The organism is Chroococcus sp. FPU101 (assembly GCF_017312365.1).
GTDB lineage: Bacteria > Cyanobacteriota > Cyanobacteriia > Cyanobacteriales > Microcystaceae > Chroococcus.
This window is the reverse complement of sequence record NZ_BLJI01000026.1, coordinates 1-57,671: the sequence shown is the minus strand read 5'-3', so window position 1 is coordinate 57,671 and position 57,671 is coordinate 1. Positions and strand designations below refer to the sequence as shown.

40 protein-coding genes and 2 pseudogenes (1 of these 42 running past the window's edge) are annotated in these 57,671 nt (G+C 38.8%); 13 read left to right on the top strand and 29 right to left on the bottom strand.

All coding sequences use genetic code 11. From position 1 onward, the window contains the following. Nucleotides 1-2,671, bottom strand: partial view of an ATP-dependent chaperone ClpB gene (clpB, locus tag CFPU101_RS18485; protein WP_206816807.1) — the 5' portion only. It extends 68 nt beyond the left edge of the window; only the first 2,671 of its 2,739 coding nucleotides appear in the window; its start codon is at nt 2,669-2,671; its stop codon lies beyond the left edge, outside the window. A gap of 337 nt (nt 2,672-3,008) precedes the next feature. On the opposite strand from clpB (CFPU101_RS18485), the gene ftsH reads away from it, so the two are divergent. The 5 genes from ftsH to CFPU101_RS18460 all read left to right on the top strand — a co-directional run bounded on the left by ftsH (nt 3,009) and on the right by CFPU101_RS18460 (nt 10,517). Further along, nucleotides 3,009-4,784, top strand: a complete 1,776-nt coding sequence (gene ftsH, locus CFPU101_RS18480; protein WP_206816806.1) for an ATP-dependent zinc metalloprotease FtsH — start codon at nt 3,009-3,011, stop codon at nt 4,782-4,784. Between the two features lie 152 nt (nt 4,785-4,936). After that, entirely contained in the window at nt 4,937-5,365 is a 429-nt protein-coding gene (locus tag CFPU101_RS18475) for a beta-lactamase hydrolase domain-containing protein (protein WP_206816805.1), read from the top strand. 291 nt (nt 5,366-5,656) lie between these two features. Next, nucleotides 5,657-7,324 carry a ShlB/FhaC/HecB family hemolysin secretion/activation protein gene (locus CFPU101_RS18470; protein WP_206816804.1) on the top strand — a complete coding sequence of 556 codons (1,668 nt, stop codon included), beginning with the start codon at nt 5,657-5,659 and terminating at the stop codon, nt 7,322-7,324. 9 nt (nt 7,325-7,333) lie between these two features. Further along, entirely contained in the window at nt 7,334-9,829 is a 2,496-nt protein-coding gene (locus CFPU101_RS18465) for a CHAT domain-containing protein (RefSeq protein ID WP_206816803.1), read from the top strand. Nucleotides 9,830-9,953: 124 nt separating this feature from the next. After that, a complete protein-coding gene (locus CFPU101_RS18460; protein ID WP_206816802.1) occupies nt 9,954-10,517 on the top strand; it encodes a class I SAM-dependent methyltransferase in 564 nt (187 codons plus the stop codon). A gap of 154 nt (nt 10,518-10,671) precedes the next feature. Here CFPU101_RS18460 and CFPU101_RS18455 read toward each other — a convergent pair whose 3' ends face one another. The 6 genes from CFPU101_RS18455 to CFPU101_RS18430 all read right to left on the bottom strand — a co-directional run bounded on the left by CFPU101_RS18455 (nt 10,672) and on the right by CFPU101_RS18430 (nt 19,574). Then, nucleotides 10,672-11,559, bottom strand: coding sequence for a hypothetical protein (locus tag CFPU101_RS18455; RefSeq protein ID WP_206816801.1), 888 nt, complete (start codon nt 11,557-11,559; stop codon nt 10,672-10,674). Between the two features lie 333 nt (nt 11,560-11,892). Next, on the bottom strand, nt 11,893-13,824 hold the full coding sequence (ptsG, locus tag CFPU101_RS18450; RefSeq protein ID WP_206816800.1) for a glucose-specific PTS transporter subunit IIBC: 1,932 nt from the start codon (nt 13,822-13,824) through the stop codon (nt 11,893-11,895). Between the two features lie 42 nt (nt 13,825-13,866). Continuing rightward, nucleotides 13,867-16,428 carry a phosphoenolpyruvate--protein phosphotransferase gene (gene ptsP / locus CFPU101_RS18445; RefSeq protein ID WP_206816799.1) on the bottom strand — a complete coding sequence of 854 codons (2,562 nt, stop codon included), beginning with the start codon at nt 16,426-16,428 and terminating at the stop codon, nt 13,867-13,869. Nucleotides 16,429-16,509: 81 nt separating this feature from the next. Continuing rightward, nucleotides 16,510-18,201, bottom strand: a complete 1,692-nt coding sequence (locus CFPU101_RS18440; protein WP_206816798.1) for an iron uptake porin — start codon at nt 18,199-18,201, stop codon at nt 16,510-16,512. 402 nt (nt 18,202-18,603) lie between these two features. Further along, nucleotides 18,604-18,891 (bottom strand): RNA-binding protein, encoded by a 288-nt coding sequence (locus tag CFPU101_RS18435; RefSeq protein ID WP_206816797.1) that lies wholly within the window; start codon nt 18,889-18,891, stop codon nt 18,604-18,606. 338 nt (nt 18,892-19,229) lie between these two features. After that, complete coding sequence (locus CFPU101_RS18430; protein WP_206816796.1) at nt 19,230-19,574, bottom strand: hypothetical protein; 345 nt, start codon at nt 19,572-19,574, stop codon at nt 19,230-19,232. 225 nt (nt 19,575-19,799) lie between these two features. On the opposite strand from CFPU101_RS18430, the gene CFPU101_RS18425 reads away from it, so the two are divergent. After that, complete coding sequence (locus tag CFPU101_RS18425; protein WP_206816795.1) at nt 19,800-20,075, top strand: hypothetical protein; 276 nt, start codon at nt 19,800-19,802, stop codon at nt 20,073-20,075. Nucleotides 20,076-20,202: 127 nt separating this feature from the next. Here the strand turns inward: CFPU101_RS18425 and CFPU101_RS18420 are convergent, their stop codons facing one another. Together CFPU101_RS18420 and CFPU101_RS18415 are read right to left on the bottom strand one after the other, a co-directional pair. Beyond that, nucleotides 20,203-20,700 (bottom strand): DUF427 domain-containing protein, encoded by a 498-nt coding sequence (locus CFPU101_RS18420; RefSeq protein ID WP_206816794.1) that lies wholly within the window; start codon nt 20,698-20,700, stop codon nt 20,203-20,205. A 25-nt stretch (nt 20,701-20,725) separates the two neighbouring features. Continuing rightward, on the bottom strand, nt 20,726-21,535 hold the full coding sequence (locus CFPU101_RS18415; RefSeq protein WP_374191974.1) for a hypothetical protein: 810 nt from the start codon (nt 21,533-21,535) through the stop codon (nt 20,726-20,728). Nucleotides 21,536-22,173: 638 nt separating this feature from the next. On the opposite strand from CFPU101_RS18415, the gene CFPU101_RS18410 reads away from it, so the two are divergent. Beyond that, complete coding sequence (locus tag CFPU101_RS18410; RefSeq protein ID WP_206816793.1) at nt 22,174-22,962, top strand: lipopolysaccharide assembly protein LapB; 789 nt, start codon at nt 22,174-22,176, stop codon at nt 22,960-22,962. Here the strand turns inward: CFPU101_RS18410 and sipA are convergent. From sipA to CFPU101_RS18395, 3 genes and pseudogenes are all read right to left on the bottom strand, one after another. Next, nucleotides 22,947-23,186 (bottom strand): regulatory protein SipA, encoded by a 240-nt coding sequence (gene sipA / locus CFPU101_RS18405; protein ID WP_206816792.1) that lies wholly within the window; start codon nt 23,184-23,186, stop codon nt 22,947-22,949. The genes CFPU101_RS18410 and sipA overlap by 16 nt on opposite strands. Further along, on the bottom strand, nt 23,183-24,169 hold the full coding sequence (locus CFPU101_RS18400) for a sirohydrochlorin chelatase (protein WP_206816791.1): 987 nt from the start codon (nt 24,167-24,169) through the stop codon (nt 23,183-23,185). Before CFPU101_RS18400 ends, sipA begins: the two co-directional genes overlap by 4 nt. A gap of 96 nt (nt 24,170-24,265) precedes the next feature. Beyond that, nucleotides 24,266-25,851: pseudogene (locus CFPU101_RS18395) on the bottom strand (S8 family serine peptidase). Between the two features lie 119 nt (nt 25,852-25,970). On the opposite strand from CFPU101_RS18395, the gene CFPU101_RS18390 reads away from it, so the two are divergent. After that, nucleotides 25,971-26,459, top strand: a complete 489-nt coding sequence (locus CFPU101_RS18390; protein ID WP_206816790.1) for a hypothetical protein — start codon at nt 25,971-25,973, stop codon at nt 26,457-26,459. Here CFPU101_RS18390 and CFPU101_RS18385 read toward each other — a convergent pair. After that, on the bottom strand, nt 26,456-27,583 hold the full coding sequence (locus CFPU101_RS18385; protein WP_206816789.1) for a beta-ketoacyl-ACP synthase: 1,128 nt from the start codon (nt 27,581-27,583) through the stop codon (nt 26,456-26,458). The two genes, CFPU101_RS18390 and CFPU101_RS18385, sit on opposite strands and share 4 nt — an antisense overlap. Nucleotides 27,584-27,593: 10 nt before the next feature. Further along, nucleotides 27,594-28,625: a diguanylate cyclase domain-containing protein gene (locus CFPU101_RS18380; RefSeq protein ID WP_206816788.1), complete on the bottom strand. Its 1,032-nt coding sequence runs from the start codon at nt 28,623-28,625 to the stop codon at nt 27,594-27,596. Nucleotides 28,626-28,806: 181 nt separating this feature from the next. Here CFPU101_RS18380 and CFPU101_RS18375 point away from each other — a divergent pair, with 181 nt between their 5' ends. Beyond that, nucleotides 28,807-29,676, top strand: a complete 870-nt coding sequence (locus CFPU101_RS18375; RefSeq protein ID WP_206816787.1) for a tetratricopeptide repeat protein — start codon at nt 28,807-28,809, stop codon at nt 29,674-29,676. Between the two features lie 5 nt (nt 29,677-29,681). On the opposite strand, the pseudogene CFPU101_RS18370 reads toward CFPU101_RS18375, so the two are convergent. From CFPU101_RS18370 to CFPU101_RS18360, 3 genes and pseudogenes are all read right to left on the bottom strand, one after another. Next, nucleotides 29,682-30,573 (bottom strand): annotated as a pseudogene (locus tag CFPU101_RS18370) (Rpn family recombination-promoting nuclease/putative transposase). Further along, the gene (gene bioF / locus CFPU101_RS18365) at nt 30,566-31,714 is read right to left on the bottom strand and encodes an 8-amino-7-oxononanoate synthase (protein WP_206816786.1); all 1,149 of its coding nucleotides are present in this window, start codon (nt 31,712-31,714) and stop codon (nt 30,566-30,568) included. The pseudogene CFPU101_RS18370 and the gene bioF overlap by 8 nt, the downstream one beginning before the upstream one ends. A 75-nt stretch (nt 31,715-31,789) precedes the next feature. Further along, entirely contained in the window at nt 31,790-32,542 is a 753-nt protein-coding gene (locus CFPU101_RS18360; RefSeq protein ID WP_242578076.1) for a helix-turn-helix domain-containing protein, read from the bottom strand. 244 nt (nt 32,543-32,786) lie between these two features. On the opposite strand from CFPU101_RS18360, the gene CFPU101_RS18355 reads away from it, so the two are divergent. Beyond that, nucleotides 32,787-34,367: an NAD(P)H-quinone oxidoreductase subunit 4 gene (locus CFPU101_RS18355; protein ID WP_206816785.1), complete on the top strand. Its 1,581-nt coding sequence runs from the start codon at nt 32,787-32,789 to the stop codon at nt 34,365-34,367. Nucleotides 34,368-34,502: 135 nt separating this feature from the next. On the opposite strand, the gene CFPU101_RS18350 is transcribed toward CFPU101_RS18355, so the two are convergent. Further along, entirely contained in the window at nt 34,503-36,497 is a 1,995-nt protein-coding gene (locus tag CFPU101_RS18350) for a hypothetical protein (RefSeq protein ID WP_206816784.1), read from the bottom strand. 154 nt (nt 36,498-36,651) lie between these two features. On the opposite strand from CFPU101_RS18350, the gene CFPU101_RS18345 reads away from it, so the two are divergent. Both CFPU101_RS18345 and dusB read left to right on the top strand, forming a co-directional pair. Next, a complete protein-coding gene (locus CFPU101_RS18345; protein WP_206816783.1) occupies nt 36,652-37,029 on the top strand; it encodes a tetratricopeptide repeat protein in 378 nt (125 codons plus the stop codon). A gap of 78 nt (nt 37,030-37,107) precedes the next feature. Then, on the top strand, nt 37,108-38,115 hold the full coding sequence (gene dusB, locus CFPU101_RS18340; RefSeq protein WP_206816816.1) for a tRNA dihydrouridine synthase DusB: 1,008 nt from the start codon (nt 37,108-37,110) through the stop codon (nt 38,113-38,115). 33 nt (nt 38,116-38,148) lie between these two features. Here the strand turns inward: dusB and CFPU101_RS18335 are convergent, their stop codons facing one another. The 4 genes from CFPU101_RS18335 to CFPU101_RS18320 all read right to left on the bottom strand — a co-directional run bounded on the left by CFPU101_RS18335 (nt 38,149) and on the right by CFPU101_RS18320 (nt 43,940). Further along, a complete protein-coding gene (locus CFPU101_RS18335; protein WP_206816782.1) occupies nt 38,149-38,619 on the bottom strand; it encodes a DUF4079 domain-containing protein in 471 nt (156 codons plus the stop codon). A gap of 166 nt (nt 38,620-38,785) precedes the next feature. Next, nucleotides 38,786-40,420, bottom strand: coding sequence for an alpha-D-glucose phosphate-specific phosphoglucomutase (locus CFPU101_RS18330; protein WP_206816781.1), 1,635 nt, complete (start codon nt 40,418-40,420; stop codon nt 38,786-38,788). A 156-nt stretch (nt 40,421-40,576) separates the two neighbouring features. Next, nucleotides 40,577-42,610 carry a response regulator gene (locus CFPU101_RS18325; RefSeq protein ID WP_206816780.1) on the bottom strand — a complete coding sequence of 678 codons (2,034 nt, stop codon included), beginning with the start codon at nt 42,608-42,610 and terminating at the stop codon, nt 40,577-40,579. 160 nt (nt 42,611-42,770) lie between these two features. Then, nucleotides 42,771-43,940, bottom strand: a complete 1,170-nt coding sequence (locus CFPU101_RS18320; protein WP_206816779.1) for a glycosyltransferase family 87 protein — start codon at nt 43,938-43,940, stop codon at nt 42,771-42,773. A 620-nt stretch (nt 43,941-44,560) separates the two neighbouring features. Here CFPU101_RS18320 and CFPU101_RS18315 point away from each other — a divergent pair. Further along, entirely contained in the window at nt 44,561-46,438 is a 1,878-nt protein-coding gene (locus CFPU101_RS18315; RefSeq protein WP_206816778.1) for a right-handed parallel beta-helix repeat-containing protein, read from the top strand. Between the two features lie 65 nt (nt 46,439-46,503). On the opposite strand, the gene CFPU101_RS18310 is transcribed toward CFPU101_RS18315, so the two are convergent. The 7 genes from CFPU101_RS18310 to clpB (CFPU101_RS18280) all read right to left on the bottom strand — a co-directional run bounded on the left by CFPU101_RS18310 (nt 46,504) and on the right by clpB (CFPU101_RS18280) (nt 57,542). Beyond that, nucleotides 46,504-47,157, bottom strand: a complete 654-nt coding sequence (locus CFPU101_RS18310) for a class I SAM-dependent methyltransferase (protein ID WP_206816777.1) — start codon at nt 47,155-47,157, stop codon at nt 46,504-46,506. A 105-nt stretch (nt 47,158-47,262) separates the two neighbouring features. Next, nucleotides 47,263-48,510: an ABC transporter ATP-binding protein gene (locus tag CFPU101_RS18305; RefSeq protein WP_206816776.1), complete on the bottom strand. Its 1,248-nt coding sequence runs from the start codon at nt 48,508-48,510 to the stop codon at nt 47,263-47,265. 100 nt (nt 48,511-48,610) lie between these two features. After that, on the bottom strand, nt 48,611-49,420 hold the full coding sequence (locus CFPU101_RS18300; protein WP_206816775.1) for an ABC transporter permease: 810 nt from the start codon (nt 49,418-49,420) through the stop codon (nt 48,611-48,613). A gap of 31 nt (nt 49,421-49,451) precedes the next feature. Beyond that, nucleotides 49,452-52,145, bottom strand: a complete 2,694-nt coding sequence (locus CFPU101_RS18295) for a glycosyltransferase (RefSeq protein WP_206816774.1) — start codon at nt 52,143-52,145, stop codon at nt 49,452-49,454. Nucleotides 52,146-52,221: 76 nt separating this feature from the next. Further along, complete coding sequence (locus tag CFPU101_RS18290; protein ID WP_242578074.1) at nt 52,222-53,421, bottom strand: glycosyltransferase; 1,200 nt, start codon at nt 53,419-53,421, stop codon at nt 52,222-52,224. Further along, a complete protein-coding gene (gene galE / locus CFPU101_RS18285) occupies nt 53,418-54,422 on the bottom strand; it encodes a UDP-glucose 4-epimerase GalE (protein WP_206816772.1) in 1,005 nt (334 codons plus the stop codon). Before galE ends, CFPU101_RS18290 begins: the two co-directional genes overlap by 4 nt. A 510-nt stretch (nt 54,423-54,932) precedes the next feature. After that, entirely contained in the window at nt 54,933-57,542 is a 2,610-nt protein-coding gene (gene clpB, locus CFPU101_RS18280) for an ATP-dependent chaperone ClpB (RefSeq protein ID WP_206816771.1), read from the bottom strand. Nucleotides 57,543-57,671: the final 129 nt, after the last annotated feature.

Here is a 57,671-nt window from a genome sequence, read left to right as displayed (position 1 = left end):
CATCAACTTCTGGGGAAACTACTTCATTTTGTACTATCATTTCAGCATCTTTTTTACGGAAATTGAGTACATCATTCACGCAGTCAATGACTACGGTATCCCCTTCGACAAAGGTTTGTTCTAGAATTTTGGTAGCGAGAGGATTTTCTAATTCTCGTTGAATGGCTCGTTTTAGAGGACGTGCGCCATAAGTCGGATCATAACCCGCATTGACGATGTAATTTTGTGCGGCATTGGTTAACTCTAAACTGATTTTTTGCTCAGATAATAACTTTTGGATGCGCTGTAACTGTAGATGAACAATAAATCGTAATTCTTCCCGTTTCAAGGTGTGGAAAATAATTAAATCATCGATACGGTTGACAAACTCAGGACGAAAATGATTCCGTAAAGCTTGCAAGACTCGTTTCTGCATTTCCTCATAGTCTTTATCATCTCCCGACACATTCAGAATATGCTCACTACCGATATTACTCGTCATGACAATAATCGTATTGCGAAAATCGATCGTTCTTCCCTGAGAATCAGTAATACGACCATCGTCAAGTACTTGTAATAAAATGTTAAAAACATCTCGATGGGCTTTTTCCACTTCATCTAATAACACCACTGAATAGGGACGACGACGTACTGCTTCTGAAAGTTGTCCCCCCTCTTCGTATCCGACATAGCCGGGAGGCGCACCAATGAGACGGGAAACCGCGTGTTTCTCCATGTATTCGGACATATCAATGCGTACCATTGCGTCCTCGCTATCGAAGAGAAACGCAGCTAATGCGCGGGCTAATTCGGTTTTACCTACGCCAGTCGGCCCCATAAATAAGAATGAACCAATAGGACGCGAAGGATCTTTCATGCCTGCCCTTGCCCGTCGAATGGCAGCCGATACAGCCGATACAGCCTCTTGTTGTCCAACAACACGCTCACTTAAATGTGACTCTAATTGTAGGAGTTTTTGCCGTTCGGTTTCTAAGAGTCGGTTGAGGGGTACACCCGTCCAACGGGCCACAATTTCAGCGATATCAGTTTCGGTGACTTGTTCCCGTAACAGGGTTGTCCCTTGCGATTGTATTTCAATTAGTTTCGTTTCTTTAGCTTCGATTTCCCGTTGTAGGGCTTCGAGTTTGCCATACTTTAATTGTGCCGCTTTGTTGAGATCATAAGCACGTTCGGCTTGTTCAACTTGTAAGCGTAGTTGTTCTTCTTCTTCTTTAAAAGCATTTATTTCCTCTAGCATTTGCTTTTCCGCTTGCCATTGTGAGGAAAATTCTTTCTGTTTAACTTCTAAATCACTAATTTCCTGTTGAATGCGATCAAGACGTTCTTTAGATGCACGATCAATAATCAGTGATCCGGGTCGTTTTTCCTCGCCTTCAAGGGAGAATTTCTCCATCTGTAATTGCATCAGACGACGATCGATGGATTCGAGTTCAGCAGGTTTTGAAGTGATCTCCATCTTCAGTTTAGCCGCAGCTTCATCGACGAGATCGATCGCCTTATCGGGTAAAAAGCGATCGCTAATATAACGATAGGACAAATTCGCGGCAGCTACTAAGGCAGAATCAGTAATTTTTACGCCGTGATGGACTTCGTAGCGTTCTTTAAGTCCCCGCAAAATAGAAATCGTATCCTCAACACTCGGTTCTTTAACATAGACTTGCTGAAAACGTCGCTCTAAGGCGGGATCTTTTTCGATGTGCTTACGATATTCATCCAAAGTAGTCGCCCCAATACAGCGTAATTCCCCTCGTGCTAACATCGGTTTCAGGAGATTTCCAGCATCCATCGATCCCCCTTCACGAGAACCTGCACCGACTACGGTATGAATTTCATCGATAAATAAAATAATCTGTCCGTCTGAATTGATGACTTCCTTCATCACCGATCTTAATCTTTCTTCAAACTCACCCCGATATTTAGCCCCCGCGATGAGACTTCCCATATCTAAAGAAATTAACTGACGTTTTTTGAGAGATTCTGGAACATCACCATTGAGGATACGTTGGGCGAGTCCTTCTGCGATCGCTGTTTTTCCTACCCCCGGTTCTCCAATTAAGACGGGATTATTCTTAGACCGTCTCGATAATACCTGAACAACGCGACGAATCTCCTCATCTCTCCCTGTCACGGGATCTAACTTCCCTTCAAGGGCAAGTTCAGTTAAATCTCGTCCATATTTGGCCAAAGCTTCGTATTTCTCTTCTTGGTTGGGTTCTGTAACTTTTTGTGTGCCGCGAATAGATTTAATTTGAACTTCTAAGTCTTGTGGATCGAGATTAAAAGAACGTAAACAACGTCTGCCAATGCGTTCATCTTCCGCAAAACCGACTAAAAGATGTTCAACAGAAATAAATTTATCTTGCCAACTGTTGCGAGAGGCTTCGGCACGATCTAACATTACATCCAGTCCACGACCTAAATAAAGTTGATCGACATTCAGGACTTTCGGCTGTCGTTGGGCAAAAGTTTCTAATTGTTGGATCAAGCGAGGTGCATCAATATTAGCGCGATTGAGGATTCGCAATGCTAACCCGTTTTCTTGTTCGAGTAGGGCAATAACGACGTGTTCAACTTCTAAGGTCTGATTTTTAAAACGACGGGCGACTTCTTGAGATTTTACAACAGCATCCCAAGCTTGTTCGGTAAATTTACTAGAATCGGTTGGCTGCATTAAAAGTTTTAAAAAATAGTAGATCAGTCTCGATCTCTATTGTAGTCTGGGGATGAAGGCTCTCTCAAAAAATCATCCCTATTGTTGAGCGATATTAGAAAAGACTTAAGACATTCTGATTTAATTTGAGCCAATCATATTTAAGTACGGTTAACTAGAATCAACTGACGTAACAACCGTAAACATTAACTAAAAGTTTACGGAAGACCCTAAAAACAGTGTGGCAATCTCATCTATCGCCTGAAAAACGGTTACTTCTAAAATCAACATAGTAAGAAGTCTAAAAGTGATTTTAACTTTTTAATATTCTCCTTGTCCCCAGCAGGAAAAGTCTAAAATGCAAACAGAAAACCGTTCACAGTCGGCATATAGCCAATTTATTGATCAGGTTAGAGCTTCACAGGTACAACAAGTTACGATTAAACCCGATCGCATAGAATATACTTTAAAACCAGAATTTGGCAGCCATCAATACTACACTAAATCTTCTGGACAAACTGATACTCTATTAGGCTTATTAAAAAGTAATGGTGTAGAGTATACAAATCTTTCTAACAATTCTGCAACGGCTGAAAATATTTTAGGCTTGCTGATTTCTGCTGGGGCAATTCTTGGAACATTCGCTTGCTTACTCAAATTTAGTAAAGCGAATGGCGACATCGGTGTCGGTATGGGAATGGGCAAAAGTAAAGCGCGGGTTTATAACCAAGGCAAAACGGGCATAACCTTTGCTGATGTTGCGGGTGTCGATGAAGCAAAACAGGAATTACAAGAGGTTGTAGATTTCTTATCGAATGGTGAAAAGTATCGCAAAATTGGGGCTAAGATCCCCAAAGGCATTCTTTTAGTTGGCCCTCCTGGAACGGGTAAAACCTTGCTCGCTAAAGCAGTTGCGGGTGAAGCTGGTGTCCCTTTCTTAAGTATGTCTGGCTCAGAATTTGTTGAACTCTATGTTGGTGTCGGTGCCTCACGGGTTCGTGATTTGTTTAACCAAGCAAAACGCCAAGCCCCTTGTATTATCTTTATCGATGAACTAGATGCCATTGGCAAAACTCGTAATGGCAGTGTTCCTGGTGGGGGCAATGATGAGAGAGAACAAACTTTAAATCAATTGCTGACGGAAATGGATGGTTTTAGCGGTAATGATGGTGTTATTGTCATTGCAGCAACGAATCGCCCTGAAATCCTCGATCCCGCCCTACGTCGTCCAGGACGTTTTGATCGTCATGTCTTAGTAGATCGCCCCGACAAAAGTGGTAGAGTCGAAATCTTACAGGTACACGCGCAGCCAGTTGTACTCGGTGAAGATGTCGATCTAGATGCGATCGCTCATCAAACGTTTGGTTTCACTGGCGCAGATTTAGCGAATCTTGTCAACGAAGCGGCTTTAATGGCAGCAAGAGCGAATCGTCAAGTCGTTTTGATGAAAGATTTCGCGGAAGCAATAGAAAGAGTTGTTGCAGGTTTAGAAAAACGATCGCGGGTTTTGACCCCCATTGAACGGCAAATCGTGGCTTATCATGAGGTAGGTCATGCTCTCGTTGGTGCGTTGATGCCTGGTGGTAGCAAGGTTTCAAAAATTTCCATTGTTCCTCGTGGAATTGGAGCATTAGGCTACACTCTGCAAATGCCAACCGAAGACCGTTTTTTAATGCTAGAAGATGAATTACGAGGTCAACTAACAACATTACTCGGTGGACGTGCGGCTGAAGAAATTATCTTTGGTAAAGTTTCTACAGGTGCCAGTGATGATATTCAAAAAGCGACTGATTTGGCGGCACGTGCGGTTACACAGTATGGCATGAGTGAAACCCTTGGCCCGATCGCTTTTGAAAAGAACTCCGCGCAATTTTTAGATGATAGCAGTTCTCGACGAGCCATTAGTGAAGAAGTGGCAGTAGAAATTGATCGTCAAGTCAAACAAAGTATCAACCAAGCCCATGATCTCGCATTAGCCATCTTAGAGCTTAATCGTGGCTTGTTGGAGTCCACCACTCAAATCTTATTGGAAAAAGAAGTCTTAGAAGGTGATGAGTTACAGACTATTTTGACACGTGTGCAAGCACCCGAAAGCCTACAGCATCGGTTAATGAAGGGTCAAACTCGTACCTAATTTCTTTTTTCAACAATTAGTCTTCACACCTTAATTTGGTAGAGATGCGATATCGTGTCTCTACTTTTCATCTAAAGCATTTGAAAACCTGACCGCCAGATTTTGCTACACTATCTATAAAGTACAGTAAATTGATAAACATACGGAATTATATGACTGAAAATTTTAAAAAGATTAGTGAAGAGTTTTCATCTGGCGGACAACCTACATCAGACAATTTACAAGAACTCGCAGCAGAAGGCTTTAAGTCAGTGGTTAGCCTTCGCTCATCAGATGAAAAAGGGGTTTTGAGTGACGAACAACAACAAGCAGAAGAGTTAGGATTGCGCTATCTTAATGTACCCCTCAATCCTAATGAGGCTGACGCATTATTAGTTGAGCAAGTTGTTTCAGAAATTGCCGAGCTTCCGACTCCGATCTTTTTTCATTGTGGTGTAGGAGGACGTGCAGGAGCATTAGCACTCATTTCTTTAGCCACACAAGAAAAACTTAGCCGTGACGAAGTATTGCAGAAAGCGCAAGAACTAGGAATTAATCTAGAACAGCCTCATCTAAAACAGTTTTTGACTAATCTTACTTAATTGTTGCTTGCTATATTTCTATTGGGTTGAGGGTTTTTACTTTAAATGTGGTTGAATCTCAACTAAATAATTTAATCTCAATTTTCAAAAATGTACTAGCCAAATCATAATGCAGATATTGTGTAGTTTTTTTCTTATGAAAAATCAGAAGTTTTAAATAGATTAGTTAATCAAATTATAAATAATGTCACAAAAAAGTTAATTGACTAAGATTCATTTGCTTTAATTGAGAAAGCCTAAAGTTATTCTCAAAAATCGGGATAACTGGCTGCCTTGATTTAATCAAAAAATATGAACTTTCAGAAATATTTTTATATATTTAAATTAATTTTTCTTGCTTTTTTTCCCTTTGTTCCCCTGCTAGCCCAAAATCCTTTACGCCCACCAACGGAACCGCCACCCGAACCCGAAGTTTTACCACCACTAGAACAAATCTTACCGCCTTTTTCTGAACCGCCGGCACTTCCCCAACCCCCACAAATTCTAGGTTCAATCGTTGTTCAGCAATTTGAAGTGATTGGCAGTACAATTTTTAGTCGTGAAGAATTGACTACACTTTTAGAACCCTATACTAAACGTCCCATTTCTTTTACTGAATTGCTACAAGCCCAAGAAGCCATTACAAAACTTTATGTAGATCAAGGATATATTACCTCTGGGGCATTCATTCCACCCCAAGCGATTAAAGATGGTGTGGTCAAAATTGAAGTCATTGAAGGCAAAATAGAAGCTCTTGAAATTACGGGTTTAAAACGACTCAGAGATAATTATGTGCGTAGTCGGATTTCTAGGGGAACTGGAACACCCTTAAATACAAGAGATTTACTCGAAGCGTTACAACTCCTCCAGCTTGATCCTTTGATTTCTAATCTACAGGCTGAACTTTCGGCAGGAACACGCCCAGGCTTAAGTGTACTAACTGTAAAAGTACAAGAAGACCAATCCTTATCGGCTTTGTTGCGTTTAGATAATGAGCGTAATTCGAGTGTGGGCAGTCAACGCCGTATTTTACAGATTAATCATGCTAATTTGTTGGGTTTTGGTGATCGCTTCAATGTCCAATACTACAATACAGATGGTAGCAATGCACTGGATGACCTCAGTTATAGCATTCCCGTTAATCCGACTAATGGCACCATTGGTTTACGATATCGCTTGATTGATAGCAAAATTATTGATGAACCGTTTAATGTACTTGATATTCAATCAAACTATCATCAATATGAAATTAGTTACCGTCAACCGATTATTTTAAAACCCACTGAAGAATTAGCATTAGGAATTAATGTAGATCATCAATTTGCAGATACATCGTTACGGGTTGATGTTAATGAACGTTTAGAAAGTGATACAGAAGTTACTGCCATCAGACTTTCACAGGAATATATTAAACGGGATAATCGACAAGTTTTTGCAGTGCGATCGCAATTTAATATCGGTTTACAAGGAGCAGCAACAGATCTTAATGGAAATCAAATAAGCGATCAGTTTTTTTCATGGGAATCTCAAGCACAATATTTAAGAGTGTTAGCCTCAGATACCCTATTTGTTTTTAGAACCAATTTACAATTAAGCCCGAATGAATTACTTTCTTTAGAACAGTTTGGTATTGGTGGTATTTATACGGTACGTGGCTATCCCCAAGATCTGTTATTAGCTGATAATGGCTTTTCTTTTTCGGCAGAAGTTCGCCAAAATATTCTTAAAATTCCTGCTTGGCAAACCACTTTACAACTCACCCCATTTTTTGATTTTGGTACTGTTTGGAATAATAGTGATGTTGAACTTAGCAAAAATACCTTGTATTCAGTTGGTTTAGGTTTGCGTCTGTTGATTGGTAACAATTTTACAGCCCAACTCGATTGGGGAATCCCTTTAGTCGATTTAGATTATCCCGTTAATAGTTTACAGGATAATGGGCTTCATTTTTCAATACAATATCGTCTATTTTTCTTTTAACAAAACATTATGAAAAAAATTATTTATCTCAGTTTATTTTTACTTGTCTTAACTTTCACCATTTTTAGTAATATCCTTTTAGCCTCCCCAGAACTGGAACAACAAGCTCAAAAACTGTATCAAAATGGACAATATAGCGAATCAATCTTGATCCTTCAAGAATTAATTCAAAAGTATCAAAACAATGATGATAAAATTGGTCAGATTTTGGCTTTAAGAAATATAGCTTTAGTTTATCAAAAACTTGGAAACTGGTCATTATCTGAGCAAGCTTTAACCGACAGTCGTAACATCCTCGATACTTTACCAAATAACTCCGAAAGACAACAATTAACTGCACAAATATTAGATGTACAAGGACAAAATCAACTTGCTTTAGGTCAAGCCGAATTAGCCTTAGACTCGTGGCAACAAGCAACGGAAATTTATCAAAATCTTGGTGATATTCCTAATACAACTCAAGGTCAAATCAATCAAGCTCAAGCCTTACAATCATTAGGTTTATATGCTCAAGCTACTCGCAAGTTAACTCAATTACAAATCGATTTAGAAAACGAACCTAATAGCTTAATCAAAAGTAGAGCATTACAAAGTTTAGGTGAAGTCTGGCGCAAAATTGGACAATTAGAATTGTCTAAAACAACTTTACAACAAAGTTTATCTGTTGCTGAAAAATTAAATGCTATTCAAGAAATAGGAAATAGTCTTTTAAGCTTAGGAAATACAGCTAGACAACAAGGAAATATTACTGAGGCTCTATCCTATTATCAACAGGCTATTAAAACTCCATCATCCGAAACACAAGTACAAGCTTTACTCAATCAATTTAATTTATATATTGAACAAAACAAGGGAACAGAAGCAAGTAACTTAATTTCTCAAATACAAGCAATATTAGCTCAATTACCCATTAGCCAAACGACAATTTTTCATCAAATCCAATTTAATTTAAGTTTAATTGAATTAAATAAAATTAAAAATAATATATCAACTACAAGTGTTGTAAAAAGTTTAGCAGATTCGATACAACAAGCTAGAGAAATTGGTGATAAACGGTCTGAATCATATGGATTGGGGTATTTAGGTCAGGTTTATGAATCACAACAAAAATATACAGAAGCCAGAACTTTAACGGAACAAGCCTTATTGATTTCACAAAGTATTAATGCAGGAAATTTAAGTTATTTATGGCAATGGCAACTCGGAAGAATCTTAAAACAACAGGGTAATATAGAAGATGCAATCGTTGCTTATACCCAGTCTGTCAATACTTTAAAATCCCTCAGAAGTGATTTAGTAGCCATTAGTTCCGAAGTTCAATATGACTTTAGGGATCAAGTAGAACCCGTTTATCGAGAATTAGTTGATTTACTGTTACAACCCGATGCAACACAATTAGATTTAAAACAAGCAAGAGAAACCATCGAAGCATTGCAACTTGCAGAATTAGACAATTTTTTTCAAGATGCTTGTTTAAATACGCAACCTGTTCAAATCGACAAACTCGATCAAAATGCAGCGATTATTTATCCTATTTTATTAAGTAATCGCCTTGAAGTCATTGTTGCATTACCCAATCAACCCTTATTACGTCATACCACTAATATTTCACAAACGGAAGTTGAAACCTTGTTAGAAAAGTTGCGTTTTTCTCTGACTAAACCCTATACCTTGCGAGAAGTACAAACCCTTTCGACTCAAGTTTATCAATGGCTACTCGAACCGTTTACAACAGAATTAGCCCAAAATCAAAGTCAAACATTAGTTTTTATTTTAGATGGTGTTCTTAGAAATATTCCGATGTCAGCTTTGTATGATGGTAAAAATTATCTGATTGAAAAATATGCGATCGCTCTAACTCCTGGTTTACAATTAATCGATCCTAAACCCTTAGAAAGAGGAGAATTAACCGCCCTAACAGCAGGTTTAAGTGAATCTCGTCATGGTTTTATTCCACTTAGTTTTGTCGAACAAGAAGTAAAACAAATTCAATCCGTGATTAAAAGTAGAGTCTTACTCAATCAAGATTTTACCGAACCTAATTTACAACAAGCAATCGAGCAAATTTCTTTTCCGATCGTTCATTTAGCCACACACGGTCAATTTAGTTCTAAAGCGGCTCAAACCTTTATCTTAGCTTATGATCGTCCGATTACAGTTAATGAATTAGATACACTTTTACGACAAGGAGAATTATTACAATCAAAAGCAATTGAACTATTAGTTTTAAGTGCTTGTGAAACCGCGACAGGAGATAAACGCGCTGCATTAGGATTAGCGGGAGTGGCAGTTAAAGCGGGTGCAAGAAGTACCTTAGCCTCTTTGTGGAACCTTGATGACGAAACAAGTACCTTAATGATGAGTCAATTTTATCAACAATTAATTAATCCAAAAATTACCAAAGCAGAAGCTCTTCGGACAGCACAATTAAACATTTTATCCAATTCTCACTATCAACATCCGCGTTATTGGGCTCCTTATGTTCTAGTCGGTAATTGGTTGTAAAGTTAAGTAAAGATCAATTGATTATAAAGTAAGCGAGTTAGAATAAAGTCAAATTTATATTGTTCATTGAAGTTAGATAAAACAGCTACTTAAAGAACTTCCAAGTTATCAAAAAATTCGTAACTTGTTTCAAGACAAAGAGCCAAGAAAGTATCTTTTAAAAAGAATGCAAAAAAAGGCTATATGTGCTGAAATTGGAGTATATAAAGGAGAATATTCTCAAAAAATTCTTCAAATTACTCAACCCTTAAAATTACATTTGATTGATCCTTGGCAATATCAGGAAGATAAAATGTATCAAAAAGCGTGTTACGGACAACTAAGTGGAGGACAATTACTGCTAGAGCAAAAATATGAGAATGTAGTCAACCAATTTGCTAAGGAGATTAATCTAGGTCAAGTGGTAATTCATCGAGAATATTCAAATGAAATCTACAGTCAATTTGAAGATAACTATTTTGACTGGATTTACATAGATGGTAATCACTTATACGAATTTGTCAAACAAGATTTAGAACTATACTACGATAAGGTCAAAAAAGGTGGTTTCATTACAGGTGATGATTATGGTAAAGGAGGATGGTGGCAAGGTGGTGTCACAAAAGCAGTAAATGAGTTTATTGCTCAAGGGGGAGTTAAGCTAGTAAAAATTAGCGGTGATCAATTTATCTTAAAAAAACAGGGGTAGATAGTCCACCCCGTATGCTTAAGTTAAGTCCTACCTAACTGCGTCTTCATTTCCTTCTCGTATTGTTCGGCATTCCTGACGGCTTTTACCATCAGTTTAAATTTAGTTACAAAAGGCTATAAAACTTTTCATTTGAATGATAAAAATTGTTGAGTTACTCAAGAATAAAAGGCAAAGAAGGAATAACAATACCTTTTTGAGTCGCTTTGTCAATATATTGCTTTATACGTTGTTGACAATAGTCAATACCAACCTGTTGAGTACCGTATTTAAGCTTTGCTGAAGAACGTTGATTTATTTTTACTTTGTACATATTTTCAGTTTTTTCAGTAGGAGTCACTTTTAATTGTTTGCATAATTCTTGAATATTTGAAAACTCAATTAAGCTTTCTAAGCGAACTTCATGAATTTTCAGCCATGAATAAGTTTTTTGAAAACGAATTGCTCTTGCTTCAATATCGATAAGATAAGCAATACAAAGATCATATTGATCTAAATTTTGGTCACTTGCAATACAAGAAATAGCAGAAGTTACTGCATTTGGACTAGACATCCATCCAGACCAATTAGGATTTTTGCTCGAAAAGTATCCAAGTTCAATAAAGCTTTTTAGTACCGATGCTAAACGTCTGCGTAAGATAATAACTTCTATATTCTTAAAGTCATGAATTACAACATCAAAAAAGGTTTTAATAAACATATGGTTAGTCTCACAATAAATTTTGTCTTTTGGAAGTTTTAAAAGGATATTTTTAATAGATTGGCTTTTGATTCTTCTCTTTTTAAATGAGTAATTGTAATCATATTGATTAATCAAAGAAAGGTAACTACCATTCATTGCTGGATCAGGTTCATGATAACTTATGATTTCTTCTGTTGTTCCTAACAGTTCTGCTAAATAATTTGAACCTGCTCTTCCAGAGTTTATACAAAATATTAGCTGATGGCTGAGTAATTTTTCTGAATATATTTTGTGAATGACTGGGGTAACTAATACTTGCTCAAGTGTTGGCAATATTTTTAATTTTTTGACAATTTTCATGTAGATATTAAATATTGAATTTTTGCAAAAGTAATTTAATAGGTTCTTAGCTCAATAAATTGAATAATTACTTAACAATTACAATGTTAAAAATCTGAGCAATTTTTTCCATTTGTTTTTCATTTAACCAAAAATTTTTAAACAATTATAGACTAAGAATAATTTTTTTGCAATATATATTAAGTAATAGTGGCTCTTTTGCATGAATAGCTAAGGAGTGTAACAATTAGTGAATATCGTAATGCAAAATAAAGCAATATAAATCTCATAAAAATTAGCGGTGGTCAATTTATCTTAAAAAAAGGGGTAGAATACCTACCCCATATGATTAGGTTAACTACGCGCTAATTGCGTCTTCATTTCCTTCTCGTATTGTTCGGCATTCAACCCAACTAATAAATGGACGACGGAATCAGATAAAGGCATAATCCCTTTAACTCCCGCCTTGCGTAGAGCATCTTCATTGACTAATTCTTGATCGCCTACTTCTAAACGTAAACGGGTGACGGCGGCTGAATCAACCTTACGGATATTATTCTTACCACCTAAAGCGTTAATCATCTCGCTAACATGAGCTAATTCTTCTGCTTTTAGGGGTTTTGCTTCGATTATGGTAGCTGCAACTTCTGCTGTGGCGGTGGGTGTCGTGGGTAAGTCGGCGACATCAGCTTCGGGCCCTGCGACTTTGAGATACTCTATCATATCGGTTTTGAGGTTTTCCGAACGGGGGCCAAAGATCGCTTGTGCGCTGTTTCCGACTTGTAATACACCCGATGCGCCAAGTGCTTTAAGACGATCAACATTAACTTTGCTCATATCATTGACTGTCATCCGCATACGAGTGATACAAGCATCTATACTAGCGATATTATGACGACCTCCAAACGCTCTAACCAACGCTTTTGACATCCCGTAGTCGCCTTCTTCCACTCCGACGGCGGCTGTATCTTCGTCTTCTCGCCCAGGGGTTTTGAAGTCAAAGTATTTAATTGCATATTTAAACGTAAAGTAATACAGTGCTGCAAAAAACGGCGCACCTGCGGGAATTAACCAAGTTTTTGTCCCCAAACTGTTAAACAGTAAAAAGTCAATTCCTCCTTGAGAGAAAGTAAAACCCATCCGTCCGCCAAGGGTAGCAAATAACCAGTCCGCAAAACCTGCCATCAGTGCATGAATTCCATACAAAGCAGGCGCAACGAACATAAAGGAAAATTCAATCGGTTCCGTGATTCCTGTCAGAAACGAGGTAAAAGCAGCCGATAGCATGATCCCGCCAGTTACTTTTCGGTTTTTAGGTTTGGCTGAATGCCAGATAGCGATCGCTGCTGCGGGTAAACCAAACATCTTAAACCAATACGCACCCCCTAAAATGCCTGCGGTTTGGTCTCCAGCGAAAAAGCGGGCGATATCACCCCTGACTATTTCTCCTGTCACGGGATTGGTAAATGAGCCGATTTGGAAGAAAAAGGGTACGTTCCAAATATGATGTAAACCAAACGGTAGGAGTAATCGTTCTACAAAACCATAGATAAAAGCAGTAAGCGGAACATTCCCCCCGTCTGCTGCTGCGTTTGCTGCACTATTAATCACATTGCCAATCGGTGGCCAGATCACCGCCATCACAATCCCTAGTAAAATACAGACTAGGCCTGTAAGAATGGGAACGGAACGCTTACCCGCAAAAAAGCCAAGATATTGCGGTAACTGAATGCGGAAAAACTTGAGAAACATATAAGCAGCCAAGCAACCGACAATTAAGCCACCAAATACCCCCGTATCAAGGGTTGGAATGCCTAATACGAGTTTAAGAGAACTTTCTGGACAAGCATTAATCACTCCGTCAGGTGGAAGATTCAGGTTTTGAGCAACAGCATTTAAGGCGTTTGCATCACAATTGACAAAGGGAGGTACACCAAACAGGTGAACGGCTGCCATTCCCATCGACGCGAGAAAAATAGCAAATCCAACGATTGCCGCTACTGCCGAGACCCCATCATTATTGGTGTAACCGATAGCTACCGCAATCGCAAAAATGATCGGTAGGTTAGCGAAAACGGCATCCCCAGAAGCTCTCATGATCTGGGCTAATTGTTCGGGAATAAACCAAAATCTGGGGCTATTAATGACACCATCTTTGATTTGTTGTAGTTCGATCAGTCTTGCGCTACCGAGTCCAAGGAGTAGACCCGCGATCGGCAAGACGGAGACGGGAAGCATTAAGGCTTTACCCATCTTTTGTAGCAAAGCAAAAGCGTTTTTGAACATAGCAGATAATTTTTTTTATGTTGTATTGATTGATACAAAAATCTAAATTTCTGATAACGGTGAAACTTCTCGCACTTCTGCACCAGTTTCGGCGGTTAGGGCTTGTTCTGCCATTTTCTGACAGTCAGCAGTATTAAGAGTGCGGATCTGAGCCTTAATCGTGGGAATACTATTAATACTGACGCTCAACTCCTTAACTCCCATACCAATTAGTATCGGAATCGCTTGAGGATCGCTACCGATGCCACCACACACACCAACCCATTTACCGTGTTGATCGGCACCTTTGACGGTTTGAGCAATGAGTCTTAAAATCGCTGGATGCAAACCATCGACATAAGGGGCGAGTTTCGGGTGTCCGCGATCCATTGCTAGGGTATATTGAGTTAGGTCATTTGTACCAACCGAAAAGAAATCAACTTCTTTGGCATAGAGATCCGCCATTACTGCAGCGGCGGGAATTTCCACCATGATTCCTGTTTTAATGGGGGCAACTCCTAAGTTTTGACGTTCTTCTTCAATCATATTTTTGACCATATGAATCTCTTCTAAACGTCCAATCATCGGAAACATAACCCACACTTTTCCGACCTCAGAAGCGCGTAAAATGGCTCGAATTTGAGTGCGTAGAATTTCAGGACGATCAAAACCAATTCGGACACCGCGTTCGCCTAAATAAGGGTTTTCTTCCTTGGGAATGGGCATATAAGAAATCGGTTTATCACCCCCAACATCAAGAGTACGGATAATTAAAGGACGTTCAGGCCCCAAAACCTTAGCAATGCCTGAATATATGGCGGTTTGTTCGTCTTCAGTAGGAGCTTTAGTCCGTTCCATAAAGATAAACTCGGTTCGCAAGAGTCCAACCCCTTCAGCACCGAGTTTAACGGCTTCTTCAGCATCTTTTTGACTACCAATATTAGCCACAACTTCGATACGTTTACCATCTTGGGTAAGGGCGTATTCCATCGTATGAGTTAGATCTTCTTGGCGTTTTGTAGCAATTCTGAGTTGAAGATTTTTCACCCGTTCCATTTCTTCAGATGCGGGGTTCAGTTTGAGTTTGCCTTTGGTTCCATCTAAAATAACAGGTGTACCATCGGCTAAATCTAAGACTCTCGGTTCAGTTCCCGCGATCGCAGGTATGCCCATCGAACGCGCCATGATCGAAACGTGAGAAGTCGCCCCACCCCCTACAGTACAAAAACCTTTGACTTTAGTGCGATCCAAATTAGCCATATCCGAAGGGGTTAAATCTTCAGCCACCAAAATCGCATTATCAGGATAGGTCGTTTCAACTTCGACCACACCTGTTAAGATGCGTAAAACCCGAGTTCCCACATCCCGTAAATCATTCGCCCGTTCTGCTAATAATTGATTATCTAGTTGTGATAGGATGGTCGCTTGATTCGTAAAAGCTTGTTGCCACGCATAAGCCGCACTTTTACCTTTATCGATCGCACTGGTAGAAAAATCGATCAATTCTGGATCTTCGAGTAATTCATGATGTGCCGCAAAGATCGCAGCCTTACTAGGATCACCTTGGGCGTGGACTTTAGCTCGTAATGCTTCAATTTCTAGAGTCGCTTGATCAATTGCTTTTTCTAGTTTGCGCCTTTCTTCGTTGGAGTTTCCACCTTTTTCAGTGACTTTAATTTCTTGTTGTCTGACGACATAAATATAACCAACACCAACCCCAGGAGAAGCAGAAGCCCCTAAAACAATATTAGGATTTTCTGAACGGGGATAGGGTGGCGGAGTGGCAGGCGCAGATAAAGCTGACTGGACAATACTAGCAGGGGCAGGTGCCGAGACTTCCTCCCCTAACCCCGAACGAATGGCCTCAGTCAGTTCTTTAACCGCGAGTTCTGCATCTTCTCCTTCTGCTACAAGATGAACCGTTGCACCATTGCCCACTTGTAAAGCCATCAAACCTGTGACACTACGCGCATTAACTTCTTTATCCCCCATTTTGAGGGTTACTTTTGATTTATATTTTTTGGCGAAATTGACTAAAACCGCCGATGGACGGGCATGAAGTCCCGTTGGGTTAAGGATGATGATCGGATCAGATGTGACTGTAATTCCTTTTCCGTTACTGGTTTCGGCTTGGACATCCCCTAACTTAAGTTCGAGAATGGCATCGCGTCCAGCAGTTACACTACCACTACGGGGCAAAAATCGAGCGACTTGATCACTATTGGCAATTACAATGACGGTGATCAGACTTTTGGCATTAAGCGAGAGATAATCTGCATCAAATTCGATCAGTATCTCGCCTTTTTTGACACGATCGCCCTCTTTCACTTTTGGGTTAAAGCCTTCCCCTCTCAGTTTCACGGTGTCTAAACCGATGTGCATCAAAATTTCTAAACCTTCTGGGTTTTTGAGGGTGACAGCATGGTGTGAAGGATGGAGTTGAATCACCTCACCATCACAAGGTGCAAGTAAACTTTGGCTAACAGGATCGATCGCAATGCCATCGCCGACCATTTTTTGAGCAAAAACGGGATCGGGTACTTGATCAATTGGATAAATATAGCCAGATAAGGGGGCTATTAATGTAACTGCGGTTTTACTGAACATTGGGGCTGTTTGTGTCATGGTAAGTACAATCAATGATTAAATCGGGAAATTTTTTAGAAAAGGATGAACTATCTTCTAATTAATCCTTGAAGCACCTTTTTAAAAATTAAAGCTTGTTCTAATATGTCCCACCCATTGGGTACTATTGCGGCTATCATTTTCAGGATTAAAAATGACCCAAAAGCCAGGGGTAACTGCAATGTAGTCATTAAGTTGTAACCGATAGAATGCTTCTAGATGATAAGCGGTGTTTCGATCTTCTCTAACATCGCTATTGGTGACAGTTGGTGGAACGCCAAATAAGATACCGGGTAAAAATCCTTCGCCACCGATATCGGGAAAACTCACACCTACCGCACCATACCAAAGTTCTGCATGATCCCCATCGCGTACATTTCTTTCTATCGTATTACCGCGACCATCAGAAAGATTACTCAATCCTGAATCATGGGCATCGGCATTAATATAGCCTCCCCAACCATGAATCTGAATGTTAGGCGTAATGCGATAGTAAGCTTGTAGTGTAAGGAAGTCTCCCGATGTGGCAATACTATCTCCAAAAGGTTGAACTGCTAAGAAACTTCCAGTACCCGCCGTCAGATCGGTTTGTCCTGCTGGAAAATAGGAACGTGAATAGGCAAACCCGACTGCTCCATTATCTCCATACAAGGCTAATTGCGCTAGTGCATGATAGGTTCCATTAAATAACCCAGTTCCTTCTCCAGGGTTTTGAGCGTCTTCTGCCAGATATCCTAAAGTTAATTCCAAATTTTTAACAAATTTCAGGTTAATGGCACCACCCCCACCCCCGCGACGATAGACTAGGTTATATTCCCCAAATCGCGAAGGTATGCCTAATGCGTCGTCTGCGATCGTTGGTGGAGTGATCGTATCAGTAATATCGGTATATCCGACACCGACTGGCCCCATTCTTAGGGTTATGTAATCGTTGATTGGCGTGATATAGAATAAGTGGGCGACTTGTACCTGATTATTAGAATTATCGTCGTAGTTCAAACGGGTCATATTCGTTCCCGTTACCTCTCCGATAGAACCAAAGTTGCCCATTTGTAAACGAGTTCTTAATAAATCCTTACCTGTGAAACTACTTTCAAAGTTCATCCGAATACGGTAAGAAAATTGGGTTTGTGATTTATCGCTATCTGAACCGACTGCATCACCGAATGTATCATTAATCGACCAAATGACTTGAGCGTTCAGTTTAGTCGTCGTTGAAAATTGATGATCTTCGAGGTATGCAACCCTTGATTCTATGTTATCGATGCGTGTCCCTAAAGCGGCTAATTCTGATTCAAACTCTTGCATTAATCGTGTAAGTTTATCGATATCTTCTCTCAGGACACCAACTCCATCTTGTATCAAGCGTTCAATTGTATTCAGACAAGCGTTTAACCCTGCCGCAAATTCCCAACGAGTTAAAGCACGATTTCCGCGATAGGTGCGGTCTGGATAACCTACAATACATCCATAGCGCTCGACTAAACTCCGAAGTGCTTCAAACGCCCAAGAAGTCGGCTCTACGTCTTTTAGTTCCGAAACTGAGGTAACTTGTTCAATTGTTTCAGTGGGTTTGGCATTTCCTAGATACCCTGATGGTTGGCGGTTTTGTTGAGCATTGTATCTAAAATTTTCTCTAAGACCCGTAATCGGATTAAATTGAGGCTCTGCTAAAACGGGTATTGCCATTCCTAAAGAAAGTGATATACTAACTCCGAAATGCGTTAGGTTAAGCCAGTTTGAATAATTTAAACTATTGTTATGAAATCGCATACTATTAAGCTATTTATCAAGCACATATAGCTTAGAATATCGCCTTTTAGCTTAAGTACATGATATAAGTTATGAAATTTTAAGATTTTGTGTTAATCGCAAAAATGTTAAATTTTATTGCATTCATAATTGATATAAAAACAATTGAAATAGAATTATAGACTCTATTGATTAATAAAAATTATAGATGTATTTTTTAATACATATTAAAGTTTAGTAAATTAATAATTATTAAAAGTGATTTAACAAATTTCCACTCTTAGAAAAGTTTAAAGAATTTATGGATTAAAGAAAAAAATTCTAGAGGCTGACTATCGCGTAGAGAGAAGAAAACCTCATATCAAAAAATACACAGGAAAGTTAAAATAACCTTCCCATGTATTCAGAAACTAAAGATTAACTTTAGTAACGATTTCTTCGTTGATTTCCGTTGCCTGAACCTCTGTCTTCTCGCTCTTTGGCTTGATTGACTTTAAGGTCACGCCCCATCCATTCTGCTCCATCTAAAGCTGAAATTGCTGCGGCTTCTTGAACTTTGGTTTCTAGTTCCACAAAAGCGAAACCTCGTTTCTGACCTGACTCTCTGTCAGTGGGAATATGGACGCGCTGAACTTTGCCATATTCGGCGAAAACATCAACAATATCTTCTTGTGTTACCTCATATGAGAGGTTGCCAACAAATATAGACATGAATTACTTCCTTCATTAAACTTGAAAAATATGTAGAGAGGCAAAATTGCGTAAAGAAGATGACGAATACTAATGTGAAAAACTTAATTTTTTTAATATTGACAACAAACTTGGCACTGATCTTGATTCTCGTCTCTTTACTATAACATAGTTTTTTAACTTATAGTTTTTAAAAGCTTTTTGTTACAGAACTTATCCTACCATAGCCTAATCGTTTAGAATGATTAAGCCTTTTACGGTTGATTTTTTTTTCTGCGCCAAATCGACATATTTCTCTGTTTTATCTGATTAAAAGCATCTCTCACTGTCCTTAAGTATTCCAAGTGTTACCACTTCTCTTACTCATAACTGAGTAGGAAATCAATGTAGTCTTCGGAAAACGAGTCGGGAAATTCTTCATTCTCAGAGTCGAAAAAAAAGGTTGAGCCATCACCGTGCTTAATTTCTTCTCTAATTTCATCGTTAAGACTTGCATCAAAGCCTTTTGAGTAGATTAGTACCGCCCCCACCGCGTGAGTTTGCTCTACAGCGAAATCTAGCTCGTTGGGATCACTCATTTCTGGTAGCTGAGATTGACTCTGGGGGGATTGGCCTTGCTCAGTATCCTCTACTGGTATCTCAATTTCATTCGGCTCAGGTTGAGAATTTTGGCTACGATGCCGAACATACAGAGATTTTTTCATAAATCCGCCAATGAAGATTATTAATCTATTGTAGGTAGATTTAACTCTTTTTTACACATAGCTTATTTTTTGAGAGCTTTTTAGGAGTTAAGCATAACGTGTCACCAAAAGCTATAATACTCTTACTATCTACATCGTGACCCCGAAACGGCTTTATCAAAAAAACGGCATCGCCATCATCGGCTACAATCAAAACAGCACAATCCTTCAACACAGTCTACACAAGTGAATTGGTATATACTCAGCACCCGCCCTTACAAACGTGATCTTTTCTTAAAATATTTAGCACAATCTATTTCTGAAAAGAAATTACAAGAATTGATCCCATTAATGATCACTCCCCAAGATGCCGTTTATCAGGACATGGTTTTAGTTCAATTGAAAAATTTTCAAGAAGCTCGTTCTTATCTACAACAAATTGAGTATTTTCAACGTTTAGAACCCAAACCTATCTCCCCTGAACAAGTGCGTCGGATGTCTGGAGATAGCGATTTTGTCTGAAGAACATCTAGACGATTTCTGCTCATATTTTGAACCTCAGTAGCAATCACTGTTAATCAGTCATAGCTTTAAATCTCGTCAATAAGCTAAGAGAGATTGATTTCACGTTTTTTGAATAATTTTAGTCTTACCAGCCCCAACTGCCCGATTCTCCTTTAAAAGGGCCAATGATATCGCTTGTAATCCAGCCACCGTAAAATTGCCCAGGTTGCGGGGTGACTTTTTCGCCATCGACGTAACACGCTTCCATTTTGGAGGGATAGAAAGCGACGTAATCTTTAATTGGCGTAAAATCGGGGGTTGGTTGGGGATAATACCATGCAGCATTAACTGCTTGTTGATCTCCAACAATAATCGTATAATACCCTGCCATGCCTTTCCATTCGCAATAGGAACCTTGAGAACTGGGTTGTAGATATTCCATGTGGATATCGTCTGGTGGAATGTAATAGACGGGAGGATGACTGGTTTCTAGGACTCGATAGGCGTTTCGACTATCAGCAATAACCACCCCGTTAAACCAAATTTTCAAATGTTTTGGGATTTGTTCTAGACGAGGTGGTCGCGGATAATCCCAAACCGATTCTTGTCCAGATTTTGGGGGAATAGGTTTTGGTCTTAACATAATAAATGAAATGAGTGTAATAGCTCTATTCTAGCTTTTTGCCTTGATCTCCTTTAACAGGTTTAGAAGGTAAAGGTCGCTTAATAGGTGAGGCATCTGTTCCTTGTGGTCTTCCTTCAGGTCGAGATGGACGTGTACCAGGCTCATATTGTCCAGTGTCATCATTAAAAGACCTTTTTTGACCAAAAGGTCTACCACCACCTTTTTTGTCAAAGGGTTTTCGCTTAGAAGCAAAGCCTAAATCTTCTCCCTGCTGAATCATAAGACTTGAGCCTTCGAGTTGAACTTGTAAGTCCCAGAAACGTTTAAAAGGTCGATTGCTTGGCAGTGTTCCTTTAAGTTTTAGTTTAAAAAATTTGGGTTTTTCTTCGTCTTTTTTTGGTGATTGACGGATTTTAATAATTACAGTTTCTTCTTCTAAAGAAGCAAAAATGACTTCACCTCGAATTGAGAAATAACCAGGATTCGGTGAGGTTGCCACTTCTGGCGTGATTTCGGCGGGTGTTTCTTCTCCATCTGGCGTTTCTTGTTTTAAGGTTTCGGGTTCCCAAACTCCGACAATTTGAACGTGTAAATGGTCATCTTCTTGACGTGTACGCGGATAGACCACCCACAAATGAGGTTTTTCTAGATCAAGGTGATTTTTGACTAAGCTAATCACTCTACCCAAAACAACGGCATCAAGAGCCGTTCCATCCTGTGTAATGATATTTCCTTTAGTTAATTGCTCTTCTTCACGCTGATATTGACCATAAACTAATCCAATCGCTCGATATTGACGGGGATGGCTAGGGGGTGGAATGGGTTGATTGCGATCAATTACAGCGTCGTCGATTCCTGCTTCTGGAGATTGAGATGATTCTGAGTCGGATGCTGTTTTGAGTTTAATCAGTTTAGAAGGTTTAGGCGTACCAATGGGTGCATCTGCTGGAATAACGGTACTCGGAGCAGTCGCTACTGGGTTTGGTGTAGCTTGAGGCGGTTGGGGTGATTTAGCCGTAGGGGGTATCTCTCCTAATTCTGGCTCATTAGGAGGAATGGTTGGCACCTCAATCGATGGAGATGGCGAAACAACCTCAGACGGTTTAAACTGAGTGATTTCGGGTTTGATGACCTCAGTCGGCTCAGTTTGAGAAGCTGGCGGCTTGGTTTTCTTGGTTTTTTTGGGTTGGGGTGATTCGGATGACCGATTCACTGGCGGATTCATATTACACTCCTAGCGGCGGAGACACACTAAATAAACAACAAATGAATTTCGGAAAGTTGATTTAACTCACCAAAATAACTTATAGATTCGTTAATCAAGGCTTGGAGTCTGCTTTAAGATCAATTATCTTAAAAATCAGCTTCCACGGCAAAGCTTTGATTAAAGTTGACTGTCTGCTAATTGTACTCAATAACGAGTCTGAAAACAGATAAATTCGTTAACTTTGTTTAAGCTGATTAAGTTATCTTTTCTCTAGGATTTTCTTTATGAGTACGATTCAACCTAAGCAAAAACGCTGGTTAACCATTAGTTTAGCCATTATGGTTTTTGCGTTGGTTTCTTTTTCTATGATGCCTCTAATTAGTAGTTTTTTTCTAGTCTCAAATAAAACTCATCTGGCTTCGTCATCTTTCCCTTCTAAATTGGAGTCTGAAGCACAGGGCTATCAAATGGTGTTACAACGAGAGCCAGAAAATCAAAATGCTTTGAGGGGTTTATTCGAGGCTCGTTTAAAACAAGGTAATTTGATTGATGCGATCGCACCTTTAGCCCAATTAGCGGAGTTAAATCCCGAACAAACGGATTATTCAATTTTACTGGCTCAAGCTCAACAACAAACTCAAGATTATGAAGGAGCAGGCACGACTTATCAAAAGCTTTTAGCGTCTCATCCCGATGAAATGCTGGCTTTAAAAGGGTTTGTTGATCTCTTGCTGCTACAAAATAAATCTGCTGAGGCGATTGATCTAGTAGAAAAGTCCGTAGAACAAAGCAAACAAGGTCAAATTCAAACTGATCTCAATTCGCTTCAGTTACTCTTAGGGGAAATTTATGTGGAGCAACAACAATGGGATCAAGCGATCGCACTTTATGATCAAGCGATTCAAAATGATCCTAAAGATTTCCGTCCTGTATTAGCTAAAGCCCTCGTTTTCCAAGAACAAGGACAAAAAGCAGAAGCAGATCCCTTATTTGAAGAAGCGGTAACTTTAGCCCCTCTAGAATATAAAGAAAATATTAAAATGATGGCAGTTACCAATCAAAGTAACTCTTGATGACTTTCAACGGGTTCAAGATACTGACTTTCAATTAAAAACGCGCCTCGCTTAAAACGGACAGCCCAATAGCCTGCGGGACTACGTTCCACCACAACCCCTTCGTCACCGAGTTCTAATATGTCTGAAGGTCGCAACATGGGCATTGGTTCAGCCGTTTTAAGATAGGGGGGACGAACCACTAAACGTACTTTCCCCCCGATCATGATTTCTGTTTCACTCATGGAACTTGCCAGATGCGTTGATGATAATCTTCTAACTTAGCATAAGGATCGTTATTTTCATGATGGTGGTGATGGTGATCATGATGATGCTCATGGGTATGATCATGATGGTGATGGTCGTGGGATAATGCAGCTAGGCGAAACTTACACATTTCACAGTTCATCTGTACTATTCCTAGTTGGGTTTCAATTTCTCGTTCTCGTACTAGCTGTAATATCTGAGACTGAATCCCCATTTCGGGTAAATTGGTCATCAGAATATGAGGATATTTTTCTTGTTGTTGGGCGGTAATTCGATAGATTTTTTTAACTAATGCGCCAGTAAATAAGAAATAGGGTAAAACAATAATTCGTTTTGGTTGATACAAGGACGCTCTACGAAACCCTTCTTCTAAGCGGGGATGCGTAATACCAATAAAACAGGTTTCAACAGTCGAATAACCGCTACCTTCCCACAAGACTCTCGCAAATTTATAGAGATCTCCATTAGCATCGGGATCACTTGAGCCACGTCCGACAAATAATAATACTGTTTCAGAACGGGGGATATTATGAGGATTAAATTCAGTTTTATCTAATTCTGCTAATCGTTCTCGCCATAGCTCAATGAGACTCGGTGTAATCCCTAAATGACGACCATAGTGAAATTTTACTTCGGGATGGCGTAAACGACTGCGATCAAGTTCATTGGTTACATCAAATTTATTATGGCGGGCGGCAAACAACAACAGGGGAATTGCGGAAATGTCGGTGTAGCCTTGTGATATACAATAATCTACCCCATCTTGAATCGTTGGGGTAGTCAATTCCAGAAAACAGGGAATTACAGGACGGGATCGATCTAATTCTTGATAGGTGTTAGCAAAGTCGATAAAAGTTTGACGACCATCTTCGTCTTTTGTCCCATGACCGATAATCAGTAAAGGTCGATTAAGGGGGAGAGGTTTTAAATCTAATGATTGTTGATGAGAGTTGGCGAGCATCAACTCGGTGTTCTCCTTATATTGAAGGGGTATATTTAGACGCTTAGTTATCTTAACTGATTCTAGATCGATGTTAAATGCAGGGCCAGGGCATGATTATTGTTTTTGGGGAACAGTCCACCAAGCTAGGGCATAAGATTGATCAGCTTCATTCAGTCTTTGACGGTACTGCACGCGAATTTTATAATTACCTGTTTTGGGAACTTGACAAAATATATGTTCTATGCTATCCGCGTCACTGAACGAAGCACAGGTGTATTTAGTATTATCATCTTGGTTGGCACTCATTAAGTAAACGTCGAGATTATTTAAACCCCGATCGCGGAATGTTTCGCCGATGTCGTATTGTTGATTTAGATTGGCATCATTGAGTTCTACTAGGCGATCCCAAGCGAGAGTAATGGAAACAAAGCTTTTCTCTAATAACGGTTGGGCAAGGATATAATCTCGATGACCATTCATTTCAACCGTTTGATAATCCCATCCAATGGCAGCAACGGGAGTATCTGGACTTTGTTGAGATGAGCTAAACTGTTGATAGGCACGCCACGCATTGAGATGTCCGCTACCCATCTCGATATCTAGAGGGATTTTCGGAGAATGATAAGCATCAGAATCAAGCCAAGTTTGATTATGTTTATTTAAAGTGGTTCGATTCATGCCTAGTAATAAACCATTCCCATTATCTTGAATTTTATCAGCAGAATTTAATAAGATGGCTTTCATGACTTGATGACGACGAGCATCTGTAGTCCAGTTGGGTGTGAAAAGACGGATTTGGCGATCGCCGTATTCTTGTAATAGGGCAACCGTTCCCGTAATATGAGGTGCCGCGAAACTGGTCCACTAACTTCGACTATTTTACCCTTCATATCGTATAGAGAAATTTTATTCCCTGGTGCCACTAAACCAATAGCCCGACGACTCCCTTGATTAATTTCTTTTTTAATTAAACTACGGCCAATTCCGACGGGTAAACTACTTAAATTAGCAAAATCGACTTTTTTATATTGTCCTTGTCGTTTGGCTGTATAAGCGGCTGTAATGCCATTATAGTGATCAGTAGGAATCGGAATACCGCCTTTACCTTGATTGCCAGCAATTACATACAAGACATCATGAACACGAGAAGACCAGTCAATACATTGTGTTAACAGCGCATTTCCGTCTAATTTGGCGTTTTCTCTGGGATCACGTTGTAGAGATTCACCAAAACTAAAATTAATTGCCCTCACATCACCACTATTTTGTAACGCGATATGTTGACTGGTTAAACATTCTTCGGGTTGTCCACCTTTTTTGAGCGAACCGACGGCACCTGAATATAATCTAGCATCGGGAGCCACACCTTTAAACCGTTTATCCTGACTGAGCATGACACTTGCTACCATCGACGCATGATTATCGATATAAGTATTGGCTTTGGCGACTTCATCTCGATAAAATAATCCTGCTAGAGTATATGGGGGTTTCCACGCTGCTACTTTATCAAAACCATATCTAATCGGTCTACCAATTTCGACTTGTCCAATAGCAATTTTACGCCCTGTTAGATTTAAAGGTTCATCTTGTAAGCGCTCGGCAAAAATTCCCTCTTCACCTATTGATGTATCGAGTGCTAGAACAGGGGTAATAATGCCAATAGCTGTTAAACTCCAAACAAAGAAAGCTAATTTTCCCATAGGTACGATGCCAATTTTGTAGATCTATGCTCAATTCTACTCATTCCTTGATCTGTAGACAGTGGAAAAGATTTCTCAAAATGCGATAGATTTTGAATATACACATTCATTGCTTTTTAGTGAATACTAATCCTCAATTTCCCAGTCAGTTTGCCAGGGGACGGGCTGCCTTTGAGCGTGGCGAATACCGTCTTAGTGTACAGTCATTTGAAGAAGCTTTACAAGAAATTTCTCCCAATTCACGCTCTGGAGGAGAAATACAAACTTGGTTAGTGACTGCTTATCAAGCGATGGGTAAACTCGATGAAGCGACAAGTCTATGTCGTCAGTTAACCACTCATCCGATTTATGATATTCGTAACCAAGCTAAACAAATTCTTTATATTCTAGAAGCACCTCGTTTACAACGTCCCGACGCATGGATGAGCAAGATTCCAGATTTAGAAAAATTACCTGATAGTGAGCCTAAATATCAAAAAGGGCAAAATAAGTACAAACCTCCTAAAAATGAGGAAATCGGCCCGATTAATACTCAAGATAACCGTTTTATATGGGTTGCTTTGGGATTGGTTTTAGCGTTACTGGGTGGTTTATTCTGGTTGAGTTAGGCTTTGGCGACGGCAATCACTCCATTTTGTCCCCCAAAACCAAAACTAAAACAAAGTGCAGCTTGAGGATAACTTTGAATTGCACTCTTGACAAAATTAAGATTATATGGTGTGTCGGTTAAACCCACACAACGCGGTAATACACCTGTTTTAATTGCCATCAGACAAAAAGCGACTCCCATCGCCCCAGATGCGCCTAATGTATGTCCTGTTGCGCCTTTGGTGGAACTGACGGCTACAGATGGGTTAAAAAGGGTTTGTATGATTTTCGCTTCTCTGTCGTCGTTGAGGTGGGTACTGGTTCCATGAGCATGAATATAGTCGATATCGGATATATTTAACTGACTACGGAATAAACAATCTTTAATCGCAATTAAACCACTTGTTAAATCTGGTGCAGGTGTACTGACATGATAGGCATCGCAGGTTAAACCAAACCCTAACACTTTGCCATAAATTTGAGCATTACGTTGTTTGGCTAAATCTGCGGTTTCTAGAACTAAAATTGCCCCACCTTCTCCTAACACCAAACCTTCTCGTTTTTGATCAAACGGATAACACCCCGTTTCGGCTAAGGCTCCCATTTGTGCAAAACCAGCTATTGTAAGAGGAGTAATCGGCGTTTCAATCGCACCAACGAGCGCACGCTCGCATTTACCCTGTAGAATAAGTTCTAGTCCTTGAGCAATTGCCCAAATTCCTGTCGCACAAGCTGCCATCGGCGATAAAACAGGGCCAAGTGTGCCAATTAAATGAGCCGTTGTTGTTGCTGCATAATGGGGTAAGCTATCTAACCAGTTTTCCACTTTTTTTTCTTTGACTATGGTTTCCCAAAGTCCCTGACAACCGCGACTCGAACCAATAACAACACCACACTCAGATAATGGAGAAACTAAACCTGCATCTTTGAGAGCCTCTTGTAAGAGAATTTCAGTTAGAGTAGGAAGTTGTAAAGGTTTGTCTTGAATTAAGCCCATCGGATAGGCTGGTATATCTGCAAAAGGCTGTAGGATTTTAATACCACTTTTGCCGTGTTGTAAAAAGTGCCATGTTTCGGCTAAATTTCCTAAACAGGATTGTAAAGCGATTCCTGTTACTACGATCGTTTTTTGCTCTGGATTCATGATGAGCAATTTAGATAATATTGCAAATAATACAATTTTTCCCCTGTTTGGCTTGTTGCAGTGCTTCCTCCGCCGTTCGAGTTAAAATATCTGAGGCTAGAGCATTTGTTGGAATTCCAGTAGCAATACCAAAGCTAAGTGTGACATATTCACTCACGGATGATAAGGGCTGCGGAATTTTTAATTGTTCAATCTCAAAACGCATTAAATTAGCTACTTGTAAAGCACCTTCTGAGTCAGTATAGGGCAGAAGTATCGCGAATGTTGCACCACTGTAACGGGCTACTAAATCTGCGGGACGTTTGATCACGGCTTGGAAAGCTTGAGCAATTTTGTATAAACATTGATCGCCAGTTTCTACACCTAAAAGATCATTATATGCCGTGAAGTCATCCAAGTTACCTAATATTAATGATAGTGAGGTGTGTTGAAGATCGCCCCAAGAAATTCGCTCCCGCGCCCCTCGTCGCCATTCTTTTTCGAGAACTTCATCAAATCGACGACGATTAGCTACTTTTGTTAACATATCATCAAACGAAAATTCTTGTAAATTTTGGTAAACTTCTTCCATGTAAGTTTCCAATTTATGCAAGTCTTCTAGGGTTTGTTCGAGTTGATTATTTTGTTTGTCTAAACGCTTTTGTAATTTAGCGATCGTTATTTGATGCTGTATTCTAGTTAGTATTTCTTCAGGATGGTAAGGATAACCTAAATAATCAGCACCACCAATTTTATAAATTTGCCAAGGATCATACGCTGCATGATCGACCATTAAAAAGAGTACTGGAATATGGCTTAGGAGGGTTGTTGCTTTGATTTGTTGACAAAAGGTATAACTATCAGGTTCTTGCAGTGCAGTACTTAGAATAATGAGATCAGGTAAATGAGTTGATGCTTTCTCTAATCCCTGTTCTGATGTGGTTGTGTGAGCAATATAATAGCCTTTTTCTCGCAATAAAGGGCAAAAGAAAGCAAGTTCTTCGGAAATCTTCCCTATAATTAATAGTCTTCCTGTGGTGTATTGTTCGGGATGGCTGGTCATGCTTACAGTAATTTGATGGTATTTTTAAAGATGAATACTTTCGCTACACAAGAATTAAATAGTCTTGTTTAAAGTATTCCCATTGATAGAGCCATATTATCTTTTTTTGAATTAAAGTTTTGGTCAGATTTAAGGTTGATCTTTTTTAGAATTTTTCAAATTTATCAAGAAAGTGTTAATTATGAAAAAATTATCGTTATTTTCCCTAGTCAGTATTTTGTTATTAGTACATCCTAACTTAATCAGTGCTGCAGAGCCAATATCGCAAGATTCCTTAAAACAAGCACAGCAACTTTTTTATCAAGGTGTTGCCAAATATCAAAAAGGTGATGTGCAAGGGGCGATCGCAGATTATACTGAAGCCATTCGTCTTGATCCTGCCTTACCCGAAGCCTATTTTAATCGGGCTAATCTTTGGGATGAATTGGGAGAATATCAAAAAGCCATTAATGACTATACTCAAACACTTCGTCTTGATCCCGTTCATGCTAAAGCCTATCATAATCGTGCGCTCACTCGTGTTAAGATGGGTGATGATCAGGGTGCATTAAAAGATTACGACCAAGTGATACGTATGACTCCTCAGAATGGTAATGCTTATGCTCATCGTGGAATCAGCCGTAATCATTTAGGTGATTATAAAGGAGCCTTAGACGATTTTAATCAAGCAATTACGTTAAATCCTCAATCTGCTAACGTTTATCTTAATCGTGGTGTTGCGTGGGGCAATTTGAATAATTATTCCAAAGCTTTAGAAGATTTTAATCAGGCGATTTCTATTAATCCTAACTATGCTGAAGCTTATTATAATCGGGGTTTTATTCACGGAGAATTAAAAGAATATCCGAAAGCGATAGAAGATTTTAACCAAGCGATTCGTTTTCAAGAAAATGATGCACTTGCTTACTATAATCGCGGTATGATTTATCTTAAACTAGAGGATTATCCCAACGCCAAAACCGATCTACAACAAGCCGCTAATTTATACGAACAACAAGGACAAAAAGCAGAAGCGCAAAAGGTCTTAGATGCAATGAGACAATTACCTTAAAGGAATTATTCTTCTAAATTAGACAGCCAAGACGTGAGATCATCAATGTGCTGAAAATCTAATAAGGTTTCAGTTAAATCATCTAACTGTGGACTCGATAAATTTTGGATTTTTGCCTCAATTTCTGGACTAAGTTGCCCGAATTTTCGTTTGAGTAGACGTATAATCGTAGAGACTTGTCCTTGAATCGTCCAACTGGTTACAATTTGCATAACTTCCTCCTGCTGTGATTGTCCAAATGTTCCAAGTTCGGTTTCAAATGCTTGTATTTCTGTTGCTGTCAGTTTGAGATAACTATCAATAAATCCTGAAATTAACTGGGTTTTAGCTGGATTTAATTTCAAGGTCACTAATAATCTTAAACATTCTGCTTTGACTTTGGGGCGATCTTTTGGCTCTATTTTCATTTTAGCCATCAATGCCGAAGCTATGGGATTGGGTTGATTAAGAAAATCTCTCCAGTTTAAACGGTTTAGTTGAATGGTTCTGTAGTTGAAATCTAAAACTTGAAAATCGGGGAATTTTATCTGATATGAACTCACTGCGGCTTTTTTTGGTCGTTCATCAGAAAAAATAACTACAGGATAGATGGGTAAAACATATTTTTCATGGAGTCGCGCAAAGTAACGAAACATCCTGCGATTAAAGTCACTTTCAGATGAGGATTGATGTTCGACATGAATCAAAAAATAAGAATCTTGTCCCCTATAACTTGACTTGTGCAAGTATATCTGTTTCGTAGCGTTCTCCAGATGTCACATCCGTAAAAACTTCCAAATTTAGAAAAGTGATACAGTTAGGGTCTAGATACCCCATCACTTCTGGAAAAAATAATTCAATAAATTCAAAGAAAAAGTTAGAGAGAAGTTCTTTAAAAAGTCTGTCGTGATCAATCATATACGAGATTATTGATTAACTGTTGTAAATGCGCTGTTTCATGGGTTGCCATCACTGTAAAACGTATACGACTCGTCGGAACGGTTGGGGGACGAATCGCAGGGGCAAAAATACCCGCTATTGTTAGTTTTTTGGCTAATTCTAACGCTTGGGTGGGGTTAGCGCATTCTAAGCAAATAATGGGAGAGTCTGAAGGTAAACAGTTCAAATGAGTTAATTTTTGTTTCAAGTAGTTGACATTTTGCCAGAGTTTTTCTCGTCGTTGGGGTTCACTCTGAATGATTTCAATTCCTGCGATCGCTGCTGCGGTATCTGCTGGAGAAAGTGCTGTTGTATAGATCCAAGTTGCCGCCCGATTTCTTAAAAAATCGATTAATACAGCATTACCCGCTACATATCCCCCTAAACTGCCGATCGCTTTACTCAGGGTTCCCATTTGTATCAAAGATCGACCCGTACAGCCAAAATACTCGACACATCCCGCGCCATTTTTCCCCATGATACCCGTAGCGTGGGCTTCATCGACCAATAACATACAGTCCATCGACTCGGCTAAATCGAGTAATTCGCTTAGTTGACAGATATCACCATCCATGCTAAAAACGGTATCGGTAATGATTAAACAATGGCTGTATTGCGGGCGGTATTGTTGTAATTTATCTTGTAAATCTTGTAGATCACAATGTTTATAATCAATAAATTTAGCATTACTCAGTTTTGCGCCATTTTTCAGGCTAGAGTGATTGTATTGATCACTAAGAATTAAATCTCGTTGTCCGACTAAAGCGGTGATGGTTCCGAGGTTAGCAAGATAGCCAGAACTAAAAACGATCGCATCTTCAGTTTGTTTAAGGTTAGCAATCTTCAGTTCTAAGTGTCGATGAATGTCTCGATGTCCACTGAGAAGACGAGATCCTGTACTACCTGTACCATATTTTTCTGTAGCGGTAATGGCTGCTTCGATCAGGTGTGGATGTCCTGCGAGTCCAAGATAATCATTACTAGCGAAATTAATTAGCGATCGGCCTTCTAATTCTACAATGGGGCCAGGGTGACTGGTAATGGTTTTCGGGGTGCGATACCAATTTGCTTGATGGATAGTGTTTAATGATTTAGCGATCCAATCATAGGGTGTGGTCATTTAATATTAATATTGGGCTTGGTCTCCAAGCCCCTACAGAGAACAAGACCCTAAAGTAAGGATATTTGCTTCTTATTAGATAGTTACGGGGTTTTTAATGGTTTCTGGCGTTTTTTCAGTAAGATATGACTTTAAATCAGTGCTTTCCAAAGGATTAACGACTTTAGCGGGACTAACTTTGGCGCGATAGAGAAGTTTTTCACCCTGACGATAACCCACATAACGAACTTGCACGGGATCACCCACATTAGCGACACCTTCCATGATTTGATGGATTTGAGGATCATAGGGAACGTGTTCGGTTACAGTTCCAATCGATTCAATACCCCAACGTTTGAGCAGTTCCATGATAGGTTTAATCAAAGGCAAAATTTTAACCGCACTGAGTTGAGGATTTTTCTTAGCGGCTGCTTCTGCTGTTGGCCATTGTAAGAGTAAAGGTTCAATGACGGCTAAACTCGATTGTTGAAATTCTTCTTGGAGATGTTCTTTTTGCTGTTCGTGTTGTTTTTGTAGACGTTGATATTCTAGTTTGATTACATCTAATTCTCTGGTTCTTGCTTCTAATGAGGCTAATGTTGTATCTTCGGCGGACATTAAATCAGGGCAAAATACAGCTAACAAGGAGGTTACAGGAACTTTAAAGACATCAGAAAGTTTAATGAGAACTTCGACGGGCATTTTAGGTAATAAGCCATACTCTAGCCGTCTTAGCTGCCATTCGTTAATCCCTGATAAATGGCTAAGTGTTCTAAGATCTTTAATGCCAACTTGTTCCATTAAATACTGTAGTTGGCGACGGTTGTTTCGATAAATATCATCTTTCATCGCAGTGAAGCCTCATCTATTACTCGTCATTGTCTAACTTGATGCAGTACCTTAGACAGATTTAATAAGAAATTTAACATTATCATCAGACTCGCAACTATAAATACCTGTTAAATTGGTTCACAGATGTCATTAAAAAATAGAAGTCATGTTTTAGGTCTTTCTGAATGCTGTAGATAACAAAAATGGTCTACTCTTTCTAATCCTCTTAACCGAGTCTCAATTTAGTGAATTGTTGATAACAATGAATTTATCGAATTTTCCCTGGTTAACTACCATTATTCTATTTCCGATTGTCGCGGCTTTGTTCATTCCCTTTATTCCAGACAAAGACGGCAAAACTCTAAGATGGTATTCTCTGATCATTGGCTTGATCGATTTTGCTTTAATTGTCTATGCTTTCTACACGGGATACGACCTCAATAACCCTAATCTACAATTAGTAGAAAGTTATTCTTGGGTACCGCAGCTAGACTTAAAATGGTCAGTTGGGGTTGATGGTTTATCGATGCCATTAGTGCTGTTGACGGGTTTTATTACCACTTTGGCAATTTTAGCGGCTTGGCCTGTCACTTTTAAACCTAGACTATTCTATTTTCTGATGTTGGCAATGTATGGCGGACAAATTGCTGTATTTGCTGTACAGGATATGCTACTCTTTTTCCTAGTTTGGGAGTTGGAATTAGTTCCTGTTTATCTAATTTTGTCGATTTGGGGTGGAAAACGCCGTTTATACGCAGCTACTAAGTTTATTCTCTATACGGCGGGCGGTTCTTTGTTTATTCTCGTTGCAGCCTTAACGATGGCATTCTATGGTAATAATGTCACGTTTGATATGACTGCGATCGCGCTTAAAGATTTTCCCCTCAAGTTACAATTATTCCTCTATGCTGGCTTTTTAATTGCCTATGGGGTTAAGTTGCCGATTTTTCCGTTGCATACTTGGTTACCCGATGCACACGGAGAAGCAACGGCACCAGCACATATGTTATTGGCTGGTATCCTCCTCAAAATGGGCGGCTATGCCCTCTTTCGCATGAATGCAGGGATGTTACCCGATGCTCATGCGGTTTTTGCCCCCGTGTTGGTGATCCTTGGTGTAGTCAATATTATCTATGCTGCATTGACTTCATTTGCTCAAAGGAACCTGAAGCGAAAGATTGCTTATTCTTCAATTTCTCACATGGGTTTTGTTTTAATTGGGTTGGGATCTTTTACCACATTAGGTACCAGTGGGGCGATGCTACAGATGATTTCTCATGGACTCATCGGGGCAAGTCTGTTCTTTATGGTGGGTTGTACATATGATCGCACTCATACTCTGATGTTAGACGAAATGGGTGGCGTTGGGCAGAAGATGAAAAAAGTCTTCGCCATGTGGACAACTTGTTCACTCGCTTCTCTAGCGTTGCCTGGAATGAGTGGATTTGTCGCCGAATTAATGGTATTTATTGGTTTTGCGACCAGTGATGCCTATAATCCGACGTTTCGTGTGATTGTTGTCTTCCTTGCTGCGGTAGGTCTTATTTTAACTCCGATTTATTTACTGTCGATGTTGCGCGAAATGTTATACGGGCCAGAAAATAAAGCATTAGAAGAACATCAGCACTTAATTGATGCAGAACCTAGAGAGATTTTTGTCATTGCTTGTCTGTTGGTTCCAATTATTGGGATCGGTTGTTATCCTAAAATCGTAACTCAGATTTATGATCCAACGATCGCTTCATTAACTGCCAGGTTGCGTCAAGCTGTTCCTAGTTTAGTCGAAACCGCGTTTAATCCAACAAATTCTCTAGCTTTAAAAGCTCCAAAAATTGGGGAGTAATTGGGATTTTAGTTGTAAAAACCTGTTTTTTGGGTTTGGATATCAAATTCCTATACAATGAGGTAGGGTATCCAAACCCTTTTTAAGGATATTTTATTTGCTTATTAGTAAAATTATTATTTTCCAAAAGCAGCTTTAATCAGGGTTAGACAAGTGCCTACCACAGTAGCCAATTTCAATTATTTCTTCATCACGATTGATCTCAAAATAAATTTGGAGACAAGGTAAAGTTCTATCATTGCCTAATTTTAGAGTTAGATGTTGAGTTATTTCACCATGAGTAAAAATACGTTCTCTACCGTATTGATTCATAGTTGCTTCTGATTCTCCAGTCCGATAAACATTAGATAAGCCTCTGTCTTGAAAAGCCTTCTGCCAGAAATATGCTCCCATAGACTCCCCATTGAATAGACAATCGAAATAACGCCGTCCAGTCTGAGCTAAAACTTCAAATGCTATATAAACTTTTTCAAATGGCTTAAATTCTAAAGCTTTTGCTGAACTCCAAGCACTATCCCAAATCTGAAGAATATCTTCGTATTGTTTCTCTACTTCTAACAATAACGCATAAATGGTTTTGTGATTTTTCTCTAATAATAAATTATTATTACTCTGCTTCCTTAGTTGATGTTTAACATTATTAAGATGACATTGAAGTCTATCAATCTTTTTCTCTTGGTGTTTACACTTTTCTTGAAACTCGCGAATTTGAATCATTAAACTTTGATTTTCTTGTTTAAATTCTTGCAAATATTCTAAATCTTGATTTAGTTGCTCTATTCGCTTATTTTGCTCTGCTAATCTTCGATTGTTTTCAGTTAGTTTTTGATTGTCTTGCTCAAACAATATCTGTAAACCTTCCGATTCATTTAGCTGGTTTTGTAAGATGTTTGATTCTTGGAGTGCATCCTGATATTTTTTTTGTTCTGTTTGTAGTTGCTCTCTAAACTCGGCTATTGATTGTTCTAAAATCGATGTTCTATCTTGCGCCTGCTGTTCGCTGTGTTTAGTTACAATTAATTCCTGTTGAAGTCCCTTTAATTCTCGTTGAGTTGCTTTTCTTTCTCTTTCTGTTGCCTTCAAATGTTCGCTAAGTTGGTCTATTTCCTGCTGACGTTGTTGGAGTTGCTCTTGAGTTAAAGTTTGCTCTTGCCTTTCTAGATATAATATCTGCCGTAATTCTTCTAGTTGTCTTATTCGTTCTTGTCTGTCTTGATCATTTTGAAGAAGTTGGTTTTCTAAAACATCAATTTCTGTCTGTAATTCCGTTCGTTGCTGTTCCTGTTCCTGTCTGTACAGTCGTAATTCTATGAGATTTTGCTCTTTTTGTTGTAAAAGATCAGTAAAAGTTACTAATCTACCTTGATACTCTTGTTCTAATTTGCTGGCTTCTTCTAATAAACGCTGATTATCTTGTTTAAGTTTTGCTTGTTGTCCACGCTTAAAGAGTAAGATTCTCTCGAAAAACCACCAAGCTATCAATCCTTGTATTAACAACAAACTCATAGTTAAGGCATAATATTTAGATGCACCACTATCACTCAGAAAACTTGTTGGCAGTTTTTGAAGCCATTTAGTGTAATCCTGCCAGAATTCAGGTGCGCTGCCTCGTATATAATAGACTCGTCCAATGATTTGTCCTTGATTAACTTTTCCTGTAGATTCTAAAGTTTCCTCTCGTGGACGGTTAAAACTTCCTTCTGTCCACAACGGAGGGGGATCACGAAGAATATTAAAAGGAGATTCTTTCAATATTTGCTGTGCTGTCTCAGGATTCTCTAATTTTTGCACCCAATCACGCCGAGAGTCTGTTTTATAAATAATTTCTTGGTTAGGGCAGTCCAATTCAGCCACTGGACAATCGGTTATTACTATGCCAAAGAAACCATAATTACTATTTAAGGTTTGCTGTATTTCTTCTCTTTCTTGATTCAGCAAAAGATATGATAATCTTGTCGGTAAGGTATGAGACAAAAGATTAAAATCTACGGTTTGTACTCGTCTAATTGTCCCATTCCAGTAACTTCGATAGTTAAGCCAATTTGCAACGCTGGCTAGAACAAAAGCTGTCGAAAGAATTAAACCTAATCGTCCTACAATCAATAACCGTACAAGGGGTGATAAGCGCATGACGTTCAAACCGTGCTAAATATACTGAATATTTATTCTTAATATTCCCTCAACAGTTTTTGAAAATAACACGGCCTATAGGCATTTTTAACACCTTTAATCTTAAATGCAAACGATATAATAGGAACTGGGCAAAATTTAGCCAGCAAGAGAAATGAATACAGAATTAGCAGAAGAGTTAAATCAAGAAGCTTGTAACTTTTGGGAAGCGCAAGACTATCCAGCAGCCTTAGAATGTTTTAATCGTGCGTTGAGTGTTTGTAATTGTTACCCGAAACTGTGGAATAATCGAGGGAATGTGTTATGTGATCTGGGTCGATATGCCGAAGCTTTAGCCTCATACGATCGCGCTATTGGTCTAAAACACGATTATCATCAAGCATGGTTTAATCGTGGTGTTGCTCTCAAAGAATTAGGAGCTTATGGCAATGCGTTAGAATCGTTTCACAAAGCGATCGAGATTCATCCAGATCCGATTTATGTTCATCGTAAAGAGGAAATCTGGCTGAAAAAAAAGCTAATTCCTGTTTAATGAAATACTAATTTAAGATTTAAAAGGGTTTGGAGTGTAAGAATATAAGAAGGTTTGGAGACCAAACCCCTATAGATGATGGATAATTTTAAAAATAAGTTTGCAATACCTTTAAAAATCGGCTCAGTTGAATTAAAAAGTCGAGTTTTTCAATCTCCTTTATCGGGTGTGACTGATCTCGTTTTTCGCCGTTTAGTCAGACGTTATGCACCCCATTCGATGATGTATACCGAAATGGTAAGCGCGACGGAAATACATCATCTAAAAGATAGCTCAAAAATCATGGAAATCGATCCCAACGAACAACCTATCAGTATTCAACTGTTTGATTGTCGTCCTGATTTTATCGCAGAAGCCGCCCAAAAAGCAGTAACCGAAGGAACGAAAACTGTTGATATTAATATGGGTTGCCCAGTAAATAAGATTACGAAAAAAGGTGGCGGATCTTCACTGTTACGTCAGCCTGAAATTGCTGAACAGTTAGTTAAAGAAGCAGTTAAAGCAGTAGATGTTCCAGTCACGGTAAAAACTCGTATTGGTTGGGATGATGCAGAGATTACGATTTTAGATTTTGCGAAACGGATGGAAGATGCAGGTGCGTCGATGATTACGATTCATGGACGAACTCGCGCACAGGGTTATAATGGTTCTGCGAGATGGGAATGGATTAAAAAGGTAAAAGAGGTTCTTGATATTCCAGTCATTGCGAATGGGGATATTTTTTCGGTAGAGTCAGCCATTCAGTGTTTGACAGAAACGGGAGCCGATGGGGTAATGTGTTCTAGAGGGACGTTAGGTTATCCTTTTTTAGTGGGAGAAATTGAATATTTTTTGCACACGGGAAAAAGATTACAGGGACAAGATGCAATTGCTCGTTTAGAATGTGCGAAGGAACATCTAACGGGTTTATGGGAATATAAGGGACAACGCGGTATCTATCAAGCACGTAAACATTTATCTTGGTACTGTACAGGTTTTTCGGGTGCAGCAGAATTAAGAGATCAACTGTTTGCTATTGTTACGGTGGATGATGGATATAGATTATTAGATCAAACCATTGAAAAGATAACAAAATCTAAAGATTAAAAAAGAGGGTTTGGCAACCAAACCCCTACGTTATTACATTCGATTAATTACATTCTGTACAATATTCATACCTGTCACGGCTTGCCAACCAAATAACAATAAAAGAACCATGTTAATACTAATATGACTGATACGGGCGGCTTCGTTTTTCTGCATAAAGGGGGCTAAAGCAGCAGCAATAGAGAATAAACCTGTCATCCCTAACCCAATGAGTAAATGAGGATTGACAAACAGTTTACCGCTATTAACATAGGTGGCAGCCATCGCAATTAATGTTCCCACGACCATCATTGCCAGTAAAATAGAGCTAAGTTTATAGTGTCGGTTGCGAAAATCTTTTTTAATGAGTTCTTTTCTGAGTTCTTTATCGTCGGTGGTACGGGTTTTTTTAGACTGCATCCCTAAATACATTGCATAAGCCATTAAACCAAATAAGATCCACATGAGGATCGGATGGATAAATTGTGACCAAACCTTGATCGTGTTCAAAGTCGTATCATTCATTCTGTATGTTCTCCACAATGGAACAAAATCTTTATAAAATTTAACTTAACACAACGTGAGTTCGGGTTAAGAGTTTATTTTTGACCTCACCCCAAACCCCTCTCTTCTTAGGAAAGGGGGCGGTGGAAAGGACATTTGGTGAGGTTAGAGGGTCAGCCTAGTAAGATTATGTAATCACTGTAGGTACATCACGTTCGGTAAACTGGCGAATTTGGCCAATTTCTTCAGCAAGTTTGATCAAAGGTTCTAACGCTTTTTGAGTTTCTAAATCATGTTTACTTGCGTCGGGTTCATAGCTTTCGAGATAGATGCGTAAAGTTGCACCTTTAGTTCCAGTACCCGATAGACGATAGATAATACGAGAACCATCAGTAAAACCAATGCGAATACCCTGTTTACTGCTGACGCTACCATCTACGGGATCGGTGTAACTAAAATCATCGGCATAGTCTACGATATATTCACCATACTGCTTTCCTTGCATTTCACTTAATAGCGATCGCAAACGAGCCATCATTTCATTCGCCCGAACCGCATCTACTTCTTCATAGTCGTGACGAGAATAGTAATTACGTCCATATTCCTGCCAATGACTCCGTACAATATTCTCTACAGATTCATCTTTTGCTGCTATAATATTTAGCCAAAAAAGAACCGCCCATAATCCGTCTTTTTCTCGAATGTGATTAGAACCCGTACCAAAACTTTCCTCACCGCAAAGAGTCGCTAAATCAGCATCGAGTAAGTTACCGAAGAATTTCCAACCTGTCGGCGTTTCATAACAATTAATCCCTAATTTTTCGGCAACTTTATCGACAGCCGCGCTAGTGGGCATGGAACGAGCAACGCCTGAGATACTCTTTTTATAGGCTGGAACTAAATGAGCATTTGCAGTGAGTACAGCAATACTATCACTGGGAGTAACAAAGAAATGACGACCTAAAATCATATTACGATCGCCATCGCCATCAGATGCTGCCCCAAAGTCTGGCGCGTTTTCTCCAAACAGAATTTCAACTAAATCATGAGCATAGACTAAATTAGGATCTGGATGCCCCCCGCCAAAATCCTCTAGAGGAGTACCATTTTGGACTGTACCAGATGGTGCGCCTAATTTTTCTTCAAACAAAGCATGAGCATAAGGCCCCGTTACAGCGTGTAAAGAGTCCATGCACATACTAAATTTGCCAGAAGTGAGTAATTTTTTAATTAGATCAAAATCAAAAAGTGACTCCATCAGTTCGACGTAGGGCTTCACCGAATCAATGACCTCTACATCCATTGTTCCCAGTTTAAATGATCCTGGTCGAGCTAGATTGATATCAGCCGCATCTAAGATATTATAGTGATCAATGACCAGAGTGCGATCATAAATTGCATCGGTGACTTTTTCGGGCGCAGGGCCACCATTGGTTACATTATATTTAATCCCAAAATCTGCATTCGGCCCACCAGGGTTATGACTAGCAGATAGAATAATACCCCCATAAGCTTGATTGCCGCGAATGACACAAGATGCCGCAGGTGTTGATAAAATTCCATTACAACCGACTAGAACTTTACCGACTCCATTAGCAGCCGCCATTTTAAGGATAATTTGAATCGCTTCACAGTTGTAATATCGACCATCTCCACCTAAAACGAGGGTTTGACCTTCGAGACCTTCTAGGGTATCAAAGATCGACTGTACAAAGTTTTCTAGATAATGGGGTTGCTGAAAGACTGGAACCGATTTGCGAAGCCCTGATGTACCAGGTTTTTGGTCACTAAAAGGAGTGGTTGGAATCGTTTTGATGGTCATAAGATTACTTAGATCAAGTTTGACGTAAAAATAGAATACCTCTTTTGCGGTATCGGTCTTTTCAAGTAAAAATAGGGTTTAATGTGTCCAATGTATCTTAATTCTGAGTTGGACTGATAGGATAAAGAGTATTCAATAAAACATTAACTCGATAATTTAGCTACTTAACACCTGATTACGACCTCGTTCTTTAGCCAGATACAATGCCGAATCAGCCGATTGATATAAACTCTGTAAATCATTACCATCGTTTGGATATTGAGCAATTCCCGCGCTAAACGTCATGTGAAAAGGTTCTTGTTCAAAGCTTCTAAAGATTTGTTGTTCCCAGATGGCTAAAAAGTGCTTTAGTCTTTCGGTTGCCAGTTTTTTCTCAATGCCAAAAAGACCAAGGGCAAATTCTTCACCCCCCCAACGACAGATAATATCTTCACTTCTAAAGTGTTGTTTGAGGAGTTCACCGAGTTTTTTGAGAACTTGATCGCCGATTTGATGACCATAGCGATCATTAATCGATTTAAAATGATCTAAGTCTAGTAGTGCAAAACATAAGGGTTTGTCCTGACGATGAGCAATGCGTAATAAACGTTCAATTTCTTGTACTGCTTTGCGACGATTAGCAATTTTCGTTAAACCATCTGTATTTGACCGTTGAAGGTGCATTTGATGGCGTTCTAGACGATTTAGAATCCGTGCTATTAGTTCTGGCCCAACAATGGGTTTATGGATAAAATCATCGGCACCCACTTCAAACACTTTTTGGACTGTTTCGGCTTTTCGTTCGGCAGATAACATCAAAATGGGTAAATCATTCCATCGGGGATCTTGACGAACAATTTGACAAAGTTCAAGACCACTAACTTTCGGTAAATCAAAATCTAGAATTAATAAATCTGGATTGGATTGTTCTAGGGTGTTCCAAAACTGTTGAGGATTTCTTAAGAAAATCAGATGAAATCCCCAAGGAGAAAGTAAAGTCTCTAATAATTCCAGCATCACTGAGTCTGTCCCAACAATCATCAATGTTCCGACGGGTGGAGCTTTTTGTTGTAGTTGATGAGTCACAGCCTCCATAACTAAATCTGGAGAAATGGGTTTATGTAAAAAGCCTTGCCCTCCCATTTTGGCAACTTTAAGGCGTTCGGAAAAACCTTCTTTTTTGGTGGAGACAAGTACGGGGATGGGTGGATTGGCGTGAGATAGTTCGGATAATAAATGTAGTTCGTCTTCTGATGTTTCTTTTAAGGGAAGATCTAATAAAACAATATCAGGAGGATGTAGAGCGATGATCTGTCTAGCTTGAGTGACATTTTGGACTGATTCTGCATCAATTCCCCATGAATGAGCCTCAGTTGTCAGTGATTGGATTAGACTTAGATCATGATCGATAATCAATAAACGAGGTGCAGGGTTCTCTAAATGGGGGGATTGGCGAACTGAAACCAAAGGATTAAATGAGTTTGGTACAGATGTTTGTGATTTAATTAAGGACAAATCATCTGGGAATGTTTCTTGGGCTTCGCTTGTGAGACAATAACCTAAACTGTGTATTTTGTCAATGATCTCTGCTGATGCGCCAGAATCTTGTAGTTTTTGCCTCAGTTGTAGAATATTTAGCTCAATGTCATGCTCGGTCAGATTTTCTTCAAAGCCCCACAGATTTTTTAAAATATGATTAAGGCTAAAAATGCGATCGTGATTTTTGACAAACAAAGCTAATAGAGCAAGTTCTGTTTGGTTTAAATAAAGAGGTTGATTGTTATAACTTGCCTGACAATCGAGAAAATTAAGCTGAATTTTTTGCCATTGAATAATTGATGGATGAGCATAAGGGTTTTCACGGACTAACTTTTGGATTCTAGTAAGTAATGTTTCAATTCCTACAGGTTTCTTTATATAATCCGTTGCCCCCACTTGTTTTGCTGACTCTTTATAAGTGCCAGATTTTTCTATTCCGATCAGCAGAATCGGGGTTTTGTCTCCTATGAGTCGTCTACGTTGATAAAATTTAATGGCATTAGTATCCAGACTTATTAGGTCTAACAATATCAAGTCATATTCAAATAATTCGACTAACTGCCAGCAAATGCCCCAATCTGTCGCAATATCAATCAAACAACCTTGAATGAGCAGTGCATTTTGAACCGCAGCAGCAAAGTTTTTATCTTGTTCGAGCAGCAAAATCTTCACACTTTTTTAAGATTTTTCGTCATATATTACTATTATATTTTGTTTGTTCATAACAGCAAGATCAGATAGAAAAAAGTTACGAAATAGGATTTTGATCAATTACTAATAAATACAAACCATATTTTTTTTGAAATAATTTATTAATATACGCTAAGTAATCTTAAATTCTTATTTGCGCTCTCAATCGAAAATATTCTTGTATCAGTAGATAAACTAAAGAAATTACCCAAATTGCCATCTGAGAAATTTCGACATAGGGTAGTGTTGTTATTCGAGCAGGAAGCCACAAAGTAATTAACAATAAACTGAGAACAATAATATTTAACTTTTTCGGATTTTGAAAAGTTAGATTTAATAAGGCAAATACCAAAAAAATGAGCATGACATTATCATAAACGCGGTGATAAGTCCAGACGCGACCGACAAAAGAAGCAATTGCGAAAAGAGTTAATAGAGAATAATTACGACATAAATAACTAATAATTGTAATCACGATTAATCCTAGTAGAGGAGCAACAAAAGTAGCCACTTCTGAGTCGAGTCCAAAATTCATCAAGACATTAATTAATGAATAGCCTTGTTTAGCAAAATAGGATGAATACCTAAACATTCCTTCCATCAAATAAAACGGACTAAGTTTTGTCAAATAACAAATGACTAATGTGGCAAATGTCAAATAAATTGAAAAAGAGATCAGTGCTTTAATTCGACGACGAATGAGCAAGACAAAAATGTATAAAGCTGAAATATTAGGTTTAATCATAGCAACTCCAAAAGCCAAACCCGCCAAAAGGTTCCAGTTCTTGTAGAGCGACCAATACATTAAGATTAAAAAAGCATTAATAATAATCCCATATTGACCATTATTAAGACTTGTTGTATGACTACTAATTGCTAAACTCGCAGCCATTGAAAACCAGGCTTTTGAGCAACTGTAAGGTTTCCCTAGATGAAAAGCAAATAAAGCTAAAACGACTAACGAAATGATATTAAGTAAACCAAAATAGAGGCGAGTCAGATTCCAAGAAATAGGTGGAACAAATAAAAATCCTGTAAAAAATGCCCAGGGTGGATAACCACCAGAGCGAATCATTCCAATTTTTGGATCAACTTTAATTGTCTTTCCAACATCATAAGGATAAGCCCCTTGATAGATATACTGTTGCTCCTGCCATCGCTGAAATAAATCTTTAGCACTTTTTTCATTTAACACTAAGTTATAAAAGCCTTTAGATAAATAGGCTAGACTTAGTACAAGTAAAATAAATGTAATAATATAAAGTATTCTTCTAGGATTTAATTTGAGTTTTTTTATTTTGATTTTATTCATCTTTTATAGATTTTTCAGAAAATGGATACTTTCGGCTTTCTCGTATCAATTAGTCAAATTCTTTTAACTGATATAGTATTTTAGGTTCAACTCGCTTTAGCTAATTATTTTTTGATCAGATTATTATACCTTAAATTAATTTGAATAGATCAACGCTCATTTATTCTTATATTTAATGAGTTCAGGAAGCTAAACTAAGGCTTCTGACTATTTGATGTTATCGCCGAACTTCCCAGAGCCATACTCGTATTAATGACCCAAATCATAAATCGAGTGTTTATAAAATTCATACAATACAAATTTGTTTATATATTTATCAGATTAATACTATTTAGCATTTATGTTTTTTGATGAAAGATTGATTTTACTTTTTCCTGATTTTTTTTAATATTTGAGCAATAAGTTATTAAAAATAGTTCTATTTTTAATAAAAAATTTTTGCTGTTTTCCGTAATTTTACTAATTTTTTGTTTGAAATAATATTTTTCTCAGAAATCATACTGTAGCTAGTTTGTGTGACAACGGCTAATTTTGAATAGGTTTTGATTAGACATGAAATATTTCTTCTAGCAAATAACAAAGCCGCTTCCTAATTTAGCTCGAAAATATAAAGGATAAAAATGTTGTCTAATTTAGCAAATGCAGAAAAAACAATTATTAATATAGAAAATATTGAAATCAAATCTATTCAATTAGCTTCTGCTATCAATATTGCACAAAATACGGAAACTTTAATTAAACATATTGCTATAGAACAAGTTTTTAAATCATCTAAAGAAAATATAAAAATATTCAATGACTCTGTAAACGATTTATCAATATTTAAAGTTTCTCCTTTGAGCAAAGCGACTAATCTTGAGCCAGAAAAGCTAACCTATAAAATTAGTAATGCAGGCACGTCAACCGATTCAAGAATGTTTATTTTACCTTTAGCGATCGCAAGTAGTATCGCTCTTACCCAACCCACAACCTATTATATTAGTCCATCGGGAGACGATAGAAATTCGGGTACATCTCCCACAAGTGCATGGCAATCACTATCTAAAGTAAACAGTATGACCTTTGCTCCAGGTGATAAAATCTTGTTTCGAGGAGGTTCGACGTTTACGGGTCAATTATATTTTGATGCCAACGATCAAGGGAGTGTTAATAATCCGATTACCATTGGCTCTTATGGAGGAAAACCAGCTACCATCAATGCAGGAACAAAAACTGGAGTATTTATCTACAATAGTGCAGGTTATCAGTTATCAGATTTAAATATTGTCGGTTCAGGAACGTCAACAAACATAGGAGATGGCATTAATTTCTACAACGATTTAGCAGGTAACGTCAAACTAGATACGATTAAGATTAACAATGTTAATGTTAGTGGATTTAGAGGTTGGGGGATTGCGATCGGTAGTTGGAATCAGCAAAGCGGTTTTCGTAATGTCGATGTAATGAGTGTCAAAACCTTTAATAACGGCATAGGTGGGTTATTAACTTATGCTCAAGTTCCCAATGTTCATGAAAATGTCAAGGTGTCTTACACACGAGCCTACAGTAATTTAGGAATCTCAAATGTTAATTACGCGACGGGTAACGGTATTACTCTTGGCGGTGTTAATGGGGGAGTCATCGAGAGATCGATCGCATATGATAACGGGAGACTCAATACCAATTTGGTCGGGCCGTCGGCAATCTGGACTTACGATTCGACAGGGGTTGTGATTCAATATAACGAAGCTTATCGAAATCGTACGGGAAGCTCAGGAGACGGTAATGGCTTTGGTTTAGATCAAAATGTTTCTCATTCCATCATGCAATATAACTACTCTCATGAAAATGATGGAGCAGGATTGTTGGTCTGTCAGCAGGGCAATGCTCCTACCCAAACAAACAATGTCGTTCGCTACAATATCAGCCAGAATGACGGAAGAAAATCAGGTTGGGGGGGAATTCATCTTTTTGGCCCGATTAACAATGCCGACATTTACAATAACACTGTTTATGTCCAAAGTAGCTCGACAACCTACCCCGATGCGGTTCTGATCTACAATCCCGTAAATAATGTTCGTTTCTATAATAATATTTTCCAGACTAAAAACAACGCCAGATTAATTGATATTAGTAGTACAGCAGCAACTCAATCTACTGGTCTAGTTTTTCAAGGAAATAATTATTTTTCGAGTGGAACTCCTTTTAGGCTTCAATGGGGAAGCACGAACTATAACAGCCTCGATTCTTGGCGTACGGCGACGGCACAGGAACGGCTCAACGGACAGTTTACTGGGAGTAGTGTCGATCCTCTTTTGAGTAGTCCAGGAGCAGGGCTGAGTATCAACAATACAGATCTACTCACTAATCTGAGTGCCTATCGCTTAGGATCTAACTCATCGATGATTGATCGCGGACTAGATTTAAGCCAATTTGGCATTAATTCAGGAAACCAAGATTTTTATGGAAATAGCTTACCTCAAGGATTAGGCTACGATATTGGTGCTAATGAATTTTAATAAAAGCAGGAAATATAGTTTAAAACTCTCTTGTTAAGTTAATACTATTACAGGAGAGTTTCATTTTAAATCTGTTGCCGTTTAATAGCTACATCACAATACATATAATACCCCAACGCAAAATAAACCATTTGCCAATTATCTTCTATACATAACTCGTTGACTGCCTGAATCACTCCATATTCCATACATTCACAGGGAGACCAATATGTATAATCATTAAAAATTAAAAATCCATCTTCTTTTACTTTTGAGCTTGCCGCTTGTACATCTTTCTTGACTCCTTCATAAATATGATCACCATCAATGTAAATAAAATCAAAATAGTGATCGGCAAATGTATTAAGCCATGATGAAGAATCTCCCTGATGAAGTTCAACAATCCCTGAGTTTATTTCCTTCTGAAACTTTTCTTGAATCGAATGGCTACTTAGATCGAGATCGATAAGATGAAGTTTAGCGGGATAGCATATATCAAGAATAGAACGGGAAAATTGACCCGTCTGTACACCAACCTCGGCAATAACGCCTCCTTTTTTCATTTTATGCAGGATCGCTTCTCTATTCGCTAATAAAGAGCAGTTTTCAACTTGCTTATCTGTTAGCATCGGTGCGGGATGAGAAAGTTTAATACAGCCAAATGAGTCGGTGTAGGGTTTCATCACACCTAACCAGGCTTCCCTTGCTCTCATTAATGTTGATGGGTCAATATTTTCCATTACTTTTACTGTGCTATTCGATAGGTTGTTTGTAGAATGACCAAGAAAAGAGAACCATTTTTTTATTAATACTTTCAGCATTTAAACTCCAATATAGTTAAGAAGTTAACGATTTAAAGTTGAACTCGTAGGATTTTTGATCTCCCATCTACAGGGAGGGCTGAGAATACCAGCCTGTGTAACTTTAGATTCCACTGATAGAGTATAGACGTGCCAGTGAAAATCGTAGGCATAAGCCCAATTCCTCTCGTAAACACCGACGTTTACAAAATATTTTCCTCCCGATAAATCCAATCGTTCCAAAGAAACCCTAATCTTACCTTGAGCTTGAATAATAGAAGTCATTAGCTCCTTATCATAGGTATTAATGTCCAAGCAGACTTGACCATCCTCCTGAGTAATTGAAACATTAAAAATGAGAGCGTCAATTGGTTGGATCAGGGAATATTCAATTTCAACGATTAAGCCATCGCCACTATTAATATGACTGGTTGGTAACAATTGAACATCAACAATTTCAACTTCTAAAGAACCAAAGCGATTTTCATTCAAGCGTAGTTCAATTCCGTCTATTGTCATTTGCGGGGGACGAGGAGGAGTACGCTTTTGGGTCTCAGAACGCATTTCACTAACGTATTGTCCAGCGACTACTTCCGCCTCTCCATAGGCTACGACTCGCCCCTGACGTAGCCAGAGAGCGCGATCGCACAATTCTCGAACTTGGTCAACACTATGAGAAACTAAAACAATCGCACAACCCTGAGCTTTTAACTCTTTAATACGCTCTAAACATTTTTTTTGAAAAGCTAGATCTCCTACTGAAAGAAACTCATCTACAAGTAGTACATCTGGGTCGGTATGAATGGCGGTAGAAAAGGCTAATCGCATTCCCATTCCTGTACTATAAGTACGGACAGGATTATTAATAAAATCCTCTAACTCAGCAAAAGCCACAATTTGCTCTAATCGCCTCGCTACTTCCCGACGAGTTAACCCCGCAACCACTCCACTAACAAAGACATTTTCTCGCCCAGTTAAATCTGGAGAAAAACCTGCTCCTAAATCCAGTAACGCACCAATTCGACCAGTCACTTTAACCTTGCCTTCATTGGGGATTCCCACGCCCCCAAGTAATTGTAATAAAGTTGATTTTCCTGCTCCATTTTGCCCAATAATGCCGAGCATTTGACCAGGGGCTACCGTAAAATTTATCCCTCGCAATGCCCAAAACTTTTCTCTCGCACTAAGTCCTCGAAAGCCAGATAAAACTGCTTCCATAATAGTAGCTGGCTTGTGGGTGTGGTAACGGTGATAAAGTTTTCCTAAATGCTCAACGCTAATAGCATTTTTCATATATTTATTAAATCAAAAATTTGAATAATCAATAATTCCTCAACTTCAATATTTTTTAATAGCAAAACTCTATTCAATTAGGATGATTTTAAAATCAATCTCAAAGTTCCTCAACAAAACGATGACTTTGTTGCTTAAATATATAATAGCCAAATGGTAAAACTAAGGCAGTGATCATAGCAATAATAAAAAGTGCTAACCAATCGGGTTGTATTCCCCAAAGCAAAATAGCTCGATAAGCAGTTACAATATGTACCATCGGATTAAGACCATATATATACCAATATTCTTTAGGAATACTATTTAGGTCATAAAAAATAGGAGTGAGATAGAAAAATAATTGTACTAAAACGCCTAGAGTATGTTGGGTATCTCGAAAGGTAACATTAAGTGCTGCGAGAAAGTAGGAAAAACTAACGGTCAGGATAAATTGTAATAGTTGTAGGATAGGAAGGAAAAAAATTACGGGCTGTAATTTGATGCCATCAATCAGTAGAAAAAGAATCAGTACAGGTAAAGCCAGAACAAAGTGAATTAATCCTGTTGTCACAATAACAATTGGTAAAATAGCTACTGGAAATCTCGGCTGACGAATTAAAGAACGGCTATTAACAATGACACCTGTTGCTTGAAATAAAGAATTTTGAAACCAGTTCCAGACCAACAAGCCCGAAAAAACATAGGAGGCATAATCAGGAATATTAACTGGGACGATCGCCTGAAACACAAAGGCGAATACGGCTAGTTGTAAAAGAGGATTGATTAAAGTCCAACCGATTCCTAGAATAGAACGCTTATACAACAGTTTCATATCCCGCAGGACTAATTCTCGCAGCAAATCATACAGGTAAGTCAATTGCCATCTGAAGGGTTTAGGAGTTTTATGAGAAGTCTTTGATAATAAAGACATAATTTTTAACATCAATATCTACTTTGATAACTTACTTTCCCTTCAAAGAGAGAATTTTTACCTCGTCACTTTTATCTGAAAAACGTTGAGCGACAGCAACATAAGGAGTACTTTTTCCTTGTCGTTTAACTCGTTGGCGAGAGATCCATAATGACCAGGGGCCTGATAAATTTCCCCAAAATTCAAGCAGGATCATCGGGATCGGATGGGGACAGCGACGTTGAAAACGTTCCTTAATCCGCTTCAATTGCCACATCGGTAAACCAAATACAGCAGCGATTAATCCTCGCCAATCTCCATCGTGCAGAAAGGTCGTGAGATGATAGGAGATGATGCCTTTACTATAGTTGAAAAGTTGACGGCGCAAAGCTTTCATGGTAGTACGATGCTTGTGCCAAACCACTGCTGAGGGTTGATAGATGATCGTGTAGCCCGCTTTTAAAATCTTATAAAACGCGTAAATATCTTCTCCAACTCCTGAAGGCATACCTGGGCCGAGGGCTTCATCTTCTAAACCAATTTCAGGATTGTTAAATATCTTTGCTCGAAAAGCTGCATTCGCCGTTCCACCTAATTCCCAAGTGGGGACTGAATAAAACCAAGAATGCTCGAACACAAATGAATTAGCCTCCCAACGATTAAAGCCACGACTGAGACCCCCACTACCGTATTGCTCGAATAAGCGTTGTGAATCAGTGTTTAATTCTCTAGGTAAAACATTGCCTGTAACTGCCATCACGTCGGGTCTAGCGAAAGGAGAGATCAGATTTTCCAACCAAGTAGGAGCCATTGTTACATCATCATCAATGGTCACAACGATATTCCCTGTACTTTCAACAATTCCTGCGTTACGAGCATAGGCGACTCCCTGTCGGGATTCTTTAACTAAAATCACATCAGAAAACTGCTTAAGAGCAGGTGGCGTTAAACCAGAAGCGGGATGATTATCAACCACGATAATTTCAACCTTTCTGGATGTTTCTTGAGAAATGAGAGAACTTAAGCATTTCGATAAGTCATCAGGTCGATCATAAGTAGCGACCACAATAGAAACCGAAATATGATCAGGTAATCTAGTGTCTGTTGATAAATTCTCAAGTTGAGTGGGTTTGTAGTGTTGTTCTATCCAAGTAGTGGCTCTTGCCCAAGAAATGTCTACATTAAAATCTTCCAAGTCAGTTTCAAGCAATCTAACTCCCATGTGGCTAGCGATTAATTCACATAAGCGAGATTTAGAAATAGGCTGATATAAATTTTCGACATCGAAACTTCCTAAGGAAGAATGTTGCCAAGTGGGAAAGATCCGAACATGAGCGTAATCTTGTAGATCAGTGATTGGCCGTATCGGTTCCGTCAACTCAACTCTACGGACAGCCATCGGAATTGATAAGTAAGAAGAAGGGATCTCGATCTCAGTCGATCCTGATGCAACAGGCTTTTCTAAATAGTCCTGTATCGTCGGCAGATCCCCGTGTTCTAGAGCAATTTGGGTCGCGTTTTTACTAGACTTTTGATAGGTTCCCAAGCCCTCCAGACAACCCGAAAGCTCGGCGAGGATTAAATCTCGAGGATAAAGAGTGGGATAAATCAAAGAAAGAAGCAAGCGACGAAGATGATAGGTTACGAGCCAGATCAGTCCCAGGTAAAAGAAAGAAAAGGTTTCTTCAGGATAAAACTTGGTACTACGGACAAAATAAGCGATAACCCCTCCGTTACCCCGAAGTTGTTTCTTTAATTTCTCGTATTCCCTTCGATGGCGATGGCGAACGATCGCATTAGGTTCATAAACTAGAGTATGTCCTTCTTTAATAACACGGAAAAACATTTCTAAATCCCCAGCACCATTCGTAACAGTCCCTACATCTAAAGCTGGATCAAAATAACCAACTTGAGCAAAAACGTTACGACGGTAAGCCATATTTGCCCCTGTTCCATAATTCCCCGTCGCTAAATCCCACCAAGACAGTTTTTTGTGAAGGTTTGCTCGATACCACTTGCGATCAAATCCCTTACCAAAGCCTCCTTGCATTTCAAATAAAACCTGTGCTTCCGTTTCTAGTTCGTAAGGCACAACTAACCCAGTCACTGCCATCACTTCTGGATTTTCCGCAAAGACTTGAGCTAAGGCTTTGACCCACCCTGGATCTACGACGACATCATCATCAGTGTAGGCAATAATTTCACCTTTTGCTTCAATAATTGCTCGGTTTCTCGCCCAATCTAAACCAGGTCTTGGTTCACAAGAGTAGCGGACTTGAGGGTATTGACTGACTAATTCTTTAGTCGCTGTACTCGTTGGTGCGTTATCGATGACTAAAATATCTAATTTCGGATAATCGAGTTTTATGATAGCGTCTAGGCAAAGGGCTAAATCTGATGCTCGATCTCTGGTACAAACGGCTACAGTTACTAATGGTAATTCTCCACCATAGTTGGTCGGAGGGAGATCGTATAAATTTTCTAAACGTAAGCGATCAGTTTTAGAAGAAGCGGCTAGTCCATTTTGGAGTAAGGTTTGAATAATCTTCCAATTATGGTGGTCTAAAATCGCTTTAGCAATCTTTTCCGCCCTACAGTAACCATTAGTAATTGGCACTTGAATGTAGCCAATCGGAACTCCATGTAATCTGACGAGTCCCTGAAGTCTCATGTAGCCCTCTAATTCCTCAATATCCTTAAGGGGATGGCTTAATTCAATGTCTGTAACTTTGATTGGATAGAGCATATTAGTTAATTAGGGTTAATAAAAAACGAAGTAAGTGTCAAAACATGAACTTTATTCAAATGGATTGTCTTTAGCATCATTTTTCTAGGAGTTTTAGATATAAATCTGATTTTTCCGATTCTTTCCAATGATTAGGTGAGCTAAATAGCAGTAAAACTATTTGATGTAAAATTTTTTCTAACCAACTCTTAAACCCGATCTTGGCAATAGATTTAGATGATTTATCCTTAGTACGTCTTCTCGGCTTTGATGTCTTGAAAAAAAATTGCTCTAAGTTTTTGACTTGAGATAGTTTTTTAATGCTAATGAAATAGCAACTTTTTATCAACATCTTATACAAGCCCAATCTTAAGAAAGGTGTAACACAATCTACTTTTAAAGCCCGATAAAGCCAAACAAGTGTTTTTTCAGAGCTTTTTTGATAGTAGTTTTGACGCGCTAAATACATATAAAAACTACTCAGAGAAAGTCGATAGATAGTTTTAGGTATCTTGGGATATTTACAAAAGACCGACTTCCAAATCTCTATTAGAGATTTTGCCATCGTTTCGCCATCGCTAGACATACTGTTAGATACCTTTCGATAACCGATCAAAAATTCAGGAACGACTCGAAATTTGTAACGTTCAGCAATCCGTAGATAAAGTTCCCAGTCTTCGCATCCTTGTGCGTTTTGAATTCTCAAATTTTCATTATAATAGCCAACTTTTTCAAGAACACTACGGCGGATCACAGTTGAACTAGCATTGGCTAGAAAATAATGCAATAAAAGGATCGTATAAACATTTCCCTCAAGGGTAGATGACCGAAATTCTCCCGAAGGAAAATCATTTTCATCAATATCTAGTGACCAAGCATAAGTAAGTCCTACAGAACTATCGGAATTCAAGAGAGATTGCATTTGCTTTTCTAGATTTTCTGCATACCAAAGATCATCAGCATCAATGGGAGCGATAAATTCACCTTTGGCTTTTTCAATGCCTAAATTCCGAGCCGCCGCAACTCCCGAATTAACCTGTTGAAGCAAGATCACACGCTGATCTTGCTGCATGATTTTTCGGACTAGATCAACTGTTTGATCCTCTGAGCCATCATCAATGACGATTACTTCTATATTTTTGTAAGTTTGAGATAGGACTGATTTTAAAGTTTTTTCAATAAAAACCTCAGCATTGTAAGCGGGAATAATCACAGAGACTAAAGGAAATGCGATATCGTAGGCACGCGAACACGAAGTGCGGCGAAGCCTAGCGCACGCTAGTTGAGGATTGTTCATGGGGTCGATCCTGCTGTAAACGGCTGATGCCTTCGTTGATGCCATTGCCAGGCATGACTCAGCATCATCTTAAGGTCGCTATATTGAGGCTGCCAGCCTAAGATTTTTCTGGCTTTCTCGCTACTACTGACTAAAATCGGAGGGTCACCAAGACGACGCTCTTTTTCGAGTACTTTGATTGTTGTTTCTGTTACCTCCTGAGCCATTTCGATGACTTGTCGGATCGAAAAACCATTCCCGTTACCGAGATTAAACGTTTCATTTTCTCCCCCATTGAGTGAGTATTGCAATCCTAGAAGGTGAGCTTGTGCTAGATCTAAAACATGAATGTAATCTCGAATACAAGTACCGTCGGGTGTCGGGTAGTCTGTACCAAAAATAGACACAGAATCTTTCTGTCCTAATGCTGCTAATAAAACTAAAGGTAAAAGATGCGGTTCAGGTTGATGATCTTCTCCGAGTTGACCATCTACAGACGCTCCAGCCGCATTAAAAAAACGAAAACAAACTGACTTTAAGCCATAAACTCGGTTAAAATCCCTTAAAATTTGTTCTGCCATCAATTTACTGGCACCATAGGGATTGATTGGACGCTGTAACTCCTTTTCCGTTACAGGAATTGTTTGAGGAATTCCATAGGTCGCGCAGGTTGACGAGAAAACAAAATAATTCACGGATGCTTCGACCATTGACTCTAATAATGTCAGAGTTCCATTAACATTATTTCGATAGTATTTGGCAGGATTTTGAATTGATTCACCGACATAAGCATAAGCAGCGAAATGCATGACTGCTGTAATCGGATAAGTCGTAAAAATTTCTCTGAGTAAAGCGCGATCTTGAATATCTCCAACAATTAAGGGGACTTTTAAAACTGTTTCAACAATATCTCGATGTCCGCACACTAAATTGTCTAAAATCAGAACTTCATAGCCTGATTTTAAAAGCTCTTGAACGACGTGCGATCCAATATAGCCTGCTCCTCCAGTAACCAGAATCATCGCTAGTGAGTCCTTAATTCTTATTGAGCAAGTCAGGTTAAGAAAAAAATAATTTCTGAAATAATATCACAATTATAAAGATTCGCAACCAATCATTTAAATAATTTCGCTAAAAGATTATTGTGTTTTATTTTACTGAATAAATAGTTTAATTTGTGGGTAATTATTTCAACATTTCTTTTCGGCCTGCTATACACTTTGGTTCATTTTATTCTACATACTTTTCTAAACTTGACAACTGAACGATTTTTTGATGAATAAATTCTTTTAATCTCTAAAATTTCTGTTTTTTGGGGTTTTATGGCTAAAAAAAATTAATAACACTTGTTTGCTCGATATTCGTACTAATAGCAGCAGCTAGTTTAGATTTAAAGCCAAATTTTTAAGTATTAACAAATTTGAATAAATCAAAAATCTATCTTTAGAAAGAAAAAATCAAAAAGGGTTTGAAGACCAAACCCTATGAACAATTTTTCTGTTGCTAAGTGAGTTTTTCACTCCACCTATTGTTTAAGCAGTGACTACTTCAGAAGATAAACGTTTAAAGGTTAAGCGTTCGTCTTCGATATCAGCAAAAACGGTGTCACCTTGTCTAAAATCTCCTTTGAGGAGCATTTTAGCGATCGCTGTTTCTAAATACCGTTGTACAGCACGTTTAAGTGGTCTTCCCCCATAAACTGGATCGTAGCCGACTTCGACTAAGAAATCTAGAGCCGCGTCTGAGACTTTGAGGGTGATTTTTTGTTCCTCTAAACGTTCTTCTAAGCGTTTGACTTGTAGTCTAACAATTTCTCTAAGTTGAGATTTTTGTAAACTGTGGAAGATGATAATCTCATCAATACGGTTAAGAAATTCGGGACGGAAGCTATTCCGCATTGCATCCATGACACGCGATCGCATTTCTTCGTCATCACCAGCAACATCGAGAATATACTGAGATCCGACATTACTGGTCATGATAATGATCGTATTTTTGAAGTCTACAACATGACCTTGAGAATCAGTTAAACGTCCATCATCAAGGATCTGTAGCATCACGTTAAAGACATCTGGATGTGCTTTTTCAATCTCATCAAAGAGAATAACAGAATAAGGTCTGCGTCGAATTGCTTCGGTCAGTTGTCCTCCTTCTTCATATCCGACATATCCTGGAGGCGCACCCATCAAACGTGATACACTGTGTTTCTCCATATATTCCGACATATCGATCCGTACGATCGCTTCTTCGGTATCAAACAAGCTTTCTGCTAATGCTTTTGCGAGTTCCGTTTTACCAACACCAGTGGGGCCTAAAAAGATAAAACTAGCGGTAGGACGTTTGGGATCTGCTAAACCAGCGCGAGAACGTTGGATCGCTTCTGCTACTGCGGTTACAGCTTCTTCTTGTCCGATCACCCGTTGATGTAATTCATCTTCAAGGTGCAGTAGTTTTTCTTTTTCGGATGCGATGAGTTTACTGATGGGTATTCCCGTCCATTTGGAGATGATTTCACCAATATCTGATTCTACTACTTCTTCCCGTAATAGGGTTTTACCCGTCGTTTGTTTTTCAGAAAGTTGGGTTTCAAGGTCTTTGAGTTCTCGCTGTAGGTTAGTCAATGTACCATAGCGCAATTCAGCCATCTTATTGAGATCATAATCTCTTTCGGCTTGTTGGATCTCTAAGTTAACTTGATCGATCTCTTTTTTGACGGTACGAATTTGATCGATGACTTCTTTTTCCGATTGCCATTGAGCGTTAAACTGAGATTGTTCTTCTTTTAGATCAGCGAGTTCTTTTTCTAACTTTTCTAACCGTTCACGAGAAGCAGGATCGTATTCTCTCTGTAAAGATAATCGTTCCATCTCTAGTTGTAGGATTTTGCGATCAACTTCATCGAGTTCTTCGGGTTTAGATGTGATCTCCATCTTCAGTTTAGCCGCAGATTCGTCTACAAGGTCAATTGCTTTATCGGGTAAAAAGCGATCGCTAATATAACGGTTCGATAACACTGCTGCTGCAACTAAGGCACTATCCGCAATTTTAACTCCGTGATGTACCTCATAGCGTTCTTTTAGACCCCGTAAAATCGAGATCGTATCAACAACATTCGGTTCATCAACAAATACTTCTTGGAAACGACGCTCTAATGCTGCATCTTTTTCGATATACTTGCGATATTCATCGAGAGTAGTTGCACCGATACAACGTAGTTCACCTCTTGCTAACATCGGTTTGAGGAGGTTACTTGCATCCATCGCACCTTGAGTAGCACCTGCACCCACTACGGTATGAATTTCATCAATAAACATGATGATACTACCTTGGGAGTCGGTTACTTCTTTTAAGACCGCTTTGAGACGTTCTTCAAATTCACCTCGATATTTGGCACCTGCAATTAAACCACCCAAGTCTAAAGCAATGAGTGTGCGATCCTGTAGTGATTCTGGCACATCTCGGTTAATGATGCGTTGTGCGAGTCCTTCAACAATAGCGGTTTTACCAACACCCGGTTCACCGATCAGGACTGGGTTATTTTTGGTGCGACGTGAAAGAATTTGTATTGTGCGACGGATCTCGTCATCACGTCCAATCACAGGATCTAGTTTACCTTCTCTAGCAGCTTGAGTAAGATCTCGTCCGTATTTTTCGAGTGCTTCGTATTTTCCTTCTGGGTTTTGGTCTACCACTTTTTGATTACCCCTTACCTGTTTAATGATATCTTTGAGCTTGTCTTCTGTCAGTCCAAATTCTGCAAAAAGCGATTTACCGAAGCGATCGTCTTTAGCATACCCTAAGAGGAGGTGTTCGACAGAGATAAAGTCATCTTGAAATTCTTTGCGATATTGTTCAGCACGATCAAGTAAAGTATCTAAACTACGACCTAAATAAATAGAGTCACCAGGGTTAGACACCTTGGGTTGACGACGGATAAAATCATCAGTTTTATCCCGTAAACGCTGAATACTGATATTCGCTTTATTAAATATACTGATTGCAAGTCCCTCTTGATCTAAAAGAGACTTCATCAAATCTTCACTTTCAATTTGTTGATGATTGTTCTGTTTAGCGATGTCTGGAGTTCTGACTACCGCTTCCCAGGCTTTTTCTGTAAACTGTTGTGGATTCGTGGGTTGCATTTTCTATAGTCGTTTTTTTGATAATATCTCTAATAGTTATTGTAATCAGGTTAGATCCTATGTGATGAGAGGGATAACCCGAAAGACTTAGGTAGGTTTTCCGTTATCTGATACCAAGTTGCGAATTGT

Excerpts from the sequence above, each read along its gene's own strand:
- ftsH (WP_206816806.1), top strand. The coding sequence starts at position 3,009 with ATGCAAACAGAAAACCGTTCACAGTCGGCATATAGCCAATTTATTGAT.
- bioF (WP_206816786.1), bottom strand. The coding sequence starts at position 31,714 with ATGACCACACCCTATGATTGGATCGCTAAATCATTAAACACTATCCAT.
- CFPU101_RS18455 (WP_206816801.1), bottom strand. The coding sequence starts at position 11,559 with ATGAAAATTGTCAAAAAATTAAAAATATTGCCAACACTTGAGCAAGTA.
- CFPU101_RS18355 (WP_206816785.1), top strand. The coding sequence starts at position 32,787 with ATGAATTTATCGAATTTTCCCTGGTTAACTACCATTATTCTATTTCCG.
- CFPU101_RS18350 (WP_206816784.1), bottom strand. The coding sequence starts at position 36,497 with ATGCGCTTATCACCCCTTGTACGGTTATTGATTGTAGGACGATTAGGT.
- CFPU101_RS18295 (WP_206816774.1), bottom strand. The coding sequence starts at position 52,145 with ATGCTCTATCCAATCAAAGTTACAGACATTGAATTAAGCCATCCCCTT.
- CFPU101_RS18430 (WP_206816796.1), bottom strand. The coding sequence starts at position 19,574 with ATGAAAAAATCTCTGTATGTTCGGCATCGTAGCCAAAATTCTCAACCT.
- CFPU101_RS18300 (WP_206816775.1), bottom strand. The coding sequence starts at position 49,420 with ATGTCTTTATTATCAAAGACTTCTCATAAAACTCCTAAACCCTTCAGA.
- CFPU101_RS18345 (WP_206816783.1), top strand. The coding sequence starts at position 36,652 with ATGAATACAGAATTAGCAGAAGAGTTAAATCAAGAAGCTTGTAACTTT.
- CFPU101_RS18420 (WP_206816794.1), bottom strand. The coding sequence starts at position 20,700 with ATGTTAAGACCAAAACCTATTCCCCCAAAATCTGGACAAGAATCGGTT.
- CFPU101_RS18440 (WP_206816798.1), bottom strand. The coding sequence starts at position 18,201 with ATGCGATTTCATAACAATAGTTTAAATTATTCAAACTGGCTTAACCTA.
- CFPU101_RS18310 (WP_206816777.1), bottom strand. The coding sequence starts at position 47,157 with ATGGAAAATATTGACCCATCAACATTAATGAGAGCAAGGGAAGCCTGG.
- CFPU101_RS18380 (WP_206816788.1), bottom strand. The coding sequence starts at position 28,625 with ATGACCAGCCATCCCGAACAATACACCACAGGAAGACTATTAATTATA.
- CFPU101_RS18320 (WP_206816779.1), bottom strand. The coding sequence starts at position 43,940 with ATGAATAAAATCAAAATAAAAAAACTCAAATTAAATCCTAGAAGAATA.
- CFPU101_RS18335 (WP_206816782.1), bottom strand. The coding sequence starts at position 38,619 with ATGAATGATACGACTTTGAACACGATCAAGGTTTGGTCACAATTTATC.
- CFPU101_RS18475 (WP_206816805.1), top strand. The coding sequence starts at position 4,937 with ATGACTGAAAATTTTAAAAAGATTAGTGAAGAGTTTTCATCTGGCGGA.
- sipA (WP_206816792.1), bottom strand. The coding sequence starts at position 23,186 with ATGAGTGAAACAGAAATCATGATCGGGGGGAAAGTACGTTTAGTGGTT.
- clpB (WP_206816771.1), bottom strand. The coding sequence starts at position 57,542 with ATGCAACCCACGAATCCACAACAGTTTACAGAAAAAGCCTGGGAAGCG.
- CFPU101_RS18305 (WP_206816776.1), bottom strand. The coding sequence starts at position 48,510 with ATGAAAAATGCTATTAGCGTTGAGCATTTAGGAAAACTTTATCACCGT.
- CFPU101_RS18400 (WP_206816791.1), bottom strand. The coding sequence starts at position 24,169 with ATGCTCGCCAACTCTCATCAACAATCATTAGATTTAAAACCTCTCCCC.
- galE (WP_206816772.1), bottom strand. The coding sequence starts at position 54,422 with ATGATTCTGGTTACTGGAGGAGCAGGCTATATTGGATCGCACGTCGTT.
- CFPU101_RS18315 (WP_206816778.1), top strand. The coding sequence starts at position 44,561 with ATGTTGTCTAATTTAGCAAATGCAGAAAAAACAATTATTAATATAGAA.
- CFPU101_RS18385 (WP_206816789.1), bottom strand. The coding sequence starts at position 27,583 with ATGAATCCAGAGCAAAAAACGATCGTAGTAACAGGAATCGCTTTACAA.
- CFPU101_RS18375 (WP_206816787.1), top strand. The coding sequence starts at position 28,807 with ATGAAAAAATTATCGTTATTTTCCCTAGTCAGTATTTTGTTATTAGTA.
- CFPU101_RS18410 (WP_206816793.1), top strand. The coding sequence starts at position 22,174 with ATGAGTACGATTCAACCTAAGCAAAAACGCTGGTTAACCATTAGTTTA.
- ptsP (WP_206816799.1), bottom strand. The coding sequence starts at position 16,428 with ATGACACAAACAGCCCCAATGTTCAGTAAAACCGCAGTTACATTAATA.
- CFPU101_RS18290 (WP_242578074.1), bottom strand. The coding sequence starts at position 53,421 with ATGAACAATCCTCAACTAGCGTGCGCTAGGCTTCGCCGCACTTCGTGT.
- CFPU101_RS18330 (WP_206816781.1), bottom strand. The coding sequence starts at position 40,420 with ATGACCATCAAAACGATTCCAACCACTCCTTTTAGTGACCAAAAACCT.
- CFPU101_RS18360 (WP_242578076.1), bottom strand. The coding sequence starts at position 32,542 with ATGAAAGATGATATTTATCGAAACAACCGTCGCCAACTACAGTATTTA.
- ptsG (WP_206816800.1), bottom strand. The coding sequence starts at position 13,824 with ATGTTCAAAAACGCTTTTGCTTTGCTACAAAAGATGGGTAAAGCCTTA.
- CFPU101_RS18470 (WP_206816804.1), top strand. The coding sequence starts at position 5,657 with ATGAACTTTCAGAAATATTTTTATATATTTAAATTAATTTTTCTTGCT.
- CFPU101_RS18465 (WP_206816803.1), top strand. The coding sequence starts at position 7,334 with ATGAAAAAAATTATTTATCTCAGTTTATTTTTACTTGTCTTAACTTTC.
- CFPU101_RS18435 (WP_206816797.1), bottom strand. The coding sequence starts at position 18,891 with ATGTCTATATTTGTTGGCAACCTCTCATATGAGGTAACACAAGAAGAT.
- dusB (WP_206816816.1), top strand. The coding sequence starts at position 37,108 with ATGGATAATTTTAAAAATAAGTTTGCAATACCTTTAAAAATCGGCTCA.